This is a genomic window from Luteimonas sp. TWI382 (assembly GCF_039674545.1).
GTDB lineage: Bacteria > Pseudomonadota > Gammaproteobacteria > Xanthomonadales > Xanthomonadaceae > Luteimonas.
Genome location: NZ_JBDJNS010000002.1, coordinates 1 through 56583, shown reverse-complemented (window position 1 = coordinate 56583; position 56583 = coordinate 1). Strand labels below are relative to the sequence as shown.

48 protein-coding genes (1 of these 48 only partly in view) are annotated in these 56583 nt (G+C 68.5%); 29 read left to right on the top strand and 19 right to left on the bottom strand.

From position 1 onward, the window contains the following. From ABE505_RS01615 to ABE505_RS01600, 4 genes are all read right to left on the bottom strand, one after another. Window positions 1-64, bottom strand: the start of a protein-coding gene (locus tag ABE505_RS01615; protein ID WP_346441686.1) for a glycosyltransferase. 866 nt of this gene lie to the left of the window's left edge; 64 of the gene's 930 nt are visible here — the first part of the coding sequence; the start codon lies at window positions 62-64; its stop codon lies off the left edge, out of view. Continuing rightward, window positions 61-750: an NAD-dependent epimerase/dehydratase family protein gene (locus ABE505_RS01610; protein ID WP_346441685.1), complete on the bottom strand. Its 690-nt coding sequence runs from the start codon at window positions 748-750 to the stop codon at window positions 61-63. The genes ABE505_RS01615 and ABE505_RS01610 overlap by 4 nt, the downstream gene beginning before the upstream one ends. Before the next feature lie 109 nt (window positions 751-859). After that, a complete protein-coding gene (locus ABE505_RS01605; RefSeq protein ID WP_346441684.1) occupies window positions 860-1804 on the bottom strand; it encodes an electron transfer flavoprotein subunit alpha/FixB family protein in 945 nt (314 codons plus the stop codon). A 100-nt stretch (window positions 1805-1904) separates the two neighbouring features. Next, on the bottom strand, window positions 1905-2651 hold the full coding sequence (locus tag ABE505_RS01600) for an electron transfer flavoprotein subunit beta/FixA family protein (RefSeq protein ID WP_346441683.1): 747 nt from the start codon (window positions 2649-2651) through the stop codon (window positions 1905-1907). A 210-nt stretch (window positions 2652-2861) separates the two neighbouring features. Between ABE505_RS01600 and rfbB the strand changes: the two genes are divergently transcribed. The 4 genes from rfbB (at window position 2862) to rfbD (ending at window position 6344) form a co-directional block, all read left to right on the top strand. Beyond that, window positions 2862-3917: a dTDP-glucose 4,6-dehydratase gene (rfbB, locus tag ABE505_RS01595; RefSeq protein WP_346441682.1), complete on the top strand. Its 1056-nt coding sequence runs from the start codon at window positions 2862-2864 to the stop codon at window positions 3915-3917. 86 nt (window positions 3918-4003) lie between these two features. Further along, on the top strand, window positions 4004-4891 hold the full coding sequence (rfbA, locus tag ABE505_RS01590) for a glucose-1-phosphate thymidylyltransferase RfbA (RefSeq protein ID WP_346441681.1): 888 nt from the start codon (window positions 4004-4006) through the stop codon (window positions 4889-4891). Further along, on the top strand, window positions 4888-5445 hold the full coding sequence (gene rfbC, locus ABE505_RS01585; protein WP_346441680.1) for a dTDP-4-dehydrorhamnose 3,5-epimerase: 558 nt from the start codon (window positions 4888-4890) through the stop codon (window positions 5443-5445). The genes rfbA and rfbC overlap by 4 nt, the downstream gene beginning before the upstream one ends. Beyond that, window positions 5442-6344, top strand: coding sequence for a dTDP-4-dehydrorhamnose reductase (gene rfbD, locus ABE505_RS01580; RefSeq protein ID WP_346441679.1), 903 nt, complete (start codon window positions 5442-5444; stop codon window positions 6342-6344). Before rfbC ends, rfbD begins: the two co-directional genes overlap by 4 nt. Before the next feature lie 62 nt (window positions 6345-6406). Here rfbD and ABE505_RS01575 read toward each other — a convergent pair whose 3' ends face one another. Both ABE505_RS01575 and ABE505_RS01570 read right to left on the bottom strand, forming a co-directional pair. Further along, window positions 6407-7816 (bottom strand): mannose-1-phosphate guanylyltransferase/mannose-6-phosphate isomerase, encoded by a 1410-nt coding sequence (locus ABE505_RS01575; protein WP_346441678.1) that lies wholly within the window; start codon window positions 7814-7816, stop codon window positions 6407-6409. 8 nt (window positions 7817-7824) lie between these two features. Next, window positions 7825-9180: a phosphomannomutase gene (locus ABE505_RS01570; protein ID WP_346441677.1), complete on the bottom strand. Its 1356-nt coding sequence runs from the start codon at window positions 9178-9180 to the stop codon at window positions 7825-7827. Between the two features lie 110 nt (window positions 9181-9290). Here ABE505_RS01570 and ABE505_RS01565 point away from each other — a divergent pair, with 110 nt between their 5' ends. Genes ABE505_RS01565 through ABE505_RS01555 form a run of 3 tightly spaced genes read left to right on the top strand, consistent with a single transcriptional unit; the run spans window position 9291 to window position 11288 of the window. Further along, window positions 9291-10025 (top strand): CoA transferase subunit A, encoded by a 735-nt coding sequence (locus tag ABE505_RS01565; protein ID WP_346441676.1) that lies wholly within the window; start codon window positions 9291-9293, stop codon window positions 10023-10025. Window position 10026: 1 nt separating this feature from the next. Further along, on the top strand, window positions 10027-10659 hold the full coding sequence (locus ABE505_RS01560) for a CoA transferase subunit B (protein WP_346441675.1): 633 nt from the start codon (window positions 10027-10029) through the stop codon (window positions 10657-10659). A gap of 23 nt (window positions 10660-10682) precedes the next feature. Next, entirely contained in the window at window positions 10683-11288 is a 606-nt protein-coding gene (locus ABE505_RS01555; RefSeq protein WP_346441674.1) for an alpha-ketoglutarate-dependent dioxygenase AlkB, read from the top strand. 41 nt (window positions 11289-11329) lie between these two features. Here ABE505_RS01555 and ABE505_RS01550 read toward each other — a convergent pair whose 3' ends face one another. From ABE505_RS01550 to ABE505_RS01535, 4 genes are read right to left on the bottom strand one after another with little or no spacing between them, the layout of a single operon-like run. Beyond that, window positions 11330-12016, bottom strand: a complete 687-nt coding sequence (locus ABE505_RS01550; protein ID WP_346441673.1) for an ABC-type transport auxiliary lipoprotein family protein — start codon at window positions 12014-12016, stop codon at window positions 11330-11332. Continuing rightward, window positions 12013-12939, bottom strand: coding sequence for an MlaD family protein (locus tag ABE505_RS01545; protein ID WP_346441672.1), 927 nt, complete (start codon window positions 12937-12939; stop codon window positions 12013-12015). Before ABE505_RS01545 ends, ABE505_RS01550 begins: the two co-directional genes overlap by 4 nt. A 6-nt stretch (window positions 12940-12945) precedes the next feature. Continuing rightward, a complete protein-coding gene (locus ABE505_RS01540; RefSeq protein ID WP_346441671.1) occupies window positions 12946-13827 on the bottom strand; it encodes an ATP-binding cassette domain-containing protein in 882 nt (293 codons plus the stop codon). Between the two features lie 7 nt (window positions 13828-13834). Next, window positions 13835-14944 carry an ABC transporter permease gene (locus ABE505_RS01535; protein WP_346441670.1) on the bottom strand — a complete coding sequence of 370 codons (1110 nt, stop codon included), beginning with the start codon at window positions 14942-14944 and terminating at the stop codon, window positions 13835-13837. A gap of 110 nt (window positions 14945-15054) precedes the next feature. On the opposite strand from ABE505_RS01535, the gene ABE505_RS01530 reads away from it, so the two are divergent. Then, window positions 15055-16311, top strand: a complete 1257-nt coding sequence (locus tag ABE505_RS01530; RefSeq protein WP_346441669.1) for a threonine/serine exporter family protein — start codon at window positions 15055-15057, stop codon at window positions 16309-16311. Window positions 16312-16512: 201 nt separating this feature from the next. On the opposite strand, the gene ABE505_RS01525 is transcribed toward ABE505_RS01530, so the two are convergent. The 3 genes from ABE505_RS01525 to ABE505_RS01515 form a co-directional block, all read right to left on the bottom strand. Further along, window positions 16513-16875 (bottom strand): H-NS histone family protein, encoded by a 363-nt coding sequence (locus ABE505_RS01525; protein ID WP_346441668.1) that lies wholly within the window; start codon window positions 16873-16875, stop codon window positions 16513-16515. 166 nt (window positions 16876-17041) lie between these two features. Then, a complete protein-coding gene (locus tag ABE505_RS01520; RefSeq protein WP_346441879.1) occupies window positions 17042-18736 on the bottom strand; it encodes a proline--tRNA ligase in 1695 nt (564 codons plus the stop codon). A 64-nt stretch (window positions 18737-18800) separates the two neighbouring features. Next, complete coding sequence (locus ABE505_RS01515; protein ID WP_346441667.1) at window positions 18801-19211, bottom strand: DUF4124 domain-containing protein; 411 nt, start codon at window positions 19209-19211, stop codon at window positions 18801-18803. Window positions 19212-19320: 109 nt separating this feature from the next. On the opposite strand from ABE505_RS01515, the gene pssA reads away from it, so the two are divergent. From pssA to ABE505_RS01495, 4 genes are all read left to right on the top strand, one after another. Then, a complete protein-coding gene (gene pssA / locus ABE505_RS01510) occupies window positions 19321-20091 on the top strand; it encodes a CDP-diacylglycerol--serine O-phosphatidyltransferase (protein WP_346441666.1) in 771 nt (256 codons plus the stop codon). Beyond that, window positions 20088-20342 (top strand): hypothetical protein, encoded by a 255-nt coding sequence (locus ABE505_RS01505; RefSeq protein ID WP_346441665.1) that lies wholly within the window; start codon window positions 20088-20090, stop codon window positions 20340-20342. Before pssA ends, ABE505_RS01505 begins: the two co-directional genes overlap by 4 nt. A 1-nt stretch (window position 20343) precedes the next feature. Further along, a complete protein-coding gene (rimI, locus tag ABE505_RS01500) occupies window positions 20344-20832 on the top strand; it encodes a ribosomal protein S18-alanine N-acetyltransferase (RefSeq protein WP_346441664.1) in 489 nt (162 codons plus the stop codon). A 68-nt stretch (window positions 20833-20900) separates the two neighbouring features. Further along, window positions 20901-21674, top strand: coding sequence for an NYN domain-containing protein (locus tag ABE505_RS01495; protein ID WP_346441663.1), 774 nt, complete (start codon window positions 20901-20903; stop codon window positions 21672-21674). Window positions 21675-21716: 42 nt separating this feature from the next. Here the strand turns inward: ABE505_RS01495 and ABE505_RS01490 are convergent, their stop codons facing one another. Further along, on the bottom strand, window positions 21717-23951 hold the full coding sequence (locus ABE505_RS01490) for a primosomal protein N' (RefSeq protein ID WP_346441662.1): 2235 nt from the start codon (window positions 23949-23951) through the stop codon (window positions 21717-21719). A 508-nt stretch (window positions 23952-24459) separates the two neighbouring features. On the opposite strand from ABE505_RS01490, the gene ABE505_RS01485 reads away from it, so the two are divergent. Further along, window positions 24460-25440, top strand: coding sequence for a sigma-70 region 4 domain-containing protein (locus tag ABE505_RS01485; protein ID WP_346441661.1), 981 nt, complete (start codon window positions 24460-24462; stop codon window positions 25438-25440). Next, a complete protein-coding gene (locus ABE505_RS01480) occupies window positions 25427-26056 on the top strand; it encodes a DUF3106 domain-containing protein (RefSeq protein ID WP_346441660.1) in 630 nt (209 codons plus the stop codon). The genes ABE505_RS01485 and ABE505_RS01480 overlap by 14 nt, the downstream gene beginning before the upstream one ends. Window positions 26057-26069: 13 nt before the next feature. On the opposite strand, the gene ABE505_RS01475 is transcribed toward ABE505_RS01480, so the two are convergent. Continuing rightward, a complete protein-coding gene (locus tag ABE505_RS01475) occupies window positions 26070-27194 on the bottom strand; it encodes a DUF3667 domain-containing protein (RefSeq protein WP_346441659.1) in 1125 nt (374 codons plus the stop codon). A 195-nt stretch (window positions 27195-27389) separates the two neighbouring features. On the opposite strand from ABE505_RS01475, the gene ABE505_RS01470 reads away from it, so the two are divergent. Next, complete coding sequence (locus tag ABE505_RS01470; RefSeq protein ID WP_346441658.1) at window positions 27390-28769, top strand: MATE family efflux transporter; 1380 nt, start codon at window positions 27390-27392, stop codon at window positions 28767-28769. A gap of 120 nt (window positions 28770-28889) precedes the next feature. Continuing rightward, a complete protein-coding gene (gene sppA, locus ABE505_RS01465; RefSeq protein WP_346441657.1) occupies window positions 28890-30785 on the top strand; it encodes a signal peptide peptidase SppA in 1896 nt (631 codons plus the stop codon). An 89-nt stretch (window positions 30786-30874) separates the two neighbouring features. Here the strand turns inward: sppA and ABE505_RS01460 are convergent, their stop codons facing one another. Further along, window positions 30875-31900: a sugar kinase gene (locus ABE505_RS01460; RefSeq protein WP_346441656.1), complete on the bottom strand. Its 1026-nt coding sequence runs from the start codon at window positions 31898-31900 to the stop codon at window positions 30875-30877. A gap of 197 nt (window positions 31901-32097) precedes the next feature. Between ABE505_RS01460 and ABE505_RS01455 the strand changes: the two genes are divergently transcribed. The 3 genes from ABE505_RS01455 (at window position 32098) to ABE505_RS01445 (ending at window position 42258) form a co-directional block, all read left to right on the top strand. Continuing rightward, window positions 32098-34875 carry a TonB-dependent receptor gene (locus tag ABE505_RS01455; RefSeq protein ID WP_346441655.1) on the top strand — a complete coding sequence of 926 codons (2778 nt, stop codon included), beginning with the start codon at window positions 32098-32100 and terminating at the stop codon, window positions 34873-34875. 264 nt (window positions 34876-35139) lie between these two features. Next, window positions 35140-38274, top strand: coding sequence for a TonB-dependent receptor (locus ABE505_RS01450; protein WP_346441654.1), 3135 nt, complete (start codon window positions 35140-35142; stop codon window positions 38272-38274). A gap of 174 nt (window positions 38275-38448) precedes the next feature. Continuing rightward, entirely contained in the window at window positions 38449-42258 is a 3810-nt protein-coding gene (locus ABE505_RS01445) for a LamG-like jellyroll fold domain-containing protein (protein WP_346441653.1), read from the top strand. 52 nt (window positions 42259-42310) lie between these two features. Here the strand turns inward: ABE505_RS01445 and ABE505_RS01440 are convergent, their stop codons facing one another. Further along, window positions 42311-43906 (bottom strand): carboxylesterase/lipase family protein, encoded by a 1596-nt coding sequence (locus ABE505_RS01440; protein WP_346441652.1) that lies wholly within the window; start codon window positions 43904-43906, stop codon window positions 42311-42313. Further along, entirely contained in the window at window positions 43903-44862 is a 960-nt protein-coding gene (locus ABE505_RS01435) for an alpha/beta hydrolase (RefSeq protein ID WP_346441651.1), read from the bottom strand. The genes ABE505_RS01440 and ABE505_RS01435 overlap by 4 nt, the downstream gene beginning before the upstream one ends. 199 nt (window positions 44863-45061) lie before the next feature. Here ABE505_RS01435 and ABE505_RS01430 point away from each other — a divergent pair, with 199 nt between their 5' ends. From ABE505_RS01430 to ABE505_RS01415, 4 genes are read left to right on the top strand one after another with little or no spacing between them, the layout of a single operon-like run. Then, entirely contained in the window at window positions 45062-45853 is a 792-nt protein-coding gene (locus ABE505_RS01430; RefSeq protein WP_346441878.1) for a 2-keto-4-pentenoate hydratase, read from the top strand. Beyond that, window positions 45850-46842: a TRAP transporter substrate-binding protein gene (locus ABE505_RS01425; RefSeq protein WP_346441650.1), complete on the top strand. Its 993-nt coding sequence runs from the start codon at window positions 45850-45852 to the stop codon at window positions 46840-46842. The genes ABE505_RS01430 and ABE505_RS01425 overlap by 4 nt, the downstream gene beginning before the upstream one ends. Before the next feature lie 17 nt (window positions 46843-46859). Further along, the gene (locus ABE505_RS01420; protein ID WP_346441649.1) at window positions 46860-47378 is read left to right on the top strand and encodes a TRAP transporter small permease; all 519 of its coding nucleotides are present in this window, start codon (window positions 46860-46862) and stop codon (window positions 47376-47378) included. Between the two features lies 1 nt (window position 47379). Continuing rightward, window positions 47380-48666 carry a TRAP transporter large permease gene (locus ABE505_RS01415; protein WP_346441648.1) on the top strand — a complete coding sequence of 429 codons (1287 nt, stop codon included), beginning with the start codon at window positions 47380-47382 and terminating at the stop codon, window positions 48664-48666. A gap of 77 nt (window positions 48667-48743) precedes the next feature. On the opposite strand, the gene ABE505_RS01410 is transcribed toward ABE505_RS01415, so the two are convergent. Further along, on the bottom strand, window positions 48744-49613 hold the full coding sequence (locus ABE505_RS01410) for a methylglyoxal synthase (RefSeq protein ID WP_346441647.1): 870 nt from the start codon (window positions 49611-49613) through the stop codon (window positions 48744-48746). A gap of 160 nt (window positions 49614-49773) precedes the next feature. On the opposite strand from ABE505_RS01410, the gene ABE505_RS01405 reads away from it, so the two are divergent. From ABE505_RS01405 to ABE505_RS01380, 6 genes are all read left to right on the top strand, one after another. Beyond that, a complete protein-coding gene (locus ABE505_RS01405; protein ID WP_346441646.1) occupies window positions 49774-51399 on the top strand; it encodes a family 43 glycosylhydrolase in 1626 nt (541 codons plus the stop codon). Window positions 51400-51483: 84 nt separating this feature from the next. After that, on the top strand, window positions 51484-52530 hold the full coding sequence (locus ABE505_RS01400) for a LacI family DNA-binding transcriptional regulator (RefSeq protein ID WP_346441645.1): 1047 nt from the start codon (window positions 51484-51486) through the stop codon (window positions 52528-52530). Window positions 52531-52764: 234 nt separating this feature from the next. Beyond that, window positions 52765-53613, top strand: a complete 849-nt coding sequence (gene kduI, locus ABE505_RS01395) for a 5-dehydro-4-deoxy-D-glucuronate isomerase (protein WP_346441644.1) — start codon at window positions 52765-52767, stop codon at window positions 53611-53613. A gap of 57 nt (window positions 53614-53670) precedes the next feature. Next, the gene (gene kduD / locus ABE505_RS01390; RefSeq protein WP_346441643.1) at window positions 53671-54426 is read left to right on the top strand and encodes a 2-dehydro-3-deoxy-D-gluconate 5-dehydrogenase KduD; all 756 of its coding nucleotides are present in this window, start codon (window positions 53671-53673) and stop codon (window positions 54424-54426) included. Window positions 54427-54503: 77 nt separating this feature from the next. Continuing rightward, the gene (locus tag ABE505_RS01385; protein ID WP_346441642.1) at window positions 54504-55142 is read left to right on the top strand and encodes an RpiB/LacA/LacB family sugar-phosphate isomerase; all 639 of its coding nucleotides are present in this window, start codon (window positions 54504-54506) and stop codon (window positions 55140-55142) included. 83 nt (window positions 55143-55225) lie between these two features. Then, complete coding sequence (locus ABE505_RS01380) at window positions 55226-56338, top strand: GDSL-type esterase/lipase family protein (RefSeq protein ID WP_346441641.1); 1113 nt, start codon at window positions 55226-55228, stop codon at window positions 56336-56338. The last annotated feature ends 245 nt before the right edge of the window (window positions 56339-56583 follow it).

Below are 56583 nucleotides of genomic sequence, written 5' to 3'. Positions count from 1 at the left end.
CCAGGGATGCGAGGATGCCGGCGCTTCCGTATACGGGGACGATCACAGAAATTTCCATGTTCATCGACTCCCGCCGTAGTACTTCTCGACAACGCGATAGGGGTAGTCCTTCCCGAAATCGAGACCGATGTCACTGGCTATTCGTTCGCTTAGCGACGCGTCAATGTACATGTCGTCTCCCCGGTCGATTTCGATCGCTTCGGCGCGGCGTCCAAGAACCGATTCGAATATCTCGAGTATTTCCCGCATCGAGAGCGTCCAGGGCGATGCAATGGATACTCTGCGCGGAAAGGCGCTTGCGTTCGCCAGGATGTGATGCGTCATCGCCACCACGTCGTCGATATCGATGAGGTTGCGTTGGGCGCGCGTCCACAGCTTGACCGTCTGGCCGGTCATGATCTGGTTGGCGAGATGGTTGGTCAGCGTGTTGGGATTGTTCGTCGCGCCGACGACTTGGGGCAGGCGGATCACCAGCCCGAAGGCAGCGTGGCCCACCAGCCGTTCCATCGATCTCTTGTGTTCGAAGTAAGCGGATTTCTGGTTTGGATTGGCGACATTGCAGCTTCCAAAGTACACCAGACGCTCCGGCTTGCGCGCGATATGGTGTAGGACCAAATCGCGCTCCCGCGCGAATGCCGCATCGCTTGTTTCTGCCGAGTTGGAAACGCCCGACGCAAGTACGACGGTCGCCTCGTCGTCAGCATAGAGAGGCGAGAACGCGCGGGCTATCAGGCCGGTTCCAACAATCATGAACGATCCTAGGCGCGGTAGGTAAGCATGCGAAGCATGGCCGACAGGTTGTCGGCTCATCAATGCCCGGTATCAGGTCAAGATGGCGTTGAAAGACGATCAATTCACTTTAGCTCAGCGCGGCTTCCAACTCCGGCAGCACCTTGAACAAGTCCCCGACCAAACCGATGTCGGCGATCTCGAAGATCGGCGAGTCGGCATCCTTGTTGATCGCGACAATGGTTCCCGCGTCCTTGATGCCGGTCAGGTGCTGGATCGCGCCGCTGATGCCGATCGCGACATAGAGCTCGGGTGCGATGATCTTGCCGGTCTGGCCGACCTGCAGCTCGTTGGGAACGTAGCCGGCATCGACAGCCGCACGCGAAGCGCCGACGGCCGCGGCGAGCTTGTCGGCGAAGTCGAAGATGATCTTGAAGTTCTCTTCCGAGCCGACGCCGCGGCCACCCGAGACGACGCGCTTGGCGCTCTGCAGGTCGGGACGATCGGTACTGCCGGCCGCCAGGGCCACGAAGCGCGTATGGGTGGGCAGGTCGGCATCGATGGTGGTCGGCTCGATCGCTGCGCTCCCGCCGCGTGCGGCTTCCTGCCACGACGCGGTGCGCACGGTGGCGACCACGGGCTGGTCGGCAGGTGCCTCGACGGTGACGATGGCATTGCCCGCGTAGATCGGGCGCTTGAAGGTGTGGCTGCCCTCGACCGTCATCAGATCGGAGATCTGGTTGACGCCAAGCAGGGCGGCGACCACCGGCATCAGGTCCTTGCCGAACGTGGTCGACGGTGCGAAGACATGGCTGTAGCCGGCGGCGAGTTTGGCGATCTGCGGGCCGAGCACTTGGGCCAGCGGCTGCGCATTGGCCGGATTGGCGACCGTGCGCACCTTGGCGACCCCCGCGATGGTCGCCGCGTCGGTTGCAGCGCTGGCAGGGTCGGCGGCGAGCACGACGATATCGATGGTGGCCGGCGACAGGGCCTGCGCTGCGGCGACGGTCTTGGCGGTCGCGCTGGCGTTGAGCTTGCCGTCGAGGTGTTCGGCGATGACGAGGACGTTGGACATGGAAGTTCTCCTGGGAATCGTCGCGTCCGGGCCGGACCGCGTCGATGCACTCCGGCTTCGGCCGGCACTCACTGGGCTCCCGCTGCGCGGGAGCGACGGTTCAGAGCAGGCCCTTGGCCTTCAGCGCGGCAACGAGCTCGGCCGCGTCCTTGACCATGACGCCCTTGCTGCGCTTGGCCGGCGCCTCGTAACGCGAGGTCGTGAGCGTGTCGGCCGCGTCCACACCGAGGTCGGCGAACGGGATCGACTCGAGCGGCTTGGCCTTGGCCTTCATGATGTCCGGCAGCTTGATGAAGCGCGGTTCGTTCAGGCGCAGGTCGGTGGTCACGACGGCCGGCAGGTCCACTTCAAGGGTTTCCAGGCCGGCGTCGACCTCGCGGGTCACGGTGGCTTTGCCGTCGGCGACCTCGAGCTTGCTGGCGAAAGTCGCCTGCGGGCGCCCCCATAGCGTGGCCAGCATCTGGCCGGTCTGGTTGGCGTCGTCGTCGATCGCCTGCTTGCCGAGGATCACGAGGTCCGGCTGTTCCTTCTCGACCAGCTTGAGCAGCGCGCGCGCCGCGGTCAGCGGCTGGATCGGCTGATCGCAGACCACGTGCAGCGCCCGATTGGCGCCCATCGCCAGGCCGTTGCGCAGATGCGCTTGGGCGTCGGCCGGCGCGATGGTGGCCACCACGACTTCGGTCGCGATGCCCTTGTCGCGCAGTCGCAGCGCTTCTTCGAGCGCGATCTCGTCGAAGGGGTTGGCCGATAGCTTGACGCCGTCGGTGACGACGCCGGAGCCGTCGGGCTTGACCTGAATGCGGACGTTGTAGTCCACCACGCGCTTGTAGGCGACGAGGATCTTCATCGGGCGGGTATTCCTTACTGTCTGCGGGTCACCCGGCCGCGGCGGCAGGCACGGGACGAATCGTCCGATTCTAGCGGGCCGCGGGGTGAGCCGCGAGTCCACGGCAGCAGCCGGGTCGCATTCCCACCAAAAACGCCCGGCCGAGCCGGTATCCTGTCGTCTCCCGCCATCGCAGGGCGGTCCAGCGTATTCACACAGGAGCGTGTTTCCGTGCCCACTTGGCTCGTCACCGGCGGCGCCGGTTTCATCGGCGGTAATTTCGTGCTCGAGGCGGTCCGCCTGGGCGTGCGCGTGGTCAACCTCGATGCGTTGACCTACGCGGGCAACCTGCAGACCCTGGCCTCGCTGGAAGGCAACGCCGACCACGTCTTCGTGCATGGCGACATCGGCGATCGGACCCTGGTCTCCCGGCTGTTGGCCGAGCACCGGCCCGATGCGGTGCTCAACTTCGCGGCCGAGAGCCACGTCGACCGCTCCATCGACGGCCCGGCCGCGTTCATCGACACCAATGTCGTCGGGACCCTGGGGCTGCTCGAGGCCGTGCGCGATTACTGGAAGGGCCTCGACGGCGACGCCAAGGCAGCCTTCCGTTTCCTGCATGTGTCCACCGACGAGGTCTACGGCACGCTCGGCGAGACCGGCAAGTTCACCGAGACCACGCCGTATGCGCCGAACTCGCCGTACTCGGCCTCCAAGGCGGCGTCCGACCATCTGGTGCGCGCGTTCCACCACACCTACGGCTTGCCGACGCTGACCACCAACTGCTCCAACAATTACGGCCCCTACCATTTCCCCGAGAAGCTCATCCCGCTGGTGATCGCTAAGGCGCTGGCCGGCGAGCCGCTGCCGGTCTACGGCGACGGTCAGCAGGTGCGCGACTGGCTGTTCGTGACCGATCACTGCGAGGCGATCCGCACGGTGCTCGAGAAGGGCCGGGTCGGTGAGACCTACAACGTCGGCGGCGACTCGGAGCGCCGGAATCTCGAGGTCGTCGAGACGATCTGCCGACTGCTCGACGCGCGCCGTCCCCGCGAGGATGGCCAGCCGCGCAGCAGCCAGATCACCTTCGTCGCCGACCGCCCGGGCCATGACCGGCGCTATGCGATCGATGCCTCCAAATTGCAGAACGAACTGGGCTGGACGCCGCGCCACACCTTCGAGAGTGGCATTGCCGAGACCGTCGACTGGTACCTGGATAACCAGGACTGGGTGCGCGGCATCCTCGATGGCAGCTACCGGCTCGAGCGGATCGGGACCGCGGCCTGAAGCGCCCCCACCCCGGCCCTCCCCCCCGCGTGCGGGGGAGGGAGATCAGCGATCCCCGCGTGCGGGGAGGAGACGAGAGAATTCCAATGACGCAACGCAAGGGCATCATCCTGGCCGGCGGCTCGGGGACCCGGCTGTATCCGATCACCAAGGGCGTCAGCAAGCAGCTGCTGCCGGTCTATGACAAGCCGATGATCTACTACCCGCTCAGCGTGCTGATGCTGGCGGGCATCCGCGAGGTGCTGATCATCAACACCCCGCACGAGCAGGCGCTGTTCCAGGCACTGCTGGGCGACGGGTCGCAGTGGGGCATGGACATCCGCTATGCGGTGCAGCCCAGTCCCGATGGTCTGGCGCAGGCGTACCTGATCGGGCGCGAGTTCGTCGGCGGCAAGCCGAGCTGCCTGGTGCTGGGCGACAACATCTTCCACGGCCATGGCCTGACCGACACGCTTCGGCGGGCAGACGCGCGCGGCGACGGCGCGACGGTCTTCGGCTACTGGGTCAACGATCCCGAGCGCTACGGTGTGGCCGAGTTCGATGCCGATGGCAAGGTCGTCGACATCGCCGAGAAACCCGAGCAGCCGCGTTCGAACTACGCCGTGACCGGCCTGTACTTCTACGATGGCCGGGCCAGCGACTACGCCGCCGAACTCGCGCCCTCGCCGCGCGGGGAGCTGGAGATCACCGACCTCAACCGTCGCTATCTGGACGACGGCGCGCTGTATCTCGAGCAGCTCGGCCGCGGCTACGCCTGGCTCGACACCGGCACGCACCAGTCGCTGCACGAAGCCTCCAATTTCATCCAAACCATCCAGGACCGGCAGGGCCTGCAGGTGTGCTGTCCGGAGGAGATCGCCTTCGGGCAGGGTTGGATTGATGGCGAGCAACTGCTGGCGCTGGCCAAGCCGCTGTCGAAGAACGGCTACGGCCAGTACCTGCAGACCCTGGTGAACCGAGGAGTGGTGCGTTGAAGATCATCGAAACCAAGCTGCCCGGTGCCGTCGTGCTCGAGCCTGCCGTGTTCGGCGATGCCCGTGGTTTCTTCTTCGAGACCTGGAACGCGGCGCGCTTCGGCCAGCATGGCCTGCCCACGACCTTTGTACAGAGCAATGTGTCCTCGTCCGCAAAGGGCGTGCTGCGTGGCCTGCACTACCAGTGGCCGCGGCCGCAGGGCAAGCTGGTCAGCGTGCTCCAGGGCGAAGTGTTCGACGTGGCGGTCGACATCCGGCGTGGGTCGCCGACCTTCGGGCAATGGGACGGGGTGCTGCTGAGCGCGGAGAACAAGCGCCAGTTCTGGATCCCAGAAGGCTTCGCGCATGGCTTCGCAGTGCTGTCGGAGACGGCGTTGTTCAGTTACCTGTGTACCGACATCTACGTCAAGGAAGCCGACGCCGGCGTGCGCTGGGACGATCCGCAGATCGGCGTCGAATGGCCAATCGACGCACCGCTGCTGTCGGACAAGGATGCGCAGGCCCCGCTGTTGGCCGACATTGCCCAGGATCGGCTGCCGGACCTGCGCGCATGACCACGCTGGTCTTTGGCGCCAGCGGCCAGGTCGGCCGCGAACTGCTGCGCTCACTCGCACCGCTCGGTGCAGTCCAGGCCACGACGCGCAGCGGCAGGCTCGCCGACGGCGCGCCGTGCCTGCAGGCGGATTTTGCCGACGCCGAGGCCGTCGTGGCGTTGCTCGATGCCACGCGGCCGGAGCGGGTGGTCAATGCGGCGGCCTACACCGCCGTCGACAAGGCCGAAAGCGAGCAGGAGGCCGCATTCGCCGCCAACGCGACGACGCCGGGTGCGATCGCACGCTGGTGCGCCGCGCAAGACGTGCCGCTGGTGCACTACTCGACCGACTACGTGTTCGACGGCCAAGGCACGCGCCCGTACCGGCCGGACGACGCCACCGCGCCGCTGGGCGTCTACGGCGCCAGCAAGTTGGCCGGCGAGGAGGAGATCCGGGCCGCCGGCGGGCAGCATCTGATCTTGCGTACGGCGTGGGTCTATGCAGCGCACGGCCACAATTTCCTGCGCACGATGTTGCGCGTTGGCGCCGAGCGCGATGTGCTCCGCGTGGTCGCCGACCAGGTCGGCACGCCCACACCGGCGGCGCTGATCGCCGACGTGACCGTGCAATTGCTGCAGGACGGCAGCAAGCGGCGCGGCACCTGGCATCTGACCGCGCACGGCGAAACCAGCTGGCATGGCTTCGCCGAGGCGATCTTCGAAGGCGCGCTCGCACGTGGTCTGATCGCACGTGCGCCGACGGTCGAGCCGATCACGACGGCCGACTATCCGACGCCCGCCAAGCGTCCGGCTTACTCGCGCCTGGACACTGGCGCGCTGGAGCGCGATTTCGGTGTTGTGCTGCCCGAGTGGCAAGCCGCACTGGGCAGCGTGCTCGATACGCTCTCCGCGGATCGCTGACAGGCCCGAATGCAGGACGGCGCCCGAGGGCGCCGTCCTTGAGGTCGAGCGACGGGCATGCGTCAAGCGCGGCCGTAGGTATCCTCGAAGCGCACGATGTCGTCCTCGCCAAGGTAACTGCCCGACTGCACTTCGATCAGCTCCAGCGGCAGCTTGCCCGGGTTGCGCAGGCGGTGGGTTACGCCGAGCGGGATGTAGGTGCTCTGGTTTTCGCTCAACAGCAGCACGTCGTCGCCGCGCGTGACCTCGGCCGTGCCGCTGACGACGATCCAGTGCTCGGCGCGGTGGTGATGCATCTGCAGGCTCAGTGTCGCGCCGGGCTTGACGGTGATGCGCTTGACCTGAAAGCGCGCGCCGTTGTCGATCGAATCGTAGGCGCCCCAGGGCCGGTAGACCTTGCGGTGCCAGCTTGCCTGCGGCAGCTTGCGCGCCTTGAGCTCGGCGACGACGTCCTTGACCTGTTGGATCCGGTCGCTGCGTCCCACGAGGATCGCGTCATCGGTCTCGACGACGATCGTGTCCTCCAGGCCGATCATCGCGATCAGGCGGTTGCCGTGCGCATAGGTATTGCGACAATCGATCGCCACGACATCGCCATGGTGCGCATTGCCGTCCGCGTCCTGGGGGCTGACCTCGCGCAGGGAGGCCCATGAGCCGACGTCGCTCCATTCGGCGTCGAGCGGCATGACCACTGCGGCGTCGGTCTTCTCCATGACCGCGTAATCGATCGAATCCGATGGGCTGGCGGCGAAGGCATCGGGATCGAGGCGGGTGAAGTCCGCGTCCTTGCGTGCACCTTCCCATGCAGCGCGTACCGCCGACAGGATGGCTGGTGCATGTCGTCCGAGTTCTTCCAGATAGCGGTCTGCTCGGAACAGAAACATACCGCTGTTCCAGTAGTACTGGCCCGAGGCTACGTATTGCTGAGCCGTTGCCAGGTCTGGCTTCTCGACGAAGCGCTCGACCGGAAGGACCGCGCCGCCGTCAGTTCCGGACTTGATGTAACCGTAGCCGGTCTCGGGGCTATGAGGCACCACGCCGAAGGTGACGAGCTTGCCATCCGCTGCAGCCGGCAGTGCGGTGCGGACCGCCGCGAGGAATGCGTCGGGACGTTGGACCACGTGATCCGATGGCAGCACCAGCAACACTGCATCAGGCGTGGAGTGCGCCGCCTCGAGCGCCGCTGCTGCGATGGCCGGCGCCGTGTTACGGCCCGCAGGTTCGAGCAGGATCGTTTCCGGGCGGACTCCGACCTGCTGGAGCTGTTCGGCGACGATGAAGCGGTGCTCTTCGTTGGCGACGATCAGCGGCCTCTGTTCCCCCACGAGCGGGGCGACCCGTTGCCATGTCGCCTGCAGCATCGTGTGCTCGCCCACCAGCGGCAGGAACTGCTTGGGATACATCTCGCGCGACAGCGGCCACAGTCGTGTGCCGGCTCCGCCGGATAGGAGTACCGGAATGATCGCGGTCATCGTGCGTCTCAGGCTTCGGGCGCTAGCAGTTGTGAGAGTTCCCGCGTCCGCGCCTCGAGCAGCGCGCGGTCGCCGCGGGTCTCGACGTTGAGCCGCAGCAGGGGTTCGGTATTGGAGCTGCGCAGGTTGAAGCGCCAGTCGCCGAAGTCGGCACTGATGCCGTCGGTGTGGTCGAGCGTCGGCGACTGCGCGGCGTAGTGCGCCATCACGCGCTCGACGGCGACCTTGGCATCGGCGACGCGGAAGTTGATCTCGCCGCTGCAGGGGAACTTCTGCACGCGCGCGGCGACGAGATCACCGAGGGTGCGCCCGCTCTTGGAGACCAGTTCGGCGATCAGCAGCCACGGGATCATGCCCGAGTCGGCATAGGCGAATTCGCGGAAGTAGTGGTGGGCACTCATCTCGCCGCCGTAGACCGCATCCTCGGCGCGCATCTTCTCCTTGATGAAGGCATGCCCGCTCTTGCACAGCACCGGGACGCCGCCGGCGGCCTCGACCTGTTCGACGGTGTTCCAGACCAGGCGCGGGTCGTGCACGACCTTGCCGCCCGGCTGCTTGGCCAGGATCGCCTGCGCCAGCAACCCGACCAGGTAATAGCCCTCGATGAACGTGCCGGCCTCGTCGAAGAAGAAGCAACGGTCGAAGTCGCCGTCCCAGGCGATGCCGAAATCCGCGCCATGTTCTCGCACTGCATCGGCGGTCGCCTGGCGGTTCTCGGGCAGCAGCGGGTTGGGAATGCCGTTGGGGAAGCGGCCGTCGGCCTCGTGGAAGACGCGCACGAACTCGAATGGCAGGTGCGGGGCGAGCAGGTCCACGATCGCCCCAGCGCCGCCGTTGCCCGCGTTGACCACCAGCTTGAGCGGACGCAGCGCGGCCGCCTCGACGTAGCCAAGCAGGTGCGCGATGTAGTCGGATTTGTCGGTGTAGGCCCGTTCGCTGCCCGGATCGGCCACGGGCGGCGGCAGGTTGCCCGCCTCGACCGCGTCGCTGATCGCGAACAAGCCAGTATCGGAACTGATCGGCCGCGCCTGCTGCCTGACCAATTTCATACCGTTGTAGTCCATCGGGTTATGGCTGGCGGTCACCATGACGCCACCGGCCGCGCCGAGTCGGTCGACCTGGAAGTAGACCTCCTCGGTCCCGCCTACGCCGATATCCACGACCTCGCGGCCCTGGCTGCGCAGTCCTTCCGACAGCGCGGTCTGCAGCTCTGGACTGGTCAAACGCACGTCGCGGCCCAGCACCACGGCCCCCGGCTCGAGCTGCGTGGCCAGCGCGACGCCGATGTCGCGGGCCAGCGCCGGGTTGAGTTCGTCGGGCACGCGACCGCGCAGGTCGTAGGCCTTGAAAGCGGGCAGGGGCATGGCGCATCCATGTGGAAAGGGGGAATGCCGATTCTATCCCGCACGTCGACCGACCGGCGGCAAGGCGCGCTGCCGGCTAGAATGGGACGAGTTGCGCCACGAGGATCGAGATGAGCGAGCAGAGTTCCGCCGCGGCCCGCCGCGGCAAGCTGTACCCCGATGCGGCGTCGGCGCTGGCCGGTGTCGTCGCCGATGGCCAGACCCTCGCGGTTGGCGGCTTCGGCCTGTGCGGCATCCCTGAGGCGCTGATCGCCGCATTGCGTGACTCGGGCGTGACCGGGCTGACGGCGATCTCCAACAACGCCGGCGTCGATGGCTTCGGCCTGGGGCAACTGCTGGAGACCCGGCAGATCCGCAAGATGATTTCCTCCTACGTCGGCGAGAACAAGGAATTCGAACGCCAGTATCTGGGCGGCGAACTGGAATTGGAGTTCAACCCGCAGGGCACGCTGGCCGAGCGCCTGCGTGCCGGCGGCGCCGGGATTCCGGCGTTCTTCACCGCCACCGGCTATGGCACCGTCGTCGCCGAAGGCAAGGAAACGCGCGAGTTCGATGGCCGCCACTATGTGCTCGAGACGGCCCTGGTCGCCGACGTGGCATTGGTCAAGGCCTGGAAGGCCGACAAGGCCGGTAATCTCGTGTTCCGCAAGACCGCGCGCAACTTCAACCCGGCTTGCGCGATGGCCGGCAAGCTCTGCGTGGCCGAGGTCGAGGAGTTGGTCGAGACTGGCGACATCGATCCCGATCAGGTGCACCTGCCGGGGATCTACGTCGACCGCATCGTCGTGAACGCGACCCCGGAAAAGCGCATCGAGCAACGCACCGTACGGCAGGAGGGGAACTGAGATGGCCTGGACCCGCGACCAGATGGCGGCCCGCGCCGCCCGTGAGCTCACCGACGGCGCCTACGTCAATCTCGGCATCGGCCTGCCGACGCTGGTGGCCAACCACATTCCCGACGGCGTCGACGTCTGGCTGCAGTCCGAGAACGGGCTGCTGGGCATCGGCCCGTTCCCGACCGAGGACGAACTGGATGCCGACCTGATCAATGCCGGCAAGCAGACCGTCACCGCGCGCCCGGGCGCGAGCTACTTCGGTAGCCACGACTCGTTCGCAATGATCCGTGGCGGTCATATCGATCTGGCGATCCTCGGCGCGATGCAGGTCACCGATCGCGGCGACCTCGCCAACTGGATGGTGCCCGGCAAGATGGTCAAGGGCATGGGCGGCGCGATGGACCTCGTGGCCGGCGTCAAGCGCGTGGTCGTGTTGATGGAGCACGTCGCCAAGGACGGTGGCCACAAGATCCTGCCCGAATGCACGCTGCCGCTGACCGGCGTCGGCGTGGTCGATCGCATCATCACCGACCTGGCGGTGTTCGACGTGACGCCAGACGGATTGGTGCTGATCGAAATGGCCGATGACGTGGACGTGCAGTCGCTCGAGGCCAAGACCGGGGTTGCGTTCGCAACCCCCTAAAAACCTGCCAGCGAGGACGCGAGATGGGTCTGACTGACGGCGCGCCTTCGCTTCCCGGCGCCGATCTTGCTTTCGACCCGGATTGGCTGCCCGCCGCGGTGGCCGACACACTGTTCGCTGCGCTGCAGGTCGGGTTGCCGTGGACGACGCATCGCCTGCGCATCTTCGGGCGGCAGATCGATGCGCCGCGGCTGAGTTGCTGGATCGGCGATCCGGGGGCGGCCTACCGGTACTCGGGGGTGCGCTTCGATCCGCACCCCTGGCCCGCGGCGCTGCGGGCGGTGCGGGACCGGGTGTCGGCGGCGGCCGGAACGGCGTTCGACAGCGTGCTGGCCAATCTCTACCGCGACGGCCGCGACGCGATGGGTTGGCATAGCGACGACGAGCCCGAGCTCGGGCCCCGGCCGGTGATCGCATCGTTGAGTCTCGGCGCGACGCGGCGGTTCCTGCTCAAGGCGCGCGACACGCCGCCCGGACAACCGCCGGCGCGCCTGGCGCTGGATCTGGCGCACGGCAGCCTGTTGGTGATGCGTGGCGACACGCAGGCCCGCTATGGGCATGCGCTGCCCAGGACGGCGCGACCGGTCGGGCCGCGCATCAACCTGACGTTCCGGCGCATCCTGCGCTGAGCCGCCGCCGGGGTTCGAGCGTGGTGCGCGCGCCGGAGCGATCAGCGCGAGGGCGGGGGCGATGCACCATGGTGGCTGGCCTCGTGGGCATTGCCCGAGGTCAGGATCCAGCCGACCATCTCGCCGCCCATGCTCTGCAGCGCAGTGCCGAATGCGTCGACGACCTGCGCGACCTCGGTGCCGCTGGCGGGGATCGCGGCCAGGAATGTGCGCGAGCCGACCACGGTCTGGTCGATGTTGTGGATCAGCTTGGCATTGGCTTCGATCGTCGCCGCCGGTATCGCGTTGCCGGCGTAATCGGCCTCGAAACGTCGCAGGTCGATCACCAGCTTGTAGTCGGCGGTGATGCCCGCGCCCTGGCGCGCGACCGCCGGGATCCGGCCCGAGTCCTCGAGCGTGCGCAGCACCACGTCCTGCAGCATGTCAGTGGGGGTCTTGGCCCAGCTCGCGCTGCGATAGACCTGCAGCTCGCTGGGCGTCGGCCGCACCGCGATGCGGAAGCTGTCGATCATGCGCGCGGCCGTCGGTGGGCTCAGGGTCAGTTGCCAGTCGGCATGCGGCCACTGCGCGGCTGTCTGCACGCGCGGATCCGGGGCGTAGATCGTCGAGCGTTCGCGGTCGCCGGCACCGCCGCCGAGCAGCGACGAACAGGCGCCGAGCAGGGTGACCAGCAGCAGGCCGGCCGACGCGCGTGCGACATCGCGGGTCGCGGTCGAGGAGAGTTTCATTCCGGGTCGAACTCCTTCGGGGCGTCGCGGCCGAGCAGGTAGCGCGCAGGGTTGGCGTCGAGACGGTCGCTGATGCGGCGCAGGTCGCGGACCAGCGAGCGCAGCTCGCCCAGCGTCGGGCCCAGCTGGGACAGGCCGTCATTGGCGAAGCTGCTGATCGCGGCGCGGTTCTCGTTGAGGATCGTATCGGCGCCGCCGGCCGCGGAGTCGAGCCGGGCCAGGGTGCTGTCGAGCCGCGCAACGAGGTCGGGCAGCTTCTGCACCAGTTCCCGGTCGAAGCTGGTCATCGCGCGGTTGGTCGTGGTCAAGGTCTGTTCGAGCTGTTCGCTGGCGCGGCGGGCGTTGACGATCATCGCGCCCAGGTCCTCGCGCTGACCGGCGACGGCCCCGGTCATGCCCTCGATGTTGGCCAGCGTCTGCGAAATGCGGGCAACGTTCTCTTCGCTCAACACCTGGTCGAGGCGTTCGACCAGCCGGTTGGCGGTGTCGGAAATGTTCTGCAGCGCCGAGGCCTCGGTCTGGATCACCGGTACGTCGTCGCCATCGGACACCGTGAGCAATGCGGCCTCCGGCGACCCGCCGGTGAGCTGGATGATCGGCGAGCCGGTCAGGCTGGTCATCGACATCCGGGCGCGGGTGTCGGTCTTGACCGGCGCGTTGGCCTGGATCCGCAGCCGTGCGATGACCTGCCGCGGGTCCTCCGGCGCCAGCTGCAGGTTGTCGACCGTGCCGACGGCGATGCCGTTGTACTGCACGCTGCTGCCTTCGGTCAGGCCGGTCACCGGCTCGCGGAAGATCACGTCGAACTCGTTCCAGCTGCGGTCCGACGAGTACTTGGCGGCCCACAGCGCGAAGCCGAGCAAGGCGATCGTCGCCACAAGCGTGAACGCGCCGATCAGGACGTAGTTGGCTCTGGTTTCCATGGTCGTCTACTGGGCTCCTGGCGCGTTGGCCCTGGCATCTCGTGCGGCACGGCCGCGCGGGCCGTGAAAGTAATCCTGGATCCACGGGTGGTCGACCCGTTCGATCTCCTCGACCGGCGCGACCGCGATGACCCGCTTGTCGGCCAGGACCGCAATCCGGTCACAGATAGCGTAGAGCGTGTCGAGGTCGTGTGTGATGAGAAAGACGGTCAACCCCAGCGCCTCTTGGAGGGTGCGGATCAGGCGGTCGAATGCGGCCGCGCCGATCGGATCCAGGCCGGCCGTGGGTTCGTCGAGGAACAGCAGCGGCGGGTCGAGCGACAGGGCGCGCGCCAGGCCGGCCCGCTTGCGCATGCCGCCGGAGAGCTGCGAGGGCAGCTTGCTGACCGCGTCGGCCGGCAGGCCGGCGAGCTTGACCTTCAGCAAGGCCAGCTCGTAGCGCAGCTTGTCGGGCAGGCTGCCGTGATGCTCCTTCAACGGCACCTCCACGTTCTCCCCGACCGTCAGCGACGAGAACAGGGCGCCGTCTTGGAACAGCACGCCGGTATGGCGCTCGATGTGGCTGCGACTTTCGGGGTCGCGCGACAGCGCATCGGCGCCCAGAACCTCGATACTGCCCGCCTGCGGCGCACGCAGTCCGAGGATCGCGCGCATCAACACCGACTTGCCGGTGCCCGAACCGCCGACCACGCCCAGGATCTCGCCGCGACGCACATCCAGGTCCAGATCCTCGTGCACGACCTGCTCGCCGAAGCGGTTGACCAGCCCGCGCACGCGAATGGCGATGTCGGCGTCGCCGGCGTCCTGCCCGGCATCTGGGAGGGGCGAAACCGCGGCGCCCGCATCGACCGGCGGGCCTTCGCTTTCGTGATGTTTCGATTCGCCCATCACGTCTTCACCATCCCATGTGCATGAACCAGATCGCGGCAAACGCGTCGAGCACGATGACCAGCGAAATGGACTGGACCACGCTCGAGGTCGTGCGTTCGCCCACCGACTGCGCGGTGCCTTCGACCTGCAGGCCCTCCAGGCAGCCGATCAGGCCGATGACGATCGCAAACAGCGGGGCCTTGGACATGCCGACCAGGAAATGCCGCAATTCCATCTGTTCGTGCATGCGCGACAGGTAGGCCTGCGGCGGGATGTCGAGGCTGAAGGCGCCGACCGACAGGCCGCCGATCAAGCCGGCGACCATCGCGATGAAGGTCAGCAGCGGCAGCATCGCCATCAGCGCGAGCACCCGCGGAATGACCAGCAGGTCCACCGGGTCGAGCCCCAGTGTGCGGATCGCGTCGACCTCCTCGCGGCCGACCATCGCGCCGATCTGCGCGGTGAACGCGCTCGCGGTCCGGCCAGCCAGCAGGATCGCGGTCAGCAGCACGCCGAATTCGCGCAGGAACGCGATCGAGACCAGCTCGACGACGAAGATCGTCATGCCGAAATCGGCCAGCACCGATGCGCCCAGGAACGCGATCACCGCGCCGACCATGAACGATAGCAAGGCCACCAGCGGCACTGCGTCCAGGCCCACCTGCTCCATGTGGTGGACGGTGGAGGTGACCCGCAGCCGACGCGGGGAGGCGGCCAGCCGCGCGAGCTTGACCAGCAGTTCGCCCAGGAAGCTCACCAGCGACACGATCCTGCGCCAGTTGCCGTGCATCGTGTAGCCCAGCCGGCCGAGCGCTGCGGCAAAGCCGTACTCGCGCTTGCGCGGCGGGCGGTCGTCGGCCACTTCATCGATCGCCTCGACCAGCGCGCGATGGTCCTGCCGGAAATCGAATGCAGCGAAATCGAGCTGTCGCTTGTTGGCGTAATGCCGCAGTTGCAGCACCCCGACCGAGTCGAGCCGGTCCACGCCGGTCGCATCGACATCCGCAGCGCCGTCGGCCTCGCGCAGCACCTGCTCGATCGCACTCGCATGGTCGAGTGTCCAGTCGCCGTGCAGCCGCAGCCGGCCGGCGTCGTCGGCGTCTGCGCTGGGCGTGGCGTGTCGGGAGGCGGTCATTCGGCGCGTGCGTCCGGGGCGAGGGCAAACACAGACGAGAATACCGAAAATCCATGTGACGCCGGGCATCACGCATCGCCGTCTTGGCGCGCCCATGCCATGCTGTGCCGATGTCCACGACGATCGCCTCGCTGACCTCCGCCAGCTACGCCGCCCGCATCGCCTTCGTGGTCGAGCTTGCCGAGCATCTGCATGCCTATGGCACCACCGCGCAGCGCCTGGAAGGGGCGGTGATCGCGGTGACCCAGCGGCTGGGCATCGAATGCGAGCCCTGGGTCAATCCCACCGGCATGATCCTGACATTCAGCGATCCGCTGCGTCCGCCCGGCGACAGCGACACGACCCGCGTGATCCGCATGCCCCCGGGCGAGGTGGATCTGTACAAGCTGTGCGAGACCGACTGGATTGCCGAGCAGGTGATGGCCGGCGGCATGGACCTGGCCGAGGGCCATGCGGCGCTGCGTGCACTCGACCAGCGCCAGCCGGGGCGGGCAGGGAGGGCGCTGCACGTGCTCGGCTTCGCACTGGTGGCCACCGGGGTGGCCGGGCTGTGGCGGCTGCCCTGGCCGGATATCGCCACTGCCGGCACGATCGGGCTGCTGATCGGACTGCTCGACCTGGTGACTCGCAACGGGACCCGACTCAAGGAGGCCGGTGACGCGCTGGCCGGCATGCTCGCCGGCTTCGTCGCCATCCTCGTGTCGGCGTTCCTGAGCCCGCTCAACCTCAACACGGTCATCATCGCCTCGCTGATCGTGATGCTGCCGGGCATGGCGCTGACCAATGCGATCAACGAACTCACCAGCCAGCACCTGGTGTCGGGTACCGCGCGGTTCGCCGGCGCCATTACCACGGTGCTCAAGCTGACCATCGGCACGATCATCGCGTTGGCGCTGGCGCAGTTGCTCGGGGTCTCGCCGAATGTGCGCGCGATGCGGCCACAGCCCGATTGGGTGGAATGGGGGGCGTTGGTGGTCGCCGCAGGCGCGTTCGCCATCCTGTTTCGCGCAGGCAAGCGCGACGTGCTGGTGGTGATGGCGGCAGCGGCGTCGGGCTACCTGATCTCGCGCTGGGTCGGGGCGGCGCTGGGCCCGGAGATCGGCCTGTTCGTCGCCGCACTGGTGATCACGGCGGCGGGCAACGGCTATGCGCGCTGGGCCGACCGTCCGGGTGCGGTGATCCGGGTCCCGGGCATCATCATGCTGGTGCCGGGCAGCAACAGCCTGCGCGGCCTGATGAATCTGATGCAGCAGCAGAACGTCGCCGCAGGCCAAGAGGCCGCGCTGCTGGTGATGAATATCGTGATGGCGCTGATTGCCGGCCTGATCTTCGGCAACGTGCTGCTGCCTGCGCGAAAGAATCTGTAAGGCATGGCGCGGGTGTCGTTGGCGATTCGGGCGCAACGGCGCCCCCTTCGACATTCGTGGCGGGACCGCGGGCCACCAGGCTGCCGAGTTTCGAGGCCTGGTGCGCGCACCGGGGGGGCTGCGAAAGGTGCGGTTGCCGGCGGTGAAACGCCAAGAAAAAGGCGCCAACGGCGCCTTTTCTCGTTTCGAAAGCAGTCCCGATTACTTGATCAGGAACTCTTCGAGCTTCTTGCCCTTCTTGATCTGGGCGGCCAGCCACAACGGCTGCTTGCCGCGACCGGTCCAGGTTTCGGCCTTGTTGGCCGGGTTGCGATACTTCGGCGGCACCTTGCCGAGTTTGCGGCCCTTGGCAGGCCCGGTGCGGCCGGCCTTGGTGGGGGCTGCAGCACCCGCCGTGCCGAACAGTTCGGCAACGCTGTACCCTTCCGCAGCGGCCAGGTCGGTGAGCTTCTTGCGCACCGTGGCCAGCGGCTTGCGCTTCTTGAGCGTGGTCTTGCGCTCCTTGGCCTGGGCAATCAGCGCATCGAGTTGCTGCGGGGAAAATGCATTGAGGTCAAACGCCATGTGTACGGCTCCGGCTGGTTAATGGGGTGACCAGTCCTTTGGCATGGCTGGCATCATAATCGGGATTATCCCAGGAAACAAATCATCGCCGCGCCCGGCGCGATCGCCGGACGTGGTGCGAGATGGGCCGAGGGATTAACCGGCGCTGTGGCGGCTGCAGGAAACTTCAGTCGCGAAGCCTGGAGAACAGCGATTCGCGATCGAGATTCTCTGCGTCCGCTGCCGTACGTCGACGATATTCGTAGGTGCCCGAAGCCAATCCGCGGCCCGATACCACCACTCGATGGGGCACGCCGATCAATTCGATGTCGGCGAACATCGCGCCGGGCCGCAGGCCGCGGTCGTCGAGCACGGTCTCGATGCCGGCCGCCAGCAATTCCCGATACAGCGCCTCGGCCGCCTCGGCGACGTGGGTTTCGTTCTTGGGATTGATCACGCAGACCGCGACTTGCCACGGCGCCATCGCCGCGGGCCAGATGATGCCGTTGTCGTCGTGATTCTGTTCGATCGCCGCAGCCACCACGCGCGACACGCCGATGCCGTAGCAGCCCATGCACGGCACCACGGCCTTGCCAGCGGCATCGAGCACCTTGAAATCCATCGCTTCGGCGTACTTGCGGCCCAACTGGAAGACGTGGCCCACTTCGATGCCGCGCACCATGCGCAGTTCGCCGCCGTCCTCGGCGCGATCGCCGGCAACCACGTCGCGGATGTCGGCCACGACGTCCGGCTCGGGCACGTCGCGGCCCCAGTTGACGCCTGCAAGATGCCAGCCGGCCTCGTTCGCGCCGAATACGATGTCGGCCATCGCGGCGACTTCCAGGTCGGCCACGACCCGGATCGGTCGGCGCGGAGCGACCGGGCCCAGGAAGCCCGGCGCACTGCCCAGGTAATCGACGATTTCTGCCTCGCTCGCCAGCCGGTAATCGGCCAGGCCTTCGACCTTGGCGAGCTTGATCTCGTTGACGGCGTGATCGCCGCGGACCAGGGCGAGCACGAACTGATCGCCGGCCATCAGTGCGATCGATTTAGCGGTGCGGGCCAGCGCGATGCCGAGCAGCGCGGCGACGTCCTCGCAGGTCTTCTGGGTGGGCGTCTCCACCCGGCGCAGCGCCTCGCTGGGCGCCGGTCGCGCGCCCGGCGCGGCAGCGCGGGCGGCCTCGACGTTGGCGGCATAATCGGAAGCGGTGGAAAACACCAGTGCGTCCTCGCCCGATTCGGCCAGCACGTGGAATTCCTGCGAGGCGTCGCCGCCGATGGCACCTGAATCGGCCTGCACCGCGCGAAAATCCAGGCCCAGCCGGGTGAATATCCGGGTATAGGCCGCGTGCATCTTCTGGTAGGAGGCCGCCATGCCCGCCTCGTCGATGTCGAACGAGTAGGCGTCCTTCATGACGAACTCGCGCGAGCGCATCACGCCGAAACGCGGGCGGATCTCGTCGCGGAACTTCGTCTGGATCTGGTAGAAATTCAACGGCAGCTGCTTGTAGCTGGCCAGTTCGCCGCGGGCGAAATCGGTGATCACTTCCTCGGCGGTGGGCGCATAGCAGAACTCCTGCGCCTTGCGGTCCTTCACCTTCAGCAACTGCGGGCCGAATTTCTGCCAGCGGTCGCTTTCCTCCCACAGTTCGCGCGGCTGGATGGTCGGCATCAGCAATTCGATCGCGCCGGCGGCATCCATCTCCTCGCGCACGACTGCTTCCACCTTGCGCAGCACGCGCAAGCCCAGTGGCGACCAGAGATAGATCCCTGCGCCCAGCTTGCGCAGCATGCCGGCCTTGAGCATCAGCTTGTGGCTGACGAGCTCGGCGTCGGCGGGCGTTTCCTTTTCGGTACGGAGGTGGAACTGCGACAGGCGCATCGGCGGCATCTGGGTCGGGATCGGACCCAGCATTGTGCCACGCGGGCCTGCAGCCTCGCGGCGATCAGCGGCAGTAGGCGCGCACCGCGGCACGGGCCAGTGCCAACTGGTCGACGCGTTCGGCAGGCGAGAGCTCGCGCAACCGGCCGTCTTCGCCGGCCTGGCGGACCGGGGCGTCGGTTTCGAGCGCGGCGACGCTGTCCTTCGCCAGAGCGCACTGCGCCTGGAGGCTGCCGGCATCGGTGCCGGGCGTGGCGGTCAGCGCCGGCACCACGGGGGCTTCGCCGGACCGGTCGCGCGTCGCGGTCTGTGTCGCGTCCTGGCGGACAGTCCGCAATTGATAGCGCACGCCGGACGGGGGCGGGGTCTGGGAATAGTGGGTGACGCCCGCTGCGTCCTTCCAGGTGTAGACATCCCCGGCCATGGCCGGGCAGGCCAGCAGCACGAGGCAGAGCAGGGCGAGGGCACGGCGCATGGGGGGCTCCAGGAGCCGAGCGGGGGACGGGCGCGATTCCAGCACCCCCGGGACGGGCGCGCAACCGTTCGGCCGACGGCCACGGCCGTCCAGGCGCTACACTCGTGCGATGAGCGAGACCGACCCCACGCCGCGCCGCGGCCGCGGCATCTACCTGTTGCCGAACCTGTTCACCACCGGCGGCCTGTTCGCCGGCTTCTTCGCAATCATCGCCGCGTCCCAGGGCCGGTTCACCGCTGCATGCCTGGCGATCTTCGTGGCCGCGATCCTCGACGGCATCGATGGGCGCGTCGCACGGCTCACCAATACCCAGAGCGAGTTCGGCGTCCAGTACGACTCGCTCGCCGATCTGATCAGCTTCGGCATGGCGCCGGCGATGGTCATGTACCACTGGGCGCTGCTGTCGCTGCGGCTCGACGGGCCGACGCTGGGCAAGATCGGCTGGCTGGGGGCCTTCCTCTACGCCGCATGCGCCGCGCTGCGGCTGGCGCGATTCAACAGCCAGGTCGCGACGGTCGACAAACGCTATTTCGTCGGGCTGGCGAGCCCGGCCGCAGCCGGCTTGATGGCCAGTTTCGTCTGGACCTGCCACGAGTTGGAGTTCAGTGGCGACGACCTGCGCTTTTTGGCCCTCGGGGTGACCGTCGTGGCGGCGCTGCTGATGGTCAGCCGTATCCGCTACACCAGCTTCAAGGGCAGTGGCCGTGGCCCGCGTTCGGACCGGGTGCCGTTCGTGGCGCTGGTGGTCGCGGTCGGCATTCTGATCGCGTTGTGGGTGGATCCGCCCAAGACCTTGCTCGCCGCGTCGTTGCTGTACGCGCTGTCAGGCCCGGTGCTGTGGTGCCTGCGGCGGCGAGGCGGCGCGGGAGCGACGCCATGACCTGGGATGCGCTGCAGTGCGCCGCGCTCGATGCGCTCGGGCACGTGCGCTATCGCGCGCAGCTGCCTGGACAGACGCTGCCCGACGATGCGTTGCTCGATGCCTTGCTGCGCGCGGCCGGTCGCAGCCGCGATGCCGAGGACGCCTTCGCGATCTATCGCAGCCTGGGCGAACTGCGGACGCTGCGCGATGCCCAGGCCAAGCGCGCGCTGTGGCCGGCGCTGCGGCGTCTGCGCGTGCGCGCAGGCTGACATGGACGCGCCGATCGACATGCCGACGCTGCGCGCCGCCGCAGCGACGTTGCGGCCGATGCGGGACGACGACCTGGATGCGGTGATGGCGGTCGAACTGCGTGCCTACCCGTTTCCGTGGACACGCGGCATTTTCGAAGATTGCCTGCGCGCGGGCTATCCGGCCTGGGTGCTGCATGCCGATGCCGACATCCTGGGCTACGGCGTACTGAGTATCGCGGCCGGTGAGGCGCACGTGCTCAATGTCTGCGTCGATCTCCATGTCCAGGGCTGCGGACTGGGGCGGCGCCTGTTCCGCGCACTGGTGGACACCGCGCGCCGCCATGGCGCACAGCGGGTGTTCCTGGAAGTACGTCCGTCCAACCCGCATGCGATCGCGCTCTATCACGACGAGGGCTTCAACGAGATCGGCCGCCGCCCGCGCTACTACCCGGCCCATCACGGGCGCGAAGACGCGATCGTGATGGCGCGCGAACTGCTCGACCCCTGAAGGCGCAGCGCTGGCGCCGGATCGGGCAGACTGGCGCTCTCGCGCATAGCGCCCACAGGAGCACGGCCATGCACGGCCAACGGATCGACGACGAGAAACGCATCGCGCTACTGATCGATGCCGATAACGCCCCGGCCTCCAAGATCGATGTGATCCTGGCCGAAATCGCTCGGCACGGCGTGGCCAATGTGCGCCGCGCCTACGGCAACTGGAAGAGCCAGCATTTGTCGGGATGGGAGAAGGTGCTGCACGAGTACGCGATCCGTCCGATCCAGCAGTTTGCCTACAGCACCGGCAAGAACGCCTCGGACATGGCGATGGTCATCGATGCGATGGACCTGATGTACGCGCGCAACCTCGACGGTTTCGCGATTGTGTCGAGCGACGCCGACTTCACGCCACTGGTGATGCGCCTGCGCAACGACGGCTACGGGGTCTACGGGTTCGGGCAGGAAAAGACGCCGGCGCCGTTCGTCAAGGCCTGCTCGACGTTCCTCTACCTCGAGAAACTCCGTGCGCTCGACGAGACCGACAACGGCGGGTCGGTGAAGGCGAGGACGTCGGCAGAGCTGCAGGGCGATCGCGAACTGGTGCAACTGCTGCGCAACGCGGTCGCCGCCGGCGCCGACGACGAGGGCTGGTCGCACCTGGGGGCGGTCGGCAGCCATGTGCGCAACCAGGGGTCGTTCGATGCGCGCAACTACGGCTATCGCAATCTCAGCGCGTTGATCGATGCCGTCGGCCTGTTCGAGGTTCGCCGCGACGGCCAGGCCGTGGAGATCCGCGAGGCGCCGAAGCCCAACCCCAGAAGCCGCAGCCGTCGAGGTGCCTCGGCGGCCTGAGCGCGGGCATCGGGTTGCAACGCCCGTATCCCTTGCCCGGGCTCAGTACAGGTCCACCGGGTCGATATCCAGCGACCAGCGGGTCCGACGGGCTTCGGGGAGCGCATGGAGCGCCGGCAATGTGGCCTCCAGCACGCCATGCAGGCGCGCACGGTGATCGGCGGCCAACAGCAGCTGCGCGCGATAGGTGCCGGCGCGTCTGGGCATGGGGGCGGCGACCGGGCCGTCGAGCGACAGCGTCGGTGCGCCGTTCGCGTCGCGCCCGATGTGGGCGGCGAGCAGCGCGCGGGCCGCGTGCAGGAAGGCCATCGGCGGCTGCGCGTGCGGCGATTCGGCGCGCAGCAGCGCCAGCGGCACGAACGGTGGAAAGCCGGCCGCCTGGCGCTGGTCGAGCTCTTCGGCGGCGAAGGCGTGGTAGCCGCCGTGGACCAGCGTCTGCAGCAGCGCATGGTCGGGGTGGTGGGTTTGCAGCAGCACCTGCCCGGCCTTGTCGGCGCGGCCGGCACGGCCGGCGACTTGGATCAGCAATTGCGCCAGCTTTTCGCCGGCACGGAAATCGGCCGAGAACAGGCCCTCGTCGACGCCGACCACGCAGACCAGCGTCAGGTTCGGCAGGTCGTGGCCCTTGGCGAGCATCTGCGTCCCGATCAGGATGCCCGGGCGTGCGCCCAGTTCGGCGAACAGCCGTTCGAGCGCATCCCGCCGCCGGGTGCTGCCGCGGTCGATCCGCAGCACCGGCACGTCGGCAAAGCGCGCGGCCAGCAGTTCCTCCAGCCGTTCGGTGCCGATGCCCTGCGGCTGCAGGCCCAGGCTGGCGCAGTCGGGGCAGGCCGGTGGTGCGCTCTGTCGGTGGCCGCAATGGTGGCACTGCAGCCGGCGGCCGCCGGCATGCACGGTCATTGGATGGCCTTGCTCGGGGGTGCTGCAACGCGGGCAGTGCGCGCTCCAGCCGCAGTCATGGCATAGCAGCACGGGGGCGTAGCCGCGGCGGTTCTTGAACACCAGCACTTGGCCGCCGGCATAGAGCGCACCGCGGATCGCGACGAGCAGGTCGGGCGACAGGCCGGCTTCGAGCGGGCGCTTGCGGACATCCAGCACGCGGACCGCCGGCGGTCGTGCGCCGCCTGCGCGTTGCGCCAGCCGCAGGTGCCGGTAGCGCCCGGCCACGGCGTTGTGCAGCGACTCGAGCGACGGCGTGGCGCTGCCCAGCAGCACGGGCACGCCCAGCGCCTTGCCGCGTACCAGCGCGAAATCGCGGGCGTGGTAGCGGATGCCGTCCTGCTGCTTGTAGCTGCCGTCGTGCTCTTCATCGACGACGATCAGGCCGGCGTCGGGCAGGGGCACGAACACCGCTGAGCGGGTGCCGACGATCACCCGCGCTTCGCCGCGCCAGGCGGCTGCCCAGACCCGCGCACGCTCGCCATCGCCCAGGCCCGAATGCAAGGCGTGCACCGGCACGCCCAGGCGGGCGCGGAAGCGCGCCAGCGTCTGTGGGGTCAGGCCGATCTCGGGCACCAGCACCAAGGCCTGGCGTCCGCGTGCCAGGCAATGCGCGATGGCCTGCAGGTAGACCTCGGTCTTGCCGCTGCCGGTCACGCCATCGAGCAGCAGCGCGGCGAAACCGTCGGTGGCGGTCACCGCGTCGATCGCGGCGAGTTGCTCGGGATTGGGGGCGGGCCCGGCCTGCGGGGCCGGTGCAAGACCGGACGCGGCGATGGCGATGCGTTCGACCAGGCCACGCGCCGCGAGTGTGCGGGCCGCGCTGCGCCAAGCGGGCAGCAGCAGGTCCAGCGCGTCCTCGTCGCGCGGCGCCGCATGCAGCAGTTCGGCCAATCGGTGCGGGCGTGCGCCTGGCTTCAGGCCCGGCGTCGCCGTCTGGCCGGCCGCGGTCAGTTGCCAGGCCCAGGCATGGGTCTCAGGCAGGGGGTCGCCGCGCCGCAGCGACGCGGGCAGGGCGGTCGCCAGCACTTCGCCCAGCGGGGCGTGGGTGTAGCGCGACAGCCAGCGCAGGGAGGCGTCGAGCTCGCCGGCAAGCAGGGGCGCGTCATCAAGCAGCGCGAGTGCTTCGCGCAGTTGCGGGGCATCGCCGGCCGGTGGGCCCACCTCGGCCACCACGCCGACAAGCTCGCGCGGGCCGAACGGGACCCGCACGCGTCGGCCGACATGCGCAGGCAGGGCGGGCTCGCTGCCGACGGGCGGTCGATAGTCGAACAATCGCGGCAGCGGCACGGGCAGCGCGACGCGGAACACCGCGGGGAGGGAAGCAGATTCGGACACCGGCGCAGTCTAGGCGCTGCGCGACGTCCACGGCAGTCGGGTTCGCGCTGCGGTGGCTGCCGGCAGCGCTGATGCGCCGGGCTCATGGGCGGCGGTGCGAGGCAGCCCAGGGGGGCGCGTCGTTTGCGCGCCGAAGTTGCGGGCAGATTCACGTTTCTGCCGCAAGTGACGGATTGGAAACGAAATCCGGCTTATCCACACGTCCTGTGGATAAGGCTGTGCATGAACGGATTGAACCGCCCCCACAGGCGGGATTCAGTGCGGCTGGCGTTGGGTTGGACAAAAAAGTGCCAAATCTAAATTCCTTTTTTGAATCAAATGCTTGGCCGTGAAACATTTCGGTCATGAGGGGGGCGATGCCGGTTGACTTCAGCCAAATGACAGCTTCGTGAGTCCTGTGCACAACGTCGGCGCGTGTCCGGCGCCTGTGGAAAGCGCGATCGCGCTTGTCAAGACTCGCCTGCATCGGCGTGGAAGCTATGATGCCCGGCCCGAACCGTCCTTCCCGATGCGTCCGTCTCCGTCGTCCGTCCCCGGCAATCCGCCTGCCGCCGCCGCATTCCTGCGTGGCGTGGAGCGGCGCGCGGCGATGTTCGCGCAGTGGCAATGCGGCGATCTGGACACCGGCGATGCCGCGGTGGCCGCGACGATGGCCGAGTTCGTCCGGGGCGCCACCACGGTGCCGTTCGCCGACTGGCCACGTCGTTTCTGGTCGTTGTTGCTGGCCGCTCCGGCGCTGCGCGCGCCCCGGGCCGGCAGCGCAGGCGACGGATTGCCGGCGCTGGACCGCCTGCCCGGCGGTCCGCGCGTCGTCGTGCTGTTGCGGCTGGCGGCCGGCTTGCCCGAACACGAGGCGGCTGCGGTGCTCGGCGTGTCGCGCGCGACCTATCGGCTTGGCCTGCAGCGGGCCTTGCCGCGCGGCGACGATGGCAGCCCCGATGTCGCGGCATGGCGCGCGCTGGCCGCGACCGTTCAATCCGGCATCCGCACCTTGCCGCCCGACCGTCTCGCACGGCTGGCCGCCCTGCGCGAGGCGGCGCTGCGCGGGCGCGCGCCGACGCTGCGGCGCTACCCGGTGGTGCGTGGTGCGGCCGACGTGCAGCCGGATGCAACACAATCGGTGGTGCGTCGCCCGCGCTGGCTCTGGCCGGTGATGGCCGCGGTGGCCTTGGCGACGATGCTGGCGCTGGCTGCCACCTGGATCGGGACGTTGCGCGGTGGCCTGGCCGACGAAGAGATCCGCATCGAGGCGCTGGCCGACAGTGCGCCGGCCGCACGCTACGACGCCCAGGTCGCGCTGGTGACCGAGCGGGACTTCGAACTGCTGTTGGCCCAGGACGCTGACGCCGGATGGCAAGCCGACCCGGCGTTCTTCGCCTGGCTGGCGGCGCAGCGCGATCTACCCCAGGACGAGACCGCCGATGCCCATCTGCAGCCCGTCCAGACCGATGACGATGGCGAACCGGAGACCAGCGATGCGGAGCTGTGAACGCGCATTGCGCCTGCTCGGTGCGCCATTGCTGCTGCTGGCTGGCAGCGCTTTGGCATTGCCGGCTGCCTTGCCGCTCGAGCGGCTGCCTGACGGGGACCGGGCCCGGCTGACCGAGCGGGCGGCGCGGCTGGCCACGATGTCGGCTGCCGAGCGCGAGGCGCTGGCGGCACGGCAAGCGGCCTGGGCGGCGTTGCCGGCGGCTGAACGCGCGCGCCGTCGCCTGGCATTCGAGGCGGTGTCCGACCTGCCCGACGCCGAGCGCGCGCGGTTGCAGCAGGCGGCCACCTATTTCGACAGCCTGCCCGAAGACGAGCGGCAAGCGCTGCGCCTACGCTTCGAGCAGTTGGACCTGGGCCTGCGCCGGGGCTGGCTGCTCGGCCCGACCCTGGGAGCCGCGTGGCCGCGGTTGCATCCGCTGTTTGCGGCGATGCCCGATGCCCAGCGTGCGCCTGCGATCGCGGCGTTGCGGGCGGCGTCCCCTCAGGCGCTGGCCGATCTGACGCTGCTGGCGCAACGCACGCCGCCCCAGGATCGCGATGCCCTGCGGCGCCAGTGGCTGGCGGTGCCGGCGCCCGAGCGCGACGCTTGGTTGCGCGCTCGCGTGTCGCCCTGAGCGCCCCCGGCGCTCAGGCCGCGTACAGCGCGTAGCCGGCCATCGGGATCGCCACGCTCATGAACAGCACGACGTACATCTGGCCAATCGCCGCAAACTTGACCAGCGTCCACGGCCACGACTGGCCATAGACGCGTTTCTGCATCGCCAGCAAGTACAGCGGCAGCGAGCACAGCAATAGTGTCTGCGCCCAGGCGAGCGCACGCGCCGCCCAGCCCATCTGGGGCGAAAGCCAGTTGCCAGCGAGGGCGCAGCAGAACACCAGCAGCAGGCCGAGCATCAGCGCCGCGTGGCTGTAGAGCGCGATGACGACATGCTCCAGGTACAGCCGGCGCTGGAATATGTAGAACAGCTTGAGCAGAAGCGCGAACAACGGGACCAGGATGAACAGCGTCGTCGGCGCAGCGCCGAGCAGCGCACGACTGAAGACGCCGGGGTCGTCGCGCATGCGGCCGAGGTTGCGTTCGATGCGTTCGCCAAGCGGTCCGCCGATGATCGGCGGCGCCGGCCTGCGTGGGGCAGGTGTCGCATCGCGGCCCACCGCCTCGCCTTGGGCCGCGCTGACCGCGGGGCCTGCGTCTGCTTCGGCGCCTGCGCCGAGCGCGTCGATCCGCGCCTGCGCCTGCTGGCGGAGCAGTGCCTCGACCCCGTCAAGCTGCGGCCCGGCGCCAGGGATCGCGCCGGTGACGAGGCGGGCCTCTTCCAGGTCGGCGAGCACATCGTCGCGCACCCGTACGACCTCGGCGACGGTCGTTGCCGCGGCGATACGCCCACGCGTCTCGCGGTCGAGGCTGTCTGCTGCGATGTCGAACGTCGCGCCATCGACGAGAAACTTGGCGACGAAGAAGGTCAGTAGCGTGAGGATCACGAACAGCCGCATCGGCGCGACATAGCGCACCCGCTGCCCGGCCAGGTAGCGCGTCGCGATACGGCCCGGCACCAACAGGTCTCGCACAGTCCGGAAGATACGTCCATCAAGATGCCAGAACGATTCGAACACCTCCTCGATCGCATGGCTGGCGTGGCGGACCGGGCTGTGGGTGGACTGGCCGCAGCGGTGGCAGAACGCGCCCTGCAGCGGGGCCGCGCAGTTCTCGCAGGCAGTGGGCGCCGAATCGCGCGCGTGGGCATGAGGCATGGGACGCACCGGCTGGTGTGGCGGCGGACGAAGCGCGCGACGGGAGCGCGCGGTCGCGATTGCGCGGCAGCCCGCCGGCCGATGGCCGTTCCCCCGGGCGATGCGCGATACCCGTAAAATAGCGGACTTGCGCGCCCCGGCGCCAGCGCACGCATCGGTTTCGTACGCGCGGCCGCAGTCGCCAGAGTCGGTCTTATGTCCTCCCCGCCCGCCATCCCGCGCTTCGGTCACGAAGTGCGTCATACGGCTCTCCTTGCCGCCCCCCTGGTTGCCGGTCACGTGGCCACCGGCCTGATCGGCTTCGTCGATTCGGTGATCGCCGGTCACCACGGCACCAACACGCTGGCGGCCGTCGCGGTCGGGACGGCGATTTTCTGGCTGCCGCTGATGGTGCCCATGGGCACCTTGATGGCCGTGCCGCCCTCGGTGTCGCAGCTCGACGGCGAAGGGCGCCACGCCGAGGTCGGGCCGCTGTTCCGGCAGGCCCTGTGGCTGGCCGCCGGGTTGGGCGCATTGCTGCTGGTTCTGCTGACGCTGTTGGCCAACGCGCTGGGGCCGCTCGGCATCGCGCCGGATATCGTGCCTGGCGCGACCGCGTTCCTACACGGCATTCGCTGGGGCGTGCCGGCGCTGACGCTGTATTTCTGCATGCGCTATCTGAGCGACGGCATCCACTGGACCCTGCCGACGATGCTGTTCGGCTTCGGCGGGCTGCTGGTGCTGGTGCCGACCGGCTACGCACTTGCGTTCGGCTGGGGGCCGTTCCCCGAACGTGGCGCCGGCGGCCTGGGCCTGGCTTCGGCGATCATGATGTGGCTGCAGGCGCTGGGCTTTGCGACGTATCTGGCGGTGTCCAGGCGCTTCGCCCGCTACGCGCTGTTCTCGCGGTTCGATCCGCCGCGCTGGTCGAAGATCGGTCCGCTGCTGCGGACCGGGCTGCCGATCGGGGTGACGGTCACAATGGAGGGCAGCCTGTTCGTGGTGACCGCGCTGTTGATCGGCCGGCTCGGCGAGATCGAGGCCGCGGCGCACCAGATCGCCATCAATGTCGCCGCCCTGTGCTTCATGGTGCCGTTCGGGCTGGCCGAGGCGACCACGGTGCGTGTGGGCAATGCGATCGGTCGCGGGCTCGGCAGCGCCGGCGTGCGCCGCGCCGGGTTCGCGGGGCTGGCCCTGGTGCTGGCGACCCAGACTATCTCCGGCATCGCCCTGCTGTTGGGCCACGACCACGTGGTCCGCGCCTATACCCAGGATGCCGCGGTCGCGTCGCTGGCCGGCGCACTGCTGCTCTACGCCGCGGCGTTCCAGTTTCCCGACGGCATCCAGGCGTTGTCGGCCGGCGCGCTGCGCGGCCTCAAGGACACCCGGGTGCCGATGTTCCTGGCTGCCGCGGCCTACTGGGGCGTGGGCATGGCGCTGGGTGCGGGCCTGGGCCTTGGCCTGGGCTGGGGACCGAAAGGCATGTGGATCGGACTGATCGCCGGCCTGTCAGTGGCCGCGGTGCTGCTGGGCGGCCGGTTCCTGCGCACCAGCCGGCGCGTGACGACGCCGTTGGCGTCTCGGCTGTCACAGTGACCACCGGCGCATGCATTCGGCCGGCTGCCCGGGTAGTCTGCCGCGGTGGACCGGAGCGTGCGTGGCATTGCCCACACCGGCAGCGGATCCGGGCCCTTTTCTAATGGAGTCGTATCGAGCATGAGTACCGTTGTGCAGCCCCCGCGCGCGCCGTTGGCGCGCTTCATCGTCGGTCTCTGGGACGGCATGAACTTCATCCGCAGGCTGATCTTGAACCTGCTGTTCTTCGGTCTGTTGTTCCTGTTCGCACTGCTGGTGCTGCTGGCGATCGTGGGTGGCGGCTCGCGGCAGGCGCCGTTGCTCGACCGCACGACGCTGGTGATCGCGCCCGAGGGCGCGTTGGTGGAGCAGTACCGAAGCGATCCGCTGACGCGCGCGCTGGCCGAAAGCGGCGGCGGTGGCAGCGGGGAAGTGCAACTGCGCGACGTGCTGCGCGCGCTCGAGGCCGCCAAGCAGGACGATCGGATCGAGCGCGTGCTGCTGCGGACCGACCGGTTGACGTTCTCGGGCTATGCGTCGATGCGCGAGATCGCCGAGGCGCTGGCCGAACTGCGCGCGGCCGGCAAGCAAGTGGTCGCATTCGGCGAGTACTTCGGCCAGCAGCAGTACCTGCTCGCCGCGCAGGCCGACGAGGTCTATCTCGATCCCGAGGGCGGCATGATGCTCGAAGGCCTGAGCGGCTATCGCCAGTACTACCGCGAAGCGCTGGCCGACAAGCTCTCGGTGGACATGCACTTGTTCAAGGTCGGCGAGTACAAGTCCGCGGCCGAGCCCTTCATTCTCGACGGCGCGTCGCCCGAGTCGAAGGAAGCCGACCTGTACTGGATGAACGACATCTGGCAGCGGCACGTAGCCGACATCGCCAAGGCGCGCGGGCTGACGTCTGAGGCGATCAACGCCGAGATCGAGACCTTGCCGGCCGGCATCGCTGCGGCGCAGGGCGACCTCGCCCAGTACGCGCTCGACCATGGCTACGTGGACGGGCTCAAGACCTTCGAGGAAGTCGAGCAGTTGCTGGCCGAGCGCGGCGTCGCCGACGACGATGCCGACGGCGGGTTCCGCCAGATTGCGATGCGCGATTTCCTGGCCCATGTCGAGCCGCGCGCCACCGACCGGCGTGCGCAGGTTGCGGTGGTCGTCGCCGAGGGCGGCATCACCGGCGGCGAGCAGCCCCCGGGCACGATCGGCGGTGAGTCGACCTCGGCGCTGCTGCGCGAGGCGCGCGAGGACGAGCACGTCAAGGCGGTCGTGCTGCGCGTGGACTCCGGCGGTGGCGAGGTGTTCGCCTCCGAGCAGATCCGCCGCGAAGTCGACGCGCTCAAGGCCGAGGGCAAGCCGGTGGTCGTGTCGATGGGCGATGTTGCGGCATCGGGCGGCTACTGGATCAGCATGAACGCCGACCGCATCTATGCCGATGCCTCGACCATCACCGGCTCGATCGGCATCTTCGCGCTGGTGCCGACGTTCCCGCGCACGCTCGAGAAGATCGGTGTGCGCACCGACGGCGTGGGCACGACCCGCTTCGCCGGCGCCTTCGATCTGTCGCGCGAGCTGCAGCCCGAGGCCGGGCAGGCGATTCAGGCGATCATCGACCGCGGCTACCGCAACTTCATCGGCAAGGTCGGCGAGGCGCGCGGCCGCAGCAGCGAGGAGATCGACACCGTCGCACGCGGCCGCGTGTGGAGTGGCACCCAGGCGCTCGACCGCGGCCTGGTCGACGAACTCGGCGGCCTGCGCACCGCGATCGCCAAGGCGGCCGAACTCGCCGAACTCGGTGCCGACCGCTGGCGCGTGCGCTACATCGAGAAGACCGCAACGCCGTTTGGGCGGTTCCTGACCGGCCTGGTCAGCGGCCGCGCCGGTAGCCTGCTGTTCGGCCACAGCGACCTCGCGCGCGGGCTGCTGTCGCGCGCCGCGCCGCGGGCCGAACAGGACCTGCGCCTGCTCGAGAGCGTGATGACGCCGGTGCCCGGCAAGCCGGTGAAGGCCGTCGCCTACTGCTTCTGCGAACTCTAGCCCGTCACGCGCAAAGCCAAACCGGGGTCAGAGTGCAATTCTTTTTGAATTTGCACTCTGACCCCGGTTTTTTCTGACCCCGGTTCTTTTCAGCGGCGCACGTCCAGGCGGCCGCTGTCCACGAGGGCTGCGACGTCGTCCGCGCCGACGAGGTTGAAGTCGCCGGGGACACTGTGCTTGAGGCGCGCGGCGCCCAGGCCGAATGCCAGGGCCTGCGCGTCAGCCATGCCCGACAGCACGCCGTGCAACACGCCGGCGGCGAAGGCGTCGCCGCCGCCGATGCGGTCGACGATGCCGTCGACCGGCAGCGGGTCGAGTCGGTGGACCGCGCCGTCCCGGCGCACGAGCAGGGCGCCGAGCATGTGCGTGTCGACGTTGCGCACGTCGCGCTGGGTGCAGGCGATCCGCTGCAGGTGGGGGAAGGCCGCGAACGCACGCGCGGCGGCGGCGATGGTGCGCTCGGCCGCTGGCAGGCCCGCCTCGTCGGTCTTCGGACCCAGGATCAGGTCGACGTCGCGATGGTCGATGAAGGCGATGTCGGCCTTGGCGATCAGGGCATGGAGCAGCGGCGCCGGCCGGTCGTTCCAGGTGGCCCACAGCTTCGGGCGGAAGTTGCCGTCGAACGACACCAGCGCGCCGCATGATCGCGCGGCACGGACGGCCTCGGCGGCGGCCTGCGCGCTGGTCGGGCCGACCGCGGCGGTCACGCCGGACACATGCAGGCAGTTGATGCCGTCCAACAGCGACGGCCAGGCGTAGGTCTCGGCGGCTGCACGCGCGAACGCCGAGTCGGCGCGGTCGTAGACGACATCGCTGGGGCGCAGACCCGCGCCGCTCGCCAGGAAGTACAGCCCCATGCGACCCGGCACCCGACGCACGCGCGACACGTCGACGCCGTGTCGGCGCAACTCGCCGAGCGCCGCCTCGCCGAGCGCGTTGTCGGCGACCGTACCCGCGAAGGCGCTGTCGTGGCCGAACCGGGCGAGCGAGACCGCGACATTGGCTTCCGCGCCGCCGACATGAACCTGCAGTTGCCGGCTCTGCAGCAGCAGCTCGCGCCCCGGCGCGCCTAGGCGCAGCAGCAGTTCGCCGAAACAGAGGATGCGCTTGCCCATGCGTGATGCCCTGTGGGATGGGCCGGCGCCGCGCGCTGGCCGGGGGTGAGTCTGTCGCGCCGCAGCATGCGTCGCTGACAGTGTTCTGATAGCGTTTGGCCCGCGGTGTCATTTTGGGCGCCGTCACCACATTAGCAAGCGCGACGATGCAGTCAAGCCGCGCCACACCATGCACCGGGCACCCTGGGAGGGGACGTATGAGGCAGTGGGTCGATTCAAAAAAGACACCGGTTACCTTGTTGGCGACCGGCATCGCGCTGGCGCTCCAGGCGGCCGCTTTCCCGGTGCTCGCGCAGCAGGCCACCGGTACTGACGATCAGGCCGCCGAACTCGATACGGTGCGGGTGGTCGGCTACCGCGCAAGCGTGGAAAAGGCGCTCGACATCAAGCGCGGCGAGGCCGGCGTGGTCGATGCGATCGTCGCCGAGGACATCGGCAAGTTCCCGGATCTCAATCTCGCCGAATCGCTGCAGCGCATTCCCGGTGTGGTGATTGCGCGTGACGCGGGCGAAGGCCGACAGATCACCGTGCGCGGGCTGGGCCCTGACTTCACGCGCGTGCGCATCAATGGCATGGAAGCGCTGACGACCGTCGGCGGATCCGACCAGAGCGGCGGCGCCAACCGTGGACGCGGCTTCGACTTCAACGTGTTCGCCTCCGATCTGTTCTCGCAGCTGATCGTGCGCAAGACCGCGTCGGCGGACGTGGAAGAGGGCTCACTCGGTGCGACGGTCGACCTGCGTACCGCGCGCCCTTTCGACTACGACGGCCTCACCGTCGTCGCCAGCGGTCAGGCGAGCTACAGCGACATGGCGGCGAAGGCCGACCCGCGGGTCGCCGGCCTGATCGCCAATACCTGGGCCGACGGTCGTTTCGGCGCCTTGCTTTCGGTCGCTTATAGCGAGCGGCAGACGCTGGAGGAAGGCAGTGGCACCGGACGCTGGGCCAACGGGCCGAGCAATGGCGGCTTCAATGGATGTCCCACGGCGACGAATCCGATCAACACCTCGCCGTTCCCGGACGCGTGTCGAAGCGACGTCTATCATCCGCGCTTCCCGCGTTACACCTTGATGGAGCACGACCAGAAGCGCACCGGCGTGACGGCGTCGCTGCAGTTCAAACCCACCGATCGCCTGGAGTTCGCGCTCGATGGCCTGTACTCGAAGATTGACGCTGTGCGCGACGAAAAGTACATCGAGGCAATCTCGTTCAGTCGCAGCCGTGCTGGCAAGCCGCAGACGATCGTTCGCGACGGCGTCGTCGATGACCGCGGCGCGCTGATCTACGGTCAGTTCGACAATGTCGACATCCGTTCCGAGAGCCGCCACGACGAATGGAATACTGTCTTCACTCAACTCACCTTGGACGGCAAGTTCGCCGTCACCGACGACTTCACGCTGTCGGGAAGGATCGGAACGTCGAAATCCGAACATGAGAATCCGATCCAGACCACCATCATCATGGACAAGCTTGATGTCGACGGGTACAGCTACGACTACCGCGGCGATCCCTACCGGCCGGTGCTGAGCTATGGCATCGATCCGCTCGATCCCGCCGGCTGGACGCTCGCCGAAATACGCCTGCGGCCGCAGTACGTCGAGAACAAGTTCGACAACGCGCAGATCGACTTCAACTGGAACATCAGTCCGGGCTTCCGCCTCAAGGGCGGTGTGCAGGCCAAGGACTACACGTTCTCGACTCGCGAACTGCGACGGAAATCAGAAGGCGCCGTTCCGGCGTTCGCCGATGGCAGCCAGATCGTACCTTCCGATCTCACCAGCACCGGTACTCTGAGCGGCATAGGCGGTTCGCCCGGACGCTGGGCGATCCCCAGCTACGCGCGTATCGCCGACTACTTCGACATCTACAGCGGCCAGGGCACATTCGCGCTGACTGAGCGTGCGGTCAATACACGCAGCGTCGAGGAGCAGGATCGCGGCATTTACTTGCAGGGCGAGTTCTCGACCGATCTGGGCAACATTCCGTTCTCGGGCAACTTCGGCGTGCGTTACGTGCGCACCAAGCAGTCTTCTACTGGCATCGCAACCGCCAGCGGCACCCCGGTCACCTCGACGGTGTCGCGCGAGTACAGCGATACGCTACCGTCGATGAACCTCGTCGCTGAGATCGCGCCGGACTTCCTGATCCGTTTCGGCGCCGCGCGCGTGATGTCGCGGCCCGGCCTGGGTTCGTTGACGCCGGGCGTCACGGTCAACGTCAGTGGTGGTGCGCGTACCGTCAGCGGCGGCAATCCCACGCTCGAGCCGGTGCGCGCCGACACTGCCGATCTGGGCTTCGAATGGTATTTCGACGAAGGCGCGATGCTCGGGCTCGGCCTGTTCTACAAAGACCTCAAAACGACCATTCAACCGTTCCGGGAAGTGCGCAGCTACGCGTCCAGTGGGCTGCCCGCAAGCCTGCTCGAAGGGACGGGGGCGACTGTCAACGACGACTTTGTCTTCAGCGTGCCGCTCAACACGCCTGGCGGTCCGCTCAAGGGCTTCGAGGCGAACTACGTCCAGCCCTTCACGTTCCTGCCCGGCGTGTGGCGCAACTTCGGCGTCCAGCTCAACTACACCTATGTCGACACCGACATCCAGTACGTCACGGCGAGCGGCGCGACCTCGCTGCGTGAGCGTCTGCTCGGCTCGTCGAAGCGCTCCTGGAACGCGACATTGTTCTACGAGGGCGAGAGCTTCTCGGGACGCGTGTCCGCGACCAACCGTGACGAATACCTGATCCTGGTGCCGGGCCAGGAGGCGGGCTTCACCGAGGACGTGCACGGACAGAATGGGACCACGACGATCGATGCGTCGCTGCGCTACCGGATCAGCGATCAGATCGAACTGAGCCTGGAAGGCATCAACCTCACCAACGAGCCCTCGGAAACCTGGATCGGTGCAGCCTCCCGCCTGCCGCTCGACTACAGCCAGACCGGCCGCCAGTACCTGCTGGGTCTGCGCTACAAGTTCTGATCCTGCTGTGCGACAAGACGGGGCGGCCTTCGGGTCGCCCCGTTTTCGTGTCTGCGGACCAGTGGCTTGCAGACGAATAGCGGCACTGTGCTCGATGCGCAGGGCAGGCGCGTTGCACGCATCCGACGTCCTGCTTGTTGCGCTGCAAGATGCACCGCCCGTGTCGGCGCTGTTACCGTTCCGGCCCGAATGACCAGCGGTGTCATTTCGGGGGCGGTGATGGTCCATCTGCTCGACGCGCGATACAGGGGGAGGAGCCCGACCATGCAAGACACGACCGATCGCTTGAATACACCGGTTTCCATGCTCGCGGCCGGGATCGCCTTCGTACTGGCTTCGCCGGTCTTCGCGCAGCAGGCAGAAGGCCCGACTCACGTGTCCGACATGGCGGCGGTCACGGTCACCGGCTATCGCGAAAGCCTGCAGAAGTCGCTCGACGAGAAGCGCTACAGCATCGAGCAGGTCGATGCGATCTTCGCCGAGGACATCGGCAAGTTCCCCGACCAGAATCTGGCCGAGTCGCTGCAGCGCGTGGCCGGCATCTCGATCGATCGCGAGGGCGGCGAGGGCCAGCGGATCTCCGTGCGCGGTCTGGGCTCGGACTTCACCCGCGTGCGCCTCAATGGCCTGGAAGCGCTGGCGACAGCCGGCAGCGGCAGCGCGGGCGTCAATCGCTCGCGCGGTTTCGACTTCAACACCTTCGCCTCCGAGCTCTTCAGCCAGGTCAAGGTCAACAAGACCCAGTCGGCGCAGATGGACGAAGGCTCGCTGGGGTCGACGGTCGACCTGCGCGGCTCGCGCCCGTTCGATTTCGACGGCTTCCGCGCCTCGGCCAGCGGACAACTGGGCTACAACCAATTGTCGGAGGAGAGCGACCCGCGGGTGTCGGGCCTGATCAGCAACACCTGGGCCGATGGCCGGGTCGGGGCCTTGCTGTCGGCGTCCTACAGTGAACGCTCGATCTTCGAGGAAGGCTACAACCCGGTGCGTTGGGAACACGGCAACCACCGCAATGCCAACCAGTCCAACGCCAACAACAACGGCACCTACGGCTTCTGTTCGCCCGTGGGCTACGACCCGCAGACCCCACGCAATCCCACGTCCGGCGAGCTGGGCAATCCGAAAAGCAATAACGGCTATGGCACCTGGGGCATCGACGCGGCCCATTGCGGTACCGGGCTGCCGCGGCCGGAAGGCTCGCAGGCGAACATCGACGCCTACGAGACCGCGACCAACGCCTGGATTCCGCGCTACCCGCGCTACATCCGCACCAAGCACGAGATCGAGCGCCTGGGCGTCACCGGCGCGTTTCAGTTCCGAATCAGCGACGACACCCTGCTGAGCTTCGATGCGATGTACTCGAAGCTCGACAAGGACCAGCGCGAGGATTCGCTCGGCGCCAATCTGCACCGCGCGGCCAATCTCGGCGGCAAGACCCAGATCATCGTGCGCGAGGCCCAGGTCGATGAGCGCAATCGTCTGGTCTACGGCGTGTTCGACAATGTCGACTTCCGTACCGAGTCGAGCCAGATCGAGGAATCGACCGAGTTCAAGCAGTTCAGCCTGCAGCTCGAGCACCGCTTCAACGACGCCGTCCGCCTGGACGCCACGCTCGGCCATTCAGTGTCCGACTATGCGCGGCCGGTGTTCTCGATGGTCAGCTTCGACAACGCCAATCTCGACGGTTTCGTGCTGGACATGCGCGGCGATGCGCGGATGCCCAGCATGACGTTTCCGTTCGACACCAGCAGCGCCGATGCCTGGTCGTGGCTGGGCTACGGCGCTGTGCCGGTGAACGCCAACGGCACCGCGCGCGGCGCCAACATCAGCGAGGTGCGGCTCAACCCGAGCTACGTGAAGAACGCCTTCGATACCGCCAAGGTGGACCTGGCCGTCGACGTCACCCCGAGCCTGACCTTCCGCACCGGCCTGGCATGGAAGGACTACGAGATGCGCAGCCAGGAATATCGCCACATCAGCTACGGACGTCTGCCGCAGGCGCTGCCGGCCGGGGTGACGCTGGCCGATCTGAGCACCACGCTCGACGGCTTCGGCAAGAATCTCTCCGGCAACATGCCGGCCTCGTGGCTGATCCCGGACTTCGATCGCATCGCCGATCTGCTCGATATCTACAGCAACGCCGAGAACGGGATGCCCGGTGGCGACTATCGGCTGGCCGGCATCGGCCATTTCGGTGCCTCGAACAACAACTTCGAGGTCACCGAGCGCAGCATGGCGGTCTACGGCCAGCTCGATTTCAACACTGACCTGCTCGAGCGCGCGCTGCGCGGCAATGTCGGTGTGCGCGTGGTCCGGACCCAGATCGACGCCTCGGGCTGGGCGCCGTGCCCGGCGGGCGGCGAAGCCAACTGCGAACGTTTCTTCGGCGTCGCCAGCGCGACCGCCGATGCCGGCGAGCGTCTGCTGGTGGGGACGAGGGTCGGCCACAGCTACACCGACGTGCTGCCGTCGCTGAACCTGTCGTGGGACGTGGCCGAGAACGTCGTGCTGCGCTTGGGCGCCGCCAAGACCATGGCCAGGCCGACCTTGACCTATATGTCGCCCAGCGTCAGCGGCGGGCCGACGAACTTCTTCGACGATGGGCGGGTGTTCTCGATCAACCTCGGCAATCCCAAGCTCGATCCGTTCCGCTCGACCAACTACGACCTCAGCGCCGAGTGGTACTTTGCCGAAGGGGGCCTGCTGTCGGCGGCGGTGTTCTACAAGGACATCGACAGCTACGTGCAGCGCACCCGCCTGCTGAGCACGTGGGCCGACCTGGGCTACGCCCTCGAGCTGCTGCCGCCGGGCTTCACGCCCGAGACCATCTTCAACGTGCAGAGCTACTACAACACGCCGGGTGGCCCGCTGACGGGCTGGGAGCTGACCTACCAGCAGCCGTTCTCGTTCCTGCCCGGGTTCTGGCGCAACTTCGGCGTGCAGATGAACTACACCCACGTCGATTCGGACATCGAGTACCTGTTCAGCACCGCGGCCAACAGCAATGCCGCGGTGGTGACCCAGGTGACCGAGAACCAGTTGGTCAACCTCTCGCCCAACTCGTACAACGCCACGCTGTACTACGACGACGGCCGCTTCAGCGCGCGCATATCCACCAGCTACCGCGACGGCTACATCGGCGAGGTGCTCAGCCGCGAGAACGTCTGGGACCTGGACGGCAACCAGCTCGCCACGGCCGATGTGACTGGCAAGCACAGCGTGCGCAACGTCGACTTCAACATGGCCTACCGCGTCAACGACAAGCTCAGCCTGACGTTCGAGGCGATCAACCTGCTCGACACCGCCGACCGGCGCTATGTCGATTCGGACCTGATGCTGCCCGACCGCTACACGGTGACCGGGCGGCAGTACTACGTCGGTGCCCGTTATCGCTTCTGAACCGACCCTGCGCCGGGCGCGAGGGTGCGTTCGCCGCTGGCCTTGCGCGCCACTGCGGCGCGAGGCACTGCCTGCCTGGTGCGGGCGTGCGGCCGGGGCGGCATCGTCCGACAATCCGTCCACGTGCCGGCTGCGGCCGGCGCATCTGTCGAGGGAGGCAACCGCTTGAACCCGATGTCGATCCGAGTCATCGCCGCCGCGTGTGCGTTGGCCCTGTCCGCCGCCGCACATGCGCAGGCGCCCAGGCTGCTGTTCCATGTCTCGGCCGATGCAGGGCTGGTGGCCGACGTCGCTGCCGGTGATCCGGTCCCCAACTTCCAGGACAAGGTGCGTCTGGTCGAGGACGGCGTGCGCGGCAGTGCGATCACCTGGGACGACGATGGCGTGCTGTCGTGGGACGCGCCGGGCAACATCGACGCGCAGCGCGGCACGCTGAGCTTCTTCTGGCGCGCGCGCGATCCGGTCGGTGAGGCACCGTTCGTGATCTTCCGCGTCGGCTATGCCGACCATTCGAGCTGGGACATGGCCTGGTTGCGCATCGACTGGAACGGACACGGCTTCGACGCGTTCGTGACCGATACCAACCTGGCACGTTCGCGGGTGTCGTTCCGCATGGACACGCCCCCGGCCGCCGACGCCTGGACCCACATCGCCTTCGGCTGGGACGAGACGCTCGGCGTGCGCCTGTATGTGGACGGCCATGAGGTCGCACGCGAAGACCGGCCGGCGAACGCCCAGGCCGGCTTCGACTACGACGCCGGTCTCGACCAGTTTGGCTTGGCAGCGCGCGTGCTCGCGCCGCACCAGGTGCAGAGCCGCTACAACTTCCTGCGCGGCAGCGATTTCGACGACATCCGCATCCACGACCGCATGCTCGATGCGGCCGCGGTCCAGGCCGTGCGCGCGTTCGCGACGCCGACCACATCGGTCTCGCCCGTTGACCGCCATGCGGCGTGGTTGTTCCGGCACGGCTGGCAGAACGGGGTGGCGCCGCCGCTGCTCGACGCGCCGACCACGTCGATCCGCAAAGTCGAGTTCGCCGATACCCGCGATCTCAAACAGTGGATGTGGAAGGCCACCGACGGCATCGCCGAGACCACCTGGCCCGGTGTCTACAACCGCTCGCGGCTGCGCGGGCGTGACGACTACTTCCAACTGCCGGACTGGAACACCTATGTCGAGGGTGGCCGGGCGCTCGACCTGACCCTGCCCGACGAGCCGGTCAACCGGGTCGAGATCCGCGGTGCCGCCTACGGCCGTGTGCTGGCCGGCGACAATGTGGACAGCCTGCAGCCGCTGTTCGAACGGCCGCAGGGCATCGTGCGCAGCGTCGACGACCTTCCGCTGCGCCGCGGCGGGCACCTGCGGTTCGAGAACGTCGCCCAGGAGACGCCGATCCAGGAAATCTGGGCCTATCGCGTCGAGGCCGCCGACGAGCCGGCAGGCTCGGTGCGGCAGGTCTACACGGTGCGCAGCGACGCCGAGGTCGACTACACCAATCTCGCCGATCTGCGCGGCTACATCGAGGGCCGGTTCGCGCCGGAGGAACGCAGTACCGTCATCGCGCTGCCCGGTCGGGCGGCGTATCGCAGGCGCGCGCCGGCGTCGGCCGATGCGCCTCGGCAACCGGTGGTGCATGTGCTGATTCCCTCGGGCATCGGCGATGCGCCGGCCGCGAAGCCATTGATCCGCAGCTGGGCGCACAGCTGGGAGAACATGTACGACGGCCTGGACGGCATCGCGATCGACCTGCCTGCGCTCGACCTGCCGGCCACGCATACCGCCGACGGCACCGGGGCGATTCCGCTCAACATCCGCGTCAAGGATCCGATCTGGCCGGCGCGCGACATGATCGACGTCTCGGTCTCGGTGCGTCCGGGCCAGGCGCGCACGCTGTTTCTGGACTTGCGCGACCGCATCCTCAGCGACGACAGCCTGTGGATCAGCATCGCCTCGGCAGCGCCGGGCTTCGACGCCGCCGCGCTCGATGGCGCGCAGATCCGCATGGTCTACAAACCGCGCGCCGAGGCGCTGGTCGAGCATGTCGCCGACCGCTTCAACCAGGTACGCGACAACTGGGGGTTCCTGGTCGAGGAGCACACCACCTCCAAGCGCCAGCGGCTCTACGCGCGCGCCTATGCCGACATCAGCGACTTGCTGCGGGTCGACCCCGACCACGCGCTGGGCCGGTTGTACTGGAACTACATGAGCTACAACAGCCAGGGCCGGCCACCGTTTGTACAGCCCGAGCCGCCGGCCGGCGTGCCGCTGTGGGCGTTCCGCCAGCTCGAGGACCTCAAGGCGGTCCGGCGTTTCGTCGAATGGTGGATCGATGAACGCCAGGTCGCCTTCGGCGACTTCGGCGGCGGCATCTCCGACGACAGCGACCTGTCCCAGCAGTGGCCGGGGCTGGCGTTGATGGGCGTGATGCCCGACAAGATCAACGCCTCGATCACCGCCCTGGCCGACGCGGCCTATGCCAACGGCATGTTCGCCGGCGGGCTGTCGACGATCGAGACCGACGAGCTGCATGCCTACGAGGAAGGCATCAACACCAACAGCGCGATGGCACTGCTCAACTGGGGCGATCCGCTGACGATGACCCGGCTGATGGACACGGTGCGCGACCTCGACGAGAAGATCGTGCTGCGCAACCCGCAAGGGCATCGGCTGTTCTCGAGCAACTGGTTCGGCGGGCGCAAGGTCTATCGGGAACCGCGCTGGCAGTGGCAGAAGCCGTACTCGTTCCCGGTGCTGCACCCGGCCTTCGTGCTCGGCGTGTTCAATGCCGACCCGACCAGCCGATCGATGATCACCGAGCTGGCCGATGGCTATCTGGCGCACGCCTACACCGACGAGGCGGGCGCCTGGCAGTTGCCCAACGAGATTCACTGGGCGACTGGCGAGCGACGCGGTGGCGACCTGTTCGACGGCTCTGGCGGCGCCGATACCCTGCACCTGTACTGGGCGGCGTGGCGATGGACCGGGGATGCGAAGTACCTGCGCCCGCTGCAGTACCGCGTGGACCGCAGCGGCCCGGCCGGTCTGTCGAACCTGGCGGAGAACTATGTCGACGCGCTCGACCGGCGCGAGGACTGGGGCCAGCGTCTGCAGCAATCGGCCGACAGTGGCGAGACCGGCGTGCAGAGCGTCTTCGCCTGGCAGCAGACCGGCGACAAGCGTTATCTCGAGGCGCTGCACGCCGACGGCATCCAGGCCAAGGCGCAGCGCGAATACATGAACACCGAAGGCCACTGGTGGTCGGACCGGGTCGAGGCGCCGAGCGAGTTCCTGCAACGCGCGCGGCTGGGCGGACTCGCGCTCAAGCGCAATACGACCTACCCCGGGCACACCGTGAGCTGGCGCTTCGCCGACGACGGCCAGGCGGAAACTGTCGCGCTGCTGGTGTCGGCGCCTTCGCGCGAGCGCTTCAAGGTCGTCGCGTACAACACCGGCACGCGCACCGCGCACGCGACGATGACCGGCTGGAACGTCGCCCCCGGCCGTTGGCGGATGGTCAGCGGCGTGGACCGCACCGGCGACGAGAGCATCGACGGCCGCGCGCACATCCGTGAGGTCCGGCTCGAATCGAGTGCGTCGGTCGACCTGGCGTTCGCGGCCGGCCAGACCCAGGTGTTCGAGTTCGAGCGCATCGAAGCCGGCACCCCGGTGGAAACGCGTCCGGACATCGGCATAGGCCGCGGCGATGTGCGCGTGGTCGACGGGGCGGTCGAGGCGACCGTGCACAGTCTCGGCCATGCCGACGCGCCGGCCGGCGTGGCCATTCTTGAAACGGCGGAGGGGCGCGAACTCGCGCGTGCGGACCTACCGTCGCTCGCCGCGCCGCGCGACCTGCGTCCGCGCACGGCCACTGTGCGCCTGCAGCCGCCGGGTCGCCTGCCCGACGGCGCGCGCGTGCGGATCGCCTTGCCCGGCGATGCCGAAGAAGTCACGCGGCTGAACAACGTCGCGCCGGTGCGCTGAGGCACGTTCGGCAGGTGCGGGCGTCCGGCGCTGGGCCGGGCGCCCGGTCGGGTTACTGCGTGCCGCGCTGCACGAACGGCGCCTGGCGGTAGAGCCGGCGCTCGCCGCCGCGCGGGTCGTCTTCGAGCCGCGAGGGCGCGTCGAAGACCATCGTCTCGCGGCGGTCCAGGCCGTACGGCGCCCAGTGCGTCAGGCCGGCGTGGTTCGGGTCCCCCGAACGCGCGAACGCGAGCAGGGCGCCCTGCATCGCCGCTGCCATGTCGCGCGCGCGCGCATCGTCGCCGGCGCGGCTGCCGGCACCGGCAACGGTGCCGAACACCAGCGGGATGTCGAGGCCGTGGAGGGCGCGCATCCGTTCGCCGCCGCGCGGATACCAGTCGAGCTGATAGGCCCAGGTGTTTCGGCCCTGAGCGGCGCGCACCTCCAGTTCCTCGACCGCGCCGCGCCACGAGCGGCCGGCGGTGGTGGCGGCGAAGAACACCTCCGACGGTGTGTAGTCGGGATACATGCGGCGGTACTCGGCGATCACGACCGCCGGGTCGAGGTCGACGAACTGCTGCGTGCGCAACCGCGCCGGCAGCGCGTCCCAGTCCAGGCTGAAGTTGTCCGGATCGTGCCCGAGGAAGGCGCGGGTTTCGTCGCGCGTATTGCCGATCACCATCGGGATCTGCGCCGATTGCGGGGGCGCGTCCGGCCAGAAGGGATGGCGCGGCAACGTCACGGTGTCCACGACCGGGCCGAAGTACAGGCTGCTGTCCTCAACCCGCGAGGGATCGCGGGTGCGCTGCGCGTCGAGCAGGGCCTGCATCGGCATTGTGCGCAATCTTTCGACGTCCGTCGGCGCCACGCCCAGGGCGTCGAGGTACAGCCGCGCGCGCTGGTCGGCGGCGCGCGGGCCGGCCGCGGTGACCTGCTGCCCGCTCATCGTCCAGGCCCGGTGGAACAGCCCGCGCGCGGCCGGCATCGCCATCAGCGTGGCGATCTTCGCGCCGCCGCCCGACTGGCCGAACAGCGTCACGTTGCCGGCGTCGCCGCCGAACTCGTCGGCGTGCGCGGCGATCCATTGCAGCGCCTGCACCAGATCGAGTTGCCCGACATTGCCCGACCGCGCCAGCGCCGGGCCGCCGAGCTCGCGCAGCGCCAGGTACCCGAATGCGTTCAAACGATGGTTCAAGGTGACGACCACGACGTCGCCGCGGCGGCACAACGACCCGCCGTCGTAGAGCGGATCGCTGCCCGATCCGGTCGAAAACGCGCCGCCGTGGATGTAGACCAGGATCGGTCGGCGCGCACCATCGCGCAGCCCGGGCGTCCAGACGTTGAGGAACAGGCAGTCCTCGCTGCCCGGGCCTTCGCCGCCGCGTTGCGGCGCGGACGCGCCGTAGGCCAGTGCGTCGTGCACGCCGCGCCAGGCCGGCGCGGGCGCGGCGGGCATGAACCGGCGCGGCGCGGTGTCGGCGCCGTAGCGCACGCCGCGGAAGACGTGCACGCCGTCCTCGATCGCGCCGCCGAGGCGGCCGCCGGCCACGCGCGCGAGGCTGGTACGGGGCGCGGCGGCGAATGCCGCGGGCAGGGCGGCAAGCGCACTGGCAAAGGCGCCGGCTTGGAGCAGGCGGCGGCGGTGGAGGTCGGTCGGCGTGTCGGTCATGGGCGTGGAGGCAGGCTGTCGATCCAGTCGAGGGCGAGGTGCGGCCAGCGCGCCAACGGGCCGTGCGCATCGCGCACGCCAAAGCCGTGGCCGCCGGTGGGGAAGACGTGCAGCGAGGCCGGCACACCGGCGGCGAGAGCGGCGGCGTGCATTGCCAGCGCGTTGCCGACCGGCACCGCGGGGTCGTCCTGTGCGTGCAGCAGGAACAGGGGCGGCGTGCGTGCGTCGACATCGCGCTCGGGCGACAGTCGCGCCAATGCGCGCTCGGCCGGCGTGTCGCTCGCGGCCAGCAGGCGGTCGCGCGACCCGGCGTGCGCGAGGCCGTCGCGCATCGAAATCACCGGATAGATCAGCAGTGCGAAGTCCGGGCGCGCGTCCACGAGGTCGATCGCGTCGACCGGCACGTAGGCCGGCGCTGGATGGGTCGCCAGCCGGGCGGCGACATGCCCCCCGGCCGAGAACCCCATCACGCCGATGCGGGCCGGGTCGATGCCGTGGTCGCGGGCGCGGGCGCGAATGATCCGCAACGCGCGCTGGGCATCGGCGAGCGGGGCGTCGGCGCCTTCGGCATGCCGCCGGTCGGGCAAGCGGTAATGCAGCACGAACAGCGTGACGCCGCCGATGTCCACGAAGGCGGGCACCAAGGCCGAGCCCTCTTTGTCGAGCACGACGCGGGCATAGCCGCCACCGGGCACGACCAGCAGCGCCGCGCCATTGGGCTGCGCAGGCACATGCACCGCCAGATAGGGCCGACGTACATCCTCGATGATGCGATCGGGGCGCGTCGGATCCCGGCTGCGCTCGGTGACCCGGTCGCCGCCGTCCGACGCGCCGGCGGCCGGCCACAGGTCGATGCGTTCCTTCTCTGCAATCGGGGCGGCCTGCACGGCGCCGAGGCCGGCGGCGCCGAATAGCAGCAGCGCACAAGACAGCGGGCGGATGGATCTACGCAGCATGGCGAGTATTCCGACGATACGTGTGGCGTGCGACGACTTTTGCCGCACTGCACATTGAAGATGACACCGGTTTACCATACAAGACATTCCCAGCGTCCGCGATCTGCGGCGCAGCAACGACCAGGTCAGGAGATCGAGTTTGAACAACGGCACCGCGCATCCGACCGCGCAGGACGCTCCTGCGGACCCGACTCGGGGCATCGTCGATGCCTTCGGGCACGCGCGCCGCAATGGCGCCGCGCTTGCCGACTTCCCAGGGGTCATTCCCGACACGCTGGTCGCCGCCTATGCCGTGCAGGACGCCGCGATCGCGGCCTGGCCCGATGCCGTCGTCGGCTGGAAGGTCGGCTATATCGCGGCCGAGCGGCGTGACCTCTCGGGCGATGACCGCCTGCTCGGCCCGATCTTCCGGCGCAATCTGCAGCAGGCCGGGCCGGGCACGCGCATCGCGGTGTTCGCCGGCGGCTTCGGTGCGATCGAGGCCGAGTACGTGCTGCGGCTGGACGCCGACGCGCCCGCCGACAAGCTCGATTGGAGCCCGGACGAAGCGGCCGCGCATCCGGCCACGCTGTTCATCGGGCTGGAGGTGGCCAGCAGCCCGCTGGCGACCATCAATGTGCTCGGCCCGCGCGTGGTGATCTCCGATTTCGGCAACAACAACGGCCTGGTCGTCGGCGGCGAGATCGCCGACTGGACTGGCCTGGACGAAGCACGCCTGCGGGTGGAGAGTCGTATCGACGGCGACGTTGTGGGCAGTGGCGGGGCGACCACGCTGCCCGGCGGTCTGCGTGCGGCCTTCGCGTTCGCGTTGGCGCGTTCGGCGCGGCGCGGCCGCCCGCTGCGCCGCGGTGAGCTGATCGCGACCGGCAATGCCACCGGTATCCACGACATCGCGCCCGGCCAGCGCGCCGACGTGATCTTCGACGGCCACGGCACGATCACCGTCGAGGTGGAGGCCGCCGCGCCCCTGACGCCCGGGACGGTCGCATGACCTCGCGTCGGCGCTTTCTGGCCGGGCTCGGCGCGGTATGCGCCGCGCCCTTGCTGCCCGCGGCCTTGCGTGCCGACGACGGCGCAACCGTGCTGACCGCCACCGACGTGCACGTCGCCGGCTATCCGACGGTCGAGGCGGTGAAGTGGATCGGCGACACGCTCGAACGCGAGACCGGTGGCCGCGTGCGGCTGCGCCAGTATCACTCCGGCCAGCTCGGCCGTGAGGCCGAAGCGATCGACATGGCGCGCTTCGGCGCGATCGACATGACCCGCGTCTACGCCGGTGCGCTCAACAACGCCTTCCCGCTGACCACCGCGCTGTGCCTGCCGTATGCATTCGACTCGGTCGCGCATCTGCGCCATGCGCTGGATGCGGGTGTGGCCCAGACCGTGCTCGACGGCTTCGCCAGCCGCGACCTGGTCGGACTGGCGGTGTACGACAGCGGCGCGCGCTGTTTCTACAACACTCGGCATGCGATCCGCACGCCGGGCGATCTGCACGGCCTGAAGCTGCGCGTGGCCTCGTCGGACATGTTCATCGACCTGATGCGGCTGCTCGGTGCCAACCCCACGCCGATGTCGCTCGGCGACACGTTCTCGGGCATGGAAACGCACATGATCGACGGCGCGGAGAACAACATGCGCAGCTTCCATTCCAGCCGCCATTTCGAAGCAGCGCGGTTCTGGTCGCAGAGCGAGCACTCCTATGCGCCGGACATCCTGCTGATCTCGCGCCGCTCGCTCGCTGCGCTGGCGCCAGCCGACCGCGATCTGCTGATCGACACCGCCCGCGCCTCGGTGCCGGTGATGCGCCGGCTGTGGGACGCGTCGGAGGAAGCCGCGCGCCAGGCCGTGCGCGATGACGGCATCGCGTTCAACGAGGTCGACATGGACGCATTCCGTGAGGCAGCTGCGCCGTTGCGCGAGCGCTACCTGCGCCAGCCCGAACTCCAGACCCTCTACCGTCGCATCCGCGACTTCGCCTGACACACGGGGACCCCGCGATGTCCGAAGCCTCGACTCTCCCGCCGCTGGGTGCCGCCGGGCGCCTGCTCGAGCGGATCGCCCATCTCGCCATCGCCATCGCCGCTACGGCCCTGTTCGGGCTGGTCGTCGTGCAGGGCTGGCAGGTGTTCGCCCGCTACGTGATCAACGATTCGCCCAGTTGGACCGAGCCGGTCACGCTGCTGCTGCTGAGCACGGCGATGAGCCTGGGCGCGGCCGCCGGCGTGCACACCAACCGGCACTTCGGCTTCTACCTGCTGCACGACCACGTACGCCCGGCGGTTCGGCGCGGGATCGATCTGCTGGTGCCGCTGGTGATTGTCGCGATCGGCGCGGTCATCGCCTGGTGGGGCGCGCTGCTGCTGCTCGACGGGTTGCACATCAAAGCCGCGGGCGCGGCGATGCCGCAGAGCATCAACTACCTGCCGCTGTCGATCGGCGGCGCGCTGATGGTGGTCTTCGCACTCAACCGATTCGCATTGGCGCTGCGTCCGCGCGTCGAAGAGGAGGTCCGCTGACATGGCGATCGCGATCCTGTTCATCGTCTTCGCCGCGCTGCTGGTGCTCGGCGTCCCGGTCGCGTTCGCGCTGGCGGCCGCGGCGCTGGCGACGCTGTTGTATCTGGACCTGCCATCGATCGTGCTGGTGCAGCAGATTTCGGCGGGCACCGGCTCGGCCTCGCTGATCGCCATTCCGTTGTTCATCTTCGCCGGCGAGATCATGATGCGTGGCGGCATCTCCGAGCGCTTGATCGCCCTGGCCTCGTCGCTGGTGGGACGCATGCGCGGCGGCCTGGGCCAGGTGTCGATCCTGTCGTCGCTGTTCTTCGGCGGCGTCTCGGGCTCGGCGATCGCCGACGTTTCGGCAGTGGGCGGCACGATGATCCCGCAGATGGTCAAGCGCGGCTACGACCGCGACTTCGCGGTCAACGTCAGCATCACCGCCGCGCTGGTCGCGTTGCTGGTGCCGCCCTCGCACAACCTGATCCTGTTCTCGGCCGCCGCGGGCGGCGGGCTGTCGATCGCCGACCTGTTCGCGGCCGGCATCGTGCCGGCGCTGCTGATGACGCTGGCCTTGATGGTCACCGGCTACCTGGTCGCGCGTCGCCGCGGCTATGGTGTGGAGATCTTTCCCGGCTGGCGTGCGGTGCTGCTGCGCACGGTCTCGGCGCTGCCGGGCCTGGGCCTGGTCGCGCTGATCTTCGTCGGCATCCGCGCCGGCATCTTCACCGCGGTCGAGAGCGCGGCGATCGCGGTGGTCTACGCGTTGCTGGTGACGATCGTGCTCTATCGGCAGCTGCGCGTGCGCGAGTTCGTCGAGACCATCACCCACGCCGCACGCAGCACCGGCGTGATCCTGTTCGTGATTGCGACCGCATCGGTGTTCGGCTGGCTGTTGGCCTATCTCCAGGTGCCCAGCGCCGCCGTGGAGTTCCTGCAATCGTTCGCGCACAGCAAGCTGGCGGTGCTGCTGATGATCGTGCTGATGCTGCTGTTGCTCGGCACGTTCATGGACCTGGCCCCGCTGATCCTGATCTGCACGCCGATCTTCCTGCCGGTGGCACGCGCCTATGGCATCGACCCGATCCACTTCGGCCTGGTGCTGGTGCTCACCGGTGGCCTGGGTCTGGTCACGCCGCCGGTCGGCTCGGTGCTGTTCATCGGCACCGCGATCGGCAAGATCACCGTGGGCGAGAGCATGCGCACGATCTGGCCGTTCTGGTTCGCGGGCCTGGGCGTGTTGTTGATCGTGACCCTGTTCCCGAGCCTGTCGCTGTGGCTGCCGGCGATGCTGCGCGCCGGCTGAAGGACGCCTTTCGATCGGCCGTCGTCGCGGCCCGGTCCGTTGCGGACACACGGGGCAAAATCGACTCTGACCCCGGTTTAGGGGGTGGCGCGCTTCTCGGCGGCCTGGGCCCAACGCTCGGCGACCTGGGGCGAGGTCAGGCAGGCGACATCGTCGGTGACGGTGGTCACCGCGCGCTCGAGCAACTGGATGTCGGCCTCGTGCTGGCGTGCGACATGCGGATCCTCGAAGAAGATCGCGCGCCGGCACTGCCGGTCGAGCACCAGGTCGGCGATCTGCGCGTCGCCGCCGAGTGGGCCGCTGTTGAACCGCTGCGCCCAAGCCTCGCCGACCGGCCAGCCGCGGCGCCAGGCCAGTTCGTTGAGGCGCTGGCCGGTGGTGCCCGTGGCCACGCGAGTGCGAAAGCGCGAGAGCAGGTCGAAATGGCGGTCGGCGAAGTCGAGCATCTGCGGCTTCATCGCGTCGTGGGCGATCAGCGCGACGGTCTGGGTGTCGAAGGCATGCAGGTCGTCGGCGCCGGGGTCGGGGGGCAGGCCGGCGTGCAGGCGTTCGCACTCGATCCAGTCGCGCGCCGAGGCCACCGTCGACAGGAAGGGCTTGCCCTGGATCACGCACTGGCGCTTGAGCGCGACCGCCTCGGGGAAGATCGACGAGGGGTCCACCGGGTCGATCAGGTAGACCACGCCGTCGAGCGTGCGGCCGTCGCCCAGCCCGACGACTTCGGCGACCAGCTTCATCAGGCCGCCCTCGCGGCCGTAGGGGTAACGCTGCATGCGGGCATGACCGTCGAGTGCGCCGTGACGGGTGATCGCATCGAAGGTGCGGCCGACGATATGCAGTGCGATGTCCAGCTCGAGAATGCCCGCGCCACTGGCCTTGAGCCAGCGGAACAAGGCGGCATCACGGTCGGCATGGTGGCGTCGGTTGGCGGCGAGTCCGAGTCGCATCGTATCGGGCGTGGCAGCGGCGGGAGGTGTGCACGCTAGCACGCGCCGCGCGCTGTGCCGCATTGCGGAATGCGTGGCGGTGCGCGCTCTGCTACGGTCGCTTGGCCATCGGTGTCATCTTGTCGCGACGTGTTGGCGCCTTGCCCTTTTGCTTGAGGAGATGCGCATGCGTTCGCGCCGTTCCCCGCTGCTGGCCGCCATCTGTGTGGTCGGGCTGCTATTGGCCGACGGCGTCGCCGCCGCACCGCCCGTTTCGTCTGCCGCACCCGCCAGCCAGGCCTGGGCGCGCGGTATCGAACACCAGCGCAAGGCCGACCTGGGCGACGGCACGTTTCTCAATCCGGTGTTCGCAGGCGACCGGCCTGATCCGTCCGTGCTCAAGGACGGCGAGGACTACTACCTCACGCTGTCCTCGTTCGATGCCTATCCCGGCCTGCCGCTCTGGCATTCGCGCGACCTGGTGAACTGGCAGCCGCTGGGCCACGCGATCACGCGCAATGTCGGCTCGATCTGGGCGCCGGACATCGTCAAGTACGACGGCCGGTACTACATTTATTTTCCCGCCCGTACCGGCGGCACCGAGGGCGCGGAGCGCAGCAACTACGTGGTCTGGGCCGACGATATCCGCGGACCGTGGAGCGAGCCGGTCGAGATCGGCCTGGGCCGTTACATCGACCCGGGCCACGCGGTCGGCGAGGACGGCAAGCGCTACCTGTTCCTGAGCGGCGGCGATTACGTGCAGTTGTCCGACGACGGCCTGTCGGTCGTCGGCGAGCCGCGGCACGTCTACGACGGCTGGCAGTACCCGCAGGACTGGGACGTCGAGGCCTATGCGCAGGAAGGCCCGAAGATCCACAAGCGCGGCGACTGGTACTACATGACCACCGCGGTTGGCGGCACTGCCGGTCCGCCGACCGGGCATATGGTGATCACCGCACGCGCGCGCTCGATCCACGGGCCGTGGGAGAACTCGCCCTACAACCCGATCGTGCGCACGGTCGATCGCAGCGAACCGTGGTGGTCGCGCGGCCATGCGACGGTGATCGAGGGCACCGACGAGCGCTGGTGGATGATCTACCACGGCTACGAAAACGGGTACTGGACCCTTGGCCGGCAGGCGCTGCTCGAGCCGATCGAATGGACCGACGACGGCTGGTTCGTGGCCCGTGGCGGCGACCTGGGCCGGCCGCTGGCCAAGCCCAGCGGGACCTCGGTCGGCGCGCACGGCATGGCGCTGTCGGACGACTTCCGCAGCGGCCGCCTGGGCCACCAGTGGGCATTCTTCGATCCGGCGCCCGATGAGTACGCGCGGTTGCGCTTCAGCGACGGCACGCTGACCGTGCAGGGCAAGGGCCGCACGCCGCGCGACGCGTCGCCGCTGACGGTGATCGCCGGCGACAAGGCCTACCAGTTCGAGGTCGAGATGGAGATCGAGCCCGGCGCGATCGGCGGCGCGCTGCTGTTCTACAGCGACCGGTTGTACGTGGGCGTCGGCAGCAACGGCGAGCGCACGGTCATGCACCGCTACGGGCTGGAGCGCCCCAGCGCCGGGTTGCCGGCCGGCAAGGGTGGCCGGTTGTGGGTGCGGGTGACCAACGACCGCCACATCGTCACCATCCACACCAGCGCCGACGGCCACAGCTGGGAGAAGTACCCGGTGCAGATGGAGGTCTCGGGCTATCACCACAACGTCGCCGGCGGCTTCCTGGCGCTCAAGCCCGCGCTCTACGCCGCGGGCGAGGGCAAGGTGCACTTCCGCGATTTCCGCTTCCGGGCCCTGGACTGAACACCGCCGGGGCGCGGACGGCGGGCCCGCACAACTGCCGCTAGAATGGAAACCGCACGACAACCGGCCCCTGGGGGACCACGGATGCCCACAGAGAACAAGACGATCCGGGGCGGCGGCACGCTGCCGCGCGCGGCCACGATCAACGACATCGCCCGTCTGGCGGGCGTCTCGAAGAAGACCGTCTCGCGCATCATCAACCATTCGCCGCTGGTGCGGCAGGACACGCGAGAGAAGGTCGAGGCGCTGATGCGCGAGGTCGGCTACGTGCCCGACCCGCTGGCGCGCGGCCTGGCGTTCCGCCGTTCGTTCCTGATCGGCATGGTCTACGACAATCCGACCGCGCAGTTCATCGTCAACATGCAGTACGGCGCACTCGACACCCTGCGCGACTCGGGCTACGAGCTGGTCGTCCATCCCTGCGACAGCCGCAGCCCGAACTACATCGACGGCGTGCGCCGCTTCGTCCAGCAGCAGAAGCTGCACGGGGTGATGCTGGTGCCGCGCGTGTCCGAAGACCAGGCGCTGGCCGACATGCTGGCCGAGACCGGCTGCCGCTACGTGCGCATCGCCGCGGTGTCGATGGACGCCCCCGAGCGCATGGTCGTCACCCACGACCACGACGGCGCGGCCGAGGTCGCCGACTACCTGCAGTCGCTGGGCCACCGCGACATCGCGATGATCACGGGTCCGCGCGACTACCGCTCCTCGATCGAGCGGTCGACCGGGTTCGTCTCCGCGCTCGAGCGCCGCGGCGTGGCGATGCCCAAATCGCGGATCGTCGAGGCCGGCTACACCTTCGAGTCGGGCGTGGCCGCGGCCGAGAAGCTGCTTGGCGCGAAGAAGCGGCCCACGGCGATCTTCTGCGGCAACGACGAGATGGCCGCCGGCGTCTACCGCGTGGCGATGCGCGCGGGCATCAGCATTCCCCGGCAACTGTCGGTAGTCGGTTACGACGACAGCCCGCTGGCCTCCCGGCTGTGGCCGCCGCTGACCTCGGTGCGCCGCGACACTCGCGATACCGGCCGGATCTCGGCGGCGATGCTGCTGCAGCCCGAGGGCGCACCGCGCCCACTGGCGAGCGTCCGGCCGCATCTGGTGGTCCGCGACTCCTGCCAGCCGCCGGACTGAAGGCGCCGCCCATCGGCGTCCCCCGGACGCGCAGCCCGCAATGCTGGGCTGCCATCGGCGACCCAGGTCCGGACGAGATCGCGCAGCCGCGTCTGCGCGTCACCCCGCAACCGACCGCTCTACGTCTGCCTTGCCCGCAGAACGCTGCCGGCCGTTTTGTCGCGGCGCGGTATGACACCGGTTACCGAAAGGCCTAGAATGCCCGTTCCCGACGTTCCGCCGCTCGGAGCCGCCATGTACCAGAAGACCTACCATGCGACCCACCCGGGCGTGATGCAGGGCATCGACAACGACGCGCTGCGCGATCTCTACCTGCTCGATGGGCTGTTCGCCGACGACGCACTGCGCCTGAGCTACACGCATTACGAGCGCTTCGTGATCGGCGGTGCGTTGCCGGTCTCCGGCCCGCTGTCGCTGCCCGTGCAGACCGAGCCGGCCTCGGCCGCGGGTCGGCCGTTCCTGGAGCGGCGCGAGCTCGGCGTGGTCAACGTCGGTGCCGGGCCGGGCACCGTGACCGTCGACGGCACCGCGTACCCGCTCGCACCCAAGGACGGGCTGTACGTGCCGATGGGCAGTGCCGAGGTGGACTTCGCGTCCGACGATGCGGCGACGCCGGCGAAGTTCTATCTGGCCTCCACGCCGGCGCACGCGCGCTTCGAAACCAAGAAGATCTCGATCGCCGAGGCCGTGCCGCTCGAGCGCGGATCGCTTGCGACCAGCAACGAACGCACGATCTACCAGTACATCGTGCCGGCCACGTGCGCGTCTTCGCAGTTGCTGCTGGGCCTGACGATCCTCAAGCCGGGCAGCGTCTGGAACACGATGCCGCCGCATCTGCACGACCGGCGCAGCGAGGTCTACTTCTACTTCGATCTGGGCGCCGACGACCGCGTCTACCACTTCATGGGCGAGCCGCACGCGCAGCGCCACATCGTGGTGGCCGACGGCGAGGCCGTGGTGTCGCCGCCGTGGTCGATCCACATGGGCGCCGGCACCTCGAACTACTGCTTCATCTGGGCCATGGGCGGGGAGAACCTCGACTACACCGATATGCACGTGCTCGACATCTGCCAGCTCAAGTGACGTTCCCGCTGCGCCATGCGCGGCATTTTCGCCATCGCTCCACAGGAGAGTTCCACCATGACGAATCCGTTCAGCCTCCAAGGCAAGGTCGCGCTGGTCACCGGCGCCAACACCGGTCTGGGGCAGGGCATCGCACTGGCGCTCGCGCAGGCCGGCGCCGACATCGCTGCCGCCGGCATCCAGCCGCCGAGCGAGACGCAGGCCAAAGTCGAAGCGCTGGGCCGGCGCTTTGTCGCCATCGAGGCGAACCTGATCAGCATCGAGCCGGTCGACCGCGTGCTGCGCGAAACGCTCGACGGCCTGGGCCGTCTCGACGTACTGGTCAACAACGCCGGGCTGATCCGCCGTGCCGATGCGGTCGATTTCAGCGAACAGGACTGGGACGACGTGATGAACGTCAACATCAAGTCGGCCTTCTTCCTGTCGCAGGCGGTCGGCCGCCACTTCATCGCCAACGGCGGCGGCAAGATCATCAATATCGCCTCGATGCTGTCATTCCAGGGCGGCATCCGCGTGCCGTCCTACACGGCCAGCAAGTCGGGCATCGCCGGTATCACGCGCCTGCTGGCCAACGAGTGGGCGGGCAAGCACATCAACATCAACGCCATCGCGCCCGGTTACATGGCGACTGACAACACCGCGCAGTTGCGCGCCGACCAGGCGCGCAACCAGGCCATCCTCGAGCGCATTCCGGCCGGCCGCTGGGGCGAGCCGTCGGACCTGGGCGGGACCGCAGTGTTCCTGGCCAGCCGCGCCTCGGACTACGTCAACGGCGCGGTGATCCCGGTCGACGGCGGCTGGCTGGCGCGCTGATCCGCTTCGCTTTTCTTTTCGCGGGTCGCCGCCCCGGCGGCCCGCGTTCCCCCTCGAACACGCAAGAGAGACACGCAATGAAGATCGCATTGATGCAGGAATTCAGCCAGGCCGCGAAGAACCCGGTCGTGCTGGAGCAACTTCAGACGGTCGCCGCCGAGCAGGGCCACACCGTCTTCAACGTCGGCATGGACGGCGACAACGACCACCGCCTGACCTACATCCACCTTGGCATCTGCGCCGCGCTGCTGCTCAATGCCAAGGCGGTCGACTTTGTCGTCGCCGGTTGCGGCACCGGTCAGGGCGCGATGATGTCGCTCAACGCCTGGCCGGGCGTCTACTGCGGCTACTGCATCGAGCCGACCGACGCGTTCCTGTTCGCACAGGTCAACAACGGCAACGCGCTGGCGCTGCCGTTTGCCAAGGGCTACGGCTGGGGCGCGGAGATCAACATCCGCTACATCTTCGAGAAGGCCTTCGCAGGCGAGCGCGGCCAAGGCTACCCGGCCGAGCGCAAGGCATCGCAGATGACCAACGCCGGCATCCTGGCGCAGGTCAAGCAGGGCGCGTCGAAGGACTTCGTCGAGGGCTTGAAGGCGATCGACCAGGACCTGGTCAAGCAGGCCGTCGGCGGTGCGCGCTTCCAGCAGGCGTTCTTCGACAACGCGCAGGACGAGGCGATCGTCGCCTACGTCAAGGGCGTGCTGGGGCAGTAAGCCCCACGGCGCTGACAACGCAGGCCGCTGCCAGGGGCGGCGGCCTGCGGTCGATCCGGAACGCCGTGCGGAGCGTCGCCACGATGAAACGTCTGCTGTCGCTGCTGTGCCTGGGGGCCGTGGGCACTGCGTTCGCCGCCTCGCCTGCACCGCATCGCATCTTCATCGCCGGCGATTCGACCGCGGCGACCTATGGCCCCGAGCGGGCACCGCAGGCCGGCTGGGGTCAGGCGCTGCCGCGCTGGACCGCCGACGGCTGGGAGGTGCGCAACCACGCGATGGGTGGGCGCAGCACCCGCAGCTTCATCGACGAAGGCCGGCTGGACGCGATCGCCAGCGAGATCGGCGCAGGCGATGTGTTGCTGATCCAGTTCGGCCACAACGATGCCAAGCGCGAGGACCCCGCGCGCTACACCGATCCGGCGACCGACTACCCGCGCTGGCTCCAGCGCTACATCGACGTGGCGCGCGAGCAGGGCGCCACGCCCATCCTGATCACCCCGGTCGCGCGGTTGCGCTACGACTTCGGTTCGCTGATCGACACGCATGGCCGCTACACGCTGGCGATGCAGGCCGTGGCGACCCGCGAGAACGTGGCGCTGATCGATCTCAATGCCGCGTCCAGCGATTGGATCCGCGTCCATGGCGAAGACGGTGCCAAGCCCTACTTCATGCACGTGCCGGCGCAGGGCAAGGCCGACGGCACTCATTTCAGCGAGGCCGGTGCCGATGCGGTCGCCTGCCTCGTCGCGGCCGGCTGGCGTGGCCTCGATGCCGACGCGCCGGTCAAGCACGTCACCGCAGCCGACTGCCACGCATTGCCCGCCCCGCCGCCCGACTCAGTGTCGCCGTCGGTCGTCGTACAGGAGCGCGACATTGCGGTCCAACAGCCCGGGCCGCACGAAGGTGCCGGCACGACGACGGCCTATCCGTTCTTCGATGATGCGACCGGCCTGGACCTGGTGTTCCGCAAGCGCGCGCTGCATCCGGGCGCGACCATCGGCGACCACGTCAACGACAAGGACGAGATCTACTACGTGCTGTCCGGGCGCGGGCGATTGCTGCTGGGCGAGACCGTGCGCGAGGTCGGCCCGGGCGATGCGATCCTGACCCGCGACGGCGACCGCCACGCGCTCGACCAGGTCGGCGACGAGGACCTGGTGATCTTCATCGTCTATCGCCCGGTGCGTCGCTGAGCGAGTATTGCGGCAGGCCCGTGCCCCCACCCGACACGCGTTGCGTGTCGACCTCCCCCGCAGGCGGGGGAGGTGACTTCACTGCGGCGTCCAGGCTTTGGCCCCTTCCCCCGCGTGCGGGGGAAGGCTGGGATGGGGGCGCTTCTTCCGTGGCAGGTCCAAGCCTCCACCCGAACCGCAGGCGGGGGTGGTCAAAAAACGGCACCGACAAAAATTTGTACAAATAAACATATACCAGGCCACAA

What these genes read in the sequence shown, in the direction of transcription:
- ABE505_RS01610 (WP_346441685.1), bottom strand. Translation starts at nt 750, where the DNA reads ATGATTGTTGGAACCGGCCTGATAGCCCGCGCGTTCTCGCCTCTCTAT.
- ABE505_RS01605 (WP_346441684.1), bottom strand. Translation starts at nt 1,804, where the DNA reads ATGTCCAACGTCCTCGTCATCGCCGAACACCTCGACGGCAAGCTCAAC.
- ABE505_RS01600 (WP_346441683.1), bottom strand. Translation starts at nt 2,651, where the DNA reads ATGAAGATCCTCGTCGCCTACAAGCGCGTGGTGGACTACAACGTCCGC.
- rfbA (WP_346441681.1), top strand. Translation starts at nt 4,004, where the DNA reads ATGACGCAACGCAAGGGCATCATCCTGGCCGGCGGCTCGGGGACCCGG.
- rfbD (WP_346441679.1), top strand. Translation starts at nt 5,442, where the DNA reads ATGACCACGCTGGTCTTTGGCGCCAGCGGCCAGGTCGGCCGCGAACTG.
- ABE505_RS01575 (WP_346441678.1), bottom strand. Translation starts at nt 7,816, where the DNA reads ATGACCGCGATCATTCCGGTACTCCTATCCGGCGGAGCCGGCACACGA.
- ABE505_RS01570 (WP_346441677.1), bottom strand. Translation starts at nt 9,180, where the DNA reads ATGCCCCTGCCCGCTTTCAAGGCCTACGACCTGCGCGGTCGCGTGCCC.
- ABE505_RS01565 (WP_346441676.1), top strand. Translation starts at nt 9,291, where the DNA reads ATGAGCGAGCAGAGTTCCGCCGCGGCCCGCCGCGGCAAGCTGTACCCC.
- ABE505_RS01560 (WP_346441675.1), top strand. Translation starts at nt 10,027, where the DNA reads ATGGCCTGGACCCGCGACCAGATGGCGGCCCGCGCCGCCCGTGAGCTC.
- ABE505_RS01555 (WP_346441674.1), top strand. Translation starts at nt 10,683, where the DNA reads ATGGGTCTGACTGACGGCGCGCCTTCGCTTCCCGGCGCCGATCTTGCT.
- ABE505_RS01550 (WP_346441673.1), bottom strand. Translation starts at nt 12,016, where the DNA reads ATGAAACTCTCCTCGACCGCGACCCGCGATGTCGCACGCGCGTCGGCC.
- ABE505_RS01545 (WP_346441672.1), bottom strand. Translation starts at nt 12,939, where the DNA reads ATGGAAACCAGAGCCAACTACGTCCTGATCGGCGCGTTCACGCTTGTG.
- ABE505_RS01540 (WP_346441671.1), bottom strand. Translation starts at nt 13,827, where the DNA reads ATGGGCGAATCGAAACATCACGAAAGCGAAGGCCCGCCGGTCGATGCG.
- ABE505_RS01535 (WP_346441670.1), bottom strand. Translation starts at nt 14,944, where the DNA reads ATGACCGCCTCCCGACACGCCACGCCCAGCGCAGACGCCGACGACGCC.
- ABE505_RS01530 (WP_346441669.1), top strand. Translation starts at nt 15,055, where the DNA reads ATGTCCACGACGATCGCCTCGCTGACCTCCGCCAGCTACGCCGCCCGC.
- ABE505_RS01525 (WP_346441668.1), bottom strand. Translation starts at nt 16,875, where the DNA reads ATGGCGTTTGACCTCAATGCATTTTCCCCGCAGCAACTCGATGCGCTG.
- ABE505_RS01520 (WP_346441879.1), bottom strand. Translation starts at nt 18,736, where the DNA reads ATGCGCCTGTCGCAGTTCCACCTCCGTACCGAAAAGGAAACGCCCGCC.
- ABE505_RS01515 (WP_346441667.1), bottom strand. Translation starts at nt 19,211, where the DNA reads ATGCGCCGTGCCCTCGCCCTGCTCTGCCTCGTGCTGCTGGCCTGCCCG.
- pssA (WP_346441666.1), top strand. Translation starts at nt 19,321, where the DNA reads ATGAGCGAGACCGACCCCACGCCGCGCCGCGGCCGCGGCATCTACCTG.
- ABE505_RS01505 (WP_346441665.1), top strand. Translation starts at nt 20,088, where the DNA reads ATGACCTGGGATGCGCTGCAGTGCGCCGCGCTCGATGCGCTCGGGCAC.
- rimI (WP_346441664.1), top strand. Translation starts at nt 20,344, where the DNA reads ATGGACGCGCCGATCGACATGCCGACGCTGCGCGCCGCCGCAGCGACG.
- ABE505_RS01495 (WP_346441663.1), top strand. Translation starts at nt 20,901, where the DNA reads ATGCACGGCCAACGGATCGACGACGAGAAACGCATCGCGCTACTGATC.
- ABE505_RS01485 (WP_346441661.1), top strand. Translation starts at nt 24,460, where the DNA reads ATGCGTCCGTCTCCGTCGTCCGTCCCCGGCAATCCGCCTGCCGCCGCC.
- ABE505_RS01480 (WP_346441660.1), top strand. Translation starts at nt 25,427, where the DNA reads ATGCGGAGCTGTGAACGCGCATTGCGCCTGCTCGGTGCGCCATTGCTG.
- ABE505_RS01475 (WP_346441659.1), bottom strand. Translation starts at nt 27,194, where the DNA reads ATGCCTCATGCCCACGCGCGCGATTCGGCGCCCACTGCCTGCGAGAAC.
- ABE505_RS01470 (WP_346441658.1), top strand. Translation starts at nt 27,390, where the DNA reads ATGTCCTCCCCGCCCGCCATCCCGCGCTTCGGTCACGAAGTGCGTCAT.
- sppA (WP_346441657.1), top strand. Translation starts at nt 28,890, where the DNA reads ATGAGTACCGTTGTGCAGCCCCCGCGCGCGCCGTTGGCGCGCTTCATC.
- ABE505_RS01460 (WP_346441656.1), bottom strand. Translation starts at nt 31,900, where the DNA reads ATGGGCAAGCGCATCCTCTGTTTCGGCGAACTGCTGCTGCGCCTAGGC.
- ABE505_RS01455 (WP_346441655.1), top strand. Translation starts at nt 32,098, where the DNA reads ATGAGGCAGTGGGTCGATTCAAAAAAGACACCGGTTACCTTGTTGGCG.
- ABE505_RS01450 (WP_346441654.1), top strand. Translation starts at nt 35,140, where the DNA reads ATGCAAGACACGACCGATCGCTTGAATACACCGGTTTCCATGCTCGCG.
- ABE505_RS01445 (WP_346441653.1), top strand. Translation starts at nt 38,449, where the DNA reads ATGTCGATCCGAGTCATCGCCGCCGCGTGTGCGTTGGCCCTGTCCGCC.
- ABE505_RS01440 (WP_346441652.1), bottom strand. Translation starts at nt 43,906, where the DNA reads ATGACCGACACGCCGACCGACCTCCACCGCCGCCGCCTGCTCCAAGCC.
- ABE505_RS01435 (WP_346441651.1), bottom strand. Translation starts at nt 44,862, where the DNA reads ATGCTGCGTAGATCCATCCGCCCGCTGTCTTGTGCGCTGCTGCTATTC.
- ABE505_RS01425 (WP_346441650.1), top strand. Translation starts at nt 45,850, where the DNA reads ATGACCTCGCGTCGGCGCTTTCTGGCCGGGCTCGGCGCGGTATGCGCC.
- ABE505_RS01420 (WP_346441649.1), top strand. Translation starts at nt 46,860, where the DNA reads ATGTCCGAAGCCTCGACTCTCCCGCCGCTGGGTGCCGCCGGGCGCCTG.
- ABE505_RS01415 (WP_346441648.1), top strand. Translation starts at nt 47,380, where the DNA reads ATGGCGATCGCGATCCTGTTCATCGTCTTCGCCGCGCTGCTGGTGCTC.
- ABE505_RS01410 (WP_346441647.1), bottom strand. Translation starts at nt 49,613, where the DNA reads ATGCGACTCGGACTCGCCGCCAACCGACGCCACCATGCCGACCGTGAT.
- ABE505_RS01405 (WP_346441646.1), top strand. Translation starts at nt 49,774, where the DNA reads ATGCGCATGCGTTCGCGCCGTTCCCCGCTGCTGGCCGCCATCTGTGTG.
- ABE505_RS01400 (WP_346441645.1), top strand. Translation starts at nt 51,484, where the DNA reads ATGCCCACAGAGAACAAGACGATCCGGGGCGGCGGCACGCTGCCGCGC.
- kduI (WP_346441644.1), top strand. Translation starts at nt 52,765, where the DNA reads ATGTACCAGAAGACCTACCATGCGACCCACCCGGGCGTGATGCAGGGC.
- kduD (WP_346441643.1), top strand. Translation starts at nt 53,671, where the DNA reads ATGACGAATCCGTTCAGCCTCCAAGGCAAGGTCGCGCTGGTCACCGGC.
- ABE505_RS01385 (WP_346441642.1), top strand. Translation starts at nt 54,504, where the DNA reads ATGAAGATCGCATTGATGCAGGAATTCAGCCAGGCCGCGAAGAACCCG.
- ABE505_RS01380 (WP_346441641.1), top strand. Translation starts at nt 55,226, where the DNA reads ATGAAACGTCTGCTGTCGCTGCTGTGCCTGGGGGCCGTGGGCACTGCG.